Raw genomic sequence first — 57,529 nt, 5'->3', positions numbered from 1 at the left:
TCTACCGGCAGCTCATGTACGTCGTCCTGCTCCAGTCCTGGATCACCGCCCTCACCGGCGGCCGGCTGCGCTGGCAGAAGCTGCGGCGCACGGGCGCGGTGGGGCTGCCCGGTGGCGGGACCACCACGCCCCAGCAGCAGATGGACGGGAGGCCGGTCGGATGACCACGGCTCCCGCCGCGCAGGCCGTACCGGACCTGCCGAAGGAACAGACCCCTGCGCCGAAGCCCGGACGTGACCGCTACTTCGACCTGCTGCGCGCCGTCGCGCTGTTCCGGGTCGTGCTGTACCACCTGACCGGCTGGGCCTGGCTGCCGCTGGTCTTCCCCTCCATGGGCGTGATGTTCGCGCTCGCCGGCAACCTCATGGCCCGCTCGCTCAAGCGCCCCCCGGTCCAGGTGATCCGCGGCCGCATGCGGCGGCTGCTGCCCCCGCTGTGGCTGCTGGGCGTCGTCGGCGTCACCGGCATGGTCCTGCAGGGCTGGGGCCCGGACGCGGACGGCCACCCCGGCTGGTGGTGGCTCCACCTCACCTTCTGGATCGTCCCGCTCAGCGACCCGCCGTACGGCGAAGGGCTGCCCGGCGTGCCCGGTCTCATCGGCGAGAACTGGGCGGCGGACCTCGCGGGGCCCCTCTGGTACATCCGCGCCTACCTCTGGTACGTCCTGCTGTCCCCGCTGCTGCTGAAGGCCCTGCGCGCGCTGCCGGTGGTCACGCTGTCCCTGCCCATCGTCCTGGCCGTCGCCTTCGAACAGGGCTGGCTCACGCTGCCCGGCGAGCGGATCCCGTCGGCGCTCACGGACTTCTCCACCTTCGGCGCCTGCTGGATCCTCGGCATGGCCCACCAGGAGGGCATCCTGCGGCGGCTGCCGCGCTACATCGTCCCGTCCGTGGCGCCCGTCATCGCCCTGGCCGGCCTCTGGTACGCCGTGCGCCACGACTTCGGCGACGGCAACGACCTCGACAGCATGCCCCTGGCCCAGGCCCTGTGGTCCTTCGGCACGGTCCTGCTGCTGCTCCACGTCAGCCCGTCCTGGTCCGACTGGCCCCGCCGGCTGCGCCCCTTCGCCGGCACCATCACCCTGCTCAACTCCCGGGCCGTCACGATCTACCTCTGGCACAACACGTGCATCCTGATCGCCGCGACTCTCTGGGACCACCTGTGGGGCTTCCCCCTGCTGGAACAGAACGTCCCCGGGCTGCTGGAAAGCCCGTGGCCGGTCCTGGTCCTGGTCTGGCTCCTCATCGGCGCGTGCGTCGTGGCCTTCGGCTGGGCGGAGGACCTGGCGGCGCGGCAGAGGCCGCGGTTGTGGCCGACGAGGGAGCGGCGGGTGAGGGATCGCGAGAGCCGCAGGCACGCCGTGTCCGGCGGCTAAGCTGAGCCGGCATCGACGGGGGCGGGCGATGAACGGCCCTTGGCGAGGGTCCCTTTTCGGTCGCCGGTGAGAGAACGACAGTGAGACGAGCTTCGACAACCCAGCCGGCCGGGTCGCGTGCGCCGGTCTTCGGGCTGATCACGCCCGAGGACTGGTACCGCATCCCGCTGCTGCCCGCGGACCGCCGCGAGGCGTCTGTGAACGCCTTGATCAAGCGCCAGTTCGCGGGGGTCGACGACCAGCCCGTGCTGCGCCGGAAGGCCGAGGAACAACTCCTCGGCACGGCCGGGGCGGCGGTAGAGCAGGGCGGCGTGGTCCTGTACCTGTCGTTCCTCGAGGCGGGCGGCATCCCGCTGTCGGCGTCCTTGCTGATCTCCCGCCTGTACGAGAGGTTCGACGGCCTCGACGCCGTGGCCGCCCTGGCCGGGTCCGGCGAGGTCACCCTGGAGACCCTGCCCGCCGTCGGACGGGTGGCCCGGCTGCTGCGACGGGAGCGGACGAAGCAGTCGCGCAAGCTGGGCTCGGAGTTCGAGGACACCGTCGTCGAGTACTTCGTGCCGGTCCCGGACCGCGACGAGGTGCTGATGCTGACGTTCAGCACACCGCTGGAGCCGATCGCGGACGCCATGGTGGAACTGTTCGACGCGGTCGCGGGAACGCTGCGCTGGCGGCAGCGCGACGAGGAGCGGACGGGCGAGGAGCAGCGGTGAGCAAGAGGCTCAGGGTCTCGACACAGGATCTCCGGACGGCCGGGACCGGACTGCGGACGGTGGCGACCGAGCTGGAGGGGCTCGACAAGCTCATGGACGCCTACGACCGCCGCACCGTCGGCCACCAGGCGCTGCACGACCGGCTCCAGGAGTTCTCCGACGGCTGGGACGACAACCGCAAGAAGATGATCGAGGAGATCAAGGGACTCGGCACGCTCGCCAAAGAGGCCGGGAATGCCTACACCGAGCTGGACACCGCGCTGTACGACGCGCTCACCGGCAAGGGGAAGAAGAAGTGACCCGCCCGGCCGGCCACCGGTGGGAGGTGCTGGGGGAGAGCGGCGATCCCGTGCCCGGCGACGTGCACGACATGAAGGCCCTCGCCCGCCGGTTCACGGCCACGGCCGAGACCATCACCAAGACCGCCGACGCACTGCGCCGCATCGGCAACCTGGAGAGCTGGGACTCCGAGGCCGGCCGTGCCTTCGCCGAGAAGGCGAACGAGACGGCCAGGACGGTGGGCAAGGCGCACGACCGCTACGCGGACGCAGGCTCCGCCCTCAAGGACTACTCCACCGACCTGGAGACGATCCAGGGCGAGGCCGACAAGCTCCTCACCCGGGCCGAGACCCAACACGAAAGCCTGACCACGGCCAGGAACAAGGCCCGGAACCCGCCGGACGGCACCGACGACGACGCCCGGGACAAGCTCGACAAAGCCGTCACCGACCTCCAGGAGGGTCTGGACGGGCTGCGCGGGCAGCTCGCCGGGCTGAAAAGGCGTCACAAGGACGCCGGCGACAAGGCCGCACGGCGCATCCACGACACCACCGAGGGCGACGGCCTCAACGACGGCTTGCTCGACGACCTGCGCGACACCCTGAAGATGGTCAGTGACATCACGGGAGCCATCGCCGCCGTCTGCGGGGTGCTGTCGCTGCTCGTCGGCTGGATCCCTGTGATCGGACAGGCCCTGGCAGGCGTGCTCGGCACCATTGCCCTGGTGATGACGGCGATCTCACTGGTCTGTCACGTGCTGCTCGCCGTCAACGGCGACGGCAGCTGGGGAGACGTGGCCGTCGACGTGCTGGGTCTCGCCACGTTCGGCATCGGCCGGGTCTTCTCGGCGGGAGCCAAGGCCGCAGCCACCGTCGGCCGCAGTCGCGTGTGGACGGCGGCCACGCAGTACGTGCGCGGCTGGAACCCTGGCATGAGCTCGGCCGCGCGCCGCGCGCTCGTCGAGTCCATGGTCGGGGCACGGGCCGGAGCGCGCCCCGGTGCCGCCCTGCCCGACGTGGGCCTGAGGGCGGCCTTCCGGGGTCTGCCCGGCTCCTTCGCGGACGACCTGGCCACGATCCGAGGCAATTGGCGGGACCTGTTCAAGATGGGCGACAACCTCTCGGCGGCCCGTGACGCGTACACCACCGCCGGTCCACGCGGCCTGGCCAGCATGTACGCGGGGCCCGGCATGGTCGACGAGCTCGCCCGCATCAAGAACATCGACCCGGCGGACCTGGCCTTCATCGGCACACCGGACGCTTTCAAGCAGGCCATGGCCTACAACCTGGTGGGTCTCGGGGGCACCGGGACGGGCGCCGGCTCCGACACCAAGAGCTTCGTCGGCCTGTTCGGCGGGGAACCGGAGATCGACGTCACCGGCTCCGACGCGTCGCTGGCCGGAGCGTGAACGCGGCCATGGCACACACGGGGGAGTGGCGGGAGTGCCGGGTCGCGCTGCCCGCTCCTCACAACTGGCTGGTTCTGGACCTGCGGAGCGAAGAGCCCGAGGTGTGGGCACGCACTCTCGCCGGACGGCATCTCGGCGATGGCGTACCGGAGCAGTGGTACGAGGCGTTCGCGGCGGATCTGCTCTGGTACTGGGGCGCGGCCGTGCGGCAGGGCGCCCTGTGCGCGGCCGTTCTGGCCCCCTGGAACGGCCCGGTCGTGGCGAGTCACACCGTGCGCGAGCTGACCGTCCCGGCGGAATCCCGCACGGTGGGCGCACTCCGGGCCGAGGCCGGGAACGCGCCGGGCCCGTACTTCGGGGGCGGCCAGGTGCTCACCGAGGTCGAGCTGCCCCTGGGACCGGCCCTGCGTGTGCACCGTCAGGAGCCCACGGACCCGGAGGCGGAGGACGGAACGATCGTGGAGGGCATCGCCCACTACGTCCTGCCGCGCCGGCACCCCACGGTGTTGGAGTGCCGGCTGCTGTGGACGTCCCTGGGACTCGGCGCCGAGCTCGTCAAGGTCGCCGACGAACTGGCCGGCTCACTGCGCCTGGTGTGACGCGGACGGGCCGCGCGGCTTCCCGAACGCCTCGCCCAGACCGAAGCGCTCCCAAGGAACCATCGCGAGCGGCATCCAGCTGAATCCGACGGCGAAGACGGCGACCACCGTCGTGATCTGCTGCGGGAGCAGCCGGCCCAACTGGGCCACGAGGAGCGACACGAGCAGCAGCAGGACGTCGAAGACCAGCACCGCCAGCACCTTGCGGCCGGCGGCGACGGGACCGACACGGGGGGTGTCCTCGTTGCCCCGCACCATGCCGAAGAGGATCACCGGCAGCATCAGCCCGGTCAGCCCGCCGGCCGCGATGCCACCGACGATCAGGGCGTGCTGCCCCTCGCCGGGCACCAGACTCGACAGGGGGCCCGGATCCACGGCCCTGCCCAGCAGGGCCACGGCCGCGAACGCACCGAGCGTCGCCGTCGCCAGCACGAGAAGCACCCCGGCTGCGAAGGCGACGCTTCCCGCGGCGGAACGCTGCGTGCGTGATGCCTTCGGCCGGCCGGCCCCCGACTCAGCGGACATGGAGTCTCCCGTTCCCGTGTGGGGTCCGCTAGAGGATAGCGGCCGGCGGGCAACCGGCCGGCTCAGCGGATCCGGTCGGGGCGGTCGCACCCAGCCCTGATCGCGGAAAACCGGCGGAACCTCTCATCCCGTCCCGGCGCGGGGTGAGAGCAAAGTTCCCTCGCGGTCACTCGCTGGCACAGGCAGGAAACGCGCTCTCCCTACCTTCGGGACCAGTCACTCGAAGTACCACCGAGTCCCGGAGCACAGTGGAGGCGTCATGACAGGCCCCGGCACGGCACCCGCACCCCCGAGCAGGGGCGGCCGCTGGATCCAGCACTGGGATCCCGAGAACGAGACCTTCTGGAAGGAGACCGGCGAGAAGGTCGCCCGCCGGAACCTCTACTTCTCCGTGCTGTCCGAGCACATCGGCTTCTCCGTCTGGACGATGTGGTCCGTGCTGGTGCTGTTCATGGGCCCCGAGTACGGGCTGACCCCCGCCGACAAGTTCCTCCTGACCTCGGTGGTCACGCTGGTCGGCGCCGTCGTCCGCGTCCCCTACACCTTCGCCGTCGCGATCTTCGGCGGGCGGAACTGGACCATCATCTCCGCCGGCATGCTGCTGATCCCGACCGTCGCCGCGTTCACCGTGATGGAACCGGGCACCTCGTTCTCCACCTTCCTGCTGGTCGGCCTGCTCGCCGGCGTCGGCGGCGGCAACTTCGCCTCCTCCATGACCAACATCAACGCCTTCTTCCCGCTGCGGAAGAAGGGCTGGGCCCTCGGCCTGAACGCGGGCGGCGGCAACATCGGCGTGCCCGTGATCCAGCTGGCCGCGCTCGCCATCATCGGCGCCGGCGGCGGTCCGCGCGTGCTGCTCGGCGTCTACATCCCGCTGATCGTCGTGGCCGCCGTCATGGCCGCCGTGTTCATGGACAACCTGGAGAACGTCAAGAACGACACCGGCGCCGCCAAGGACGCCGTGCGGGACGCCCACACGTGGATCATGTCCCTGCTCTACATCGGCACCTTCGGCTCCTTCATCGGCTACAGCTTCGCCTTCGGCCAGGTCCTGCAGAACCAGTTCGGCCGCACGCCGCTGGAGGCCGCGTACGTCACCTTCATCGGCCCGCTGCTCGGCTCGCTGATCCGCCCGCTCGGCGGCTGGCTCGCCGACCGCTACGGCGGCGCGAGGATCAGCCTGTGGAACTACGTGGCGATGGGCGTCGCGACGGCGATCCTGATCGGTGCCTCGATGGAGAAGTCGCTGGCCCTGTTCACCTGCGCGTTCGTGGTGCTGTTCGTGCTCAGCGGGCTCGGCAACGGCTCGACCTTCAAGATGATCCCGGGCATCTTCCAGCACAAGGCCCTCGCCAAGGGGCTTCAGGGCGAGGCGGCGGCGGCCTACGGGCGGCGCCTCTCCGGTGCCTCCATGGGACTCATCGGCGCGGTCGGCGCGCTCGGCGGTGTCGCCATCAACCTCGCCTTCCGCCAGTCCTTCCTCTCCTACGGCTCCGGCACGGGCGCGTTCGTCGCCTTCCTCGCCTTCTACGCGGTGTGCTTCGCGGTCACGTGGGCCGTATACCTTCGGCGCACGGCCCCCCGGGTATCCGCCACGTCGGCGGCCTCGGAGACGAAGCCGCAGCTCAGCTACGCCGAGGTGTGACGTAACACCAGCGACATCGAGCCGATCCGGGCCTGTCACGAGCCGTTGACAGGCTCGATCGGCATGTAGGTACGCCGTACCCACGCAGTACGACGACTCGAGTGCGGGACGAGAGCCATGTACGAGGAAGAACAGCGACCGGACCACGGGCCCCTGGCGGGTTTCACCGTGGGTGTGACGGCCGCGCGCCGGGCCGACGAGCTGGGGGTGCTGCTGCAACGGCGGGGCGCCGCCGTCCTGCACGCCCCCGCCCTGCGGATCGTGCCGCTCGCCGACGACAGCGAACTGCTCGGCGCGACGAAGGACATCATCCGGCAGGCGCCCGACATCGTGGTCGCGACGACCGCGATCGGGTTCCGGGGCTGGGTCGAGGCCGCCGACGGCTGGGGCCTGGGCGAGGACCTGCTCACCCGGCTGGGCGGCGTACGGATCCTCGCGCGCGGGCCGAAGGTGAAGGGCGCGGTCCGCGCCGCCGGGCTGACGGAGGAGTGGTCGCCGTCGTCGGAGTCCATGGCGGAGGTGCTCGACCGGCTGCTCGAGGAGGGCGTCGAGGGGCAGCGCATCGCGATCCAGCTGCACGGTGAGCCGCTGCCGGGGTTCGTGGAGGCGCTGCGGGAGGGCGGGGCCGAGGTGGTCGGGGTGCCGGTGTACCGGTGGATGCCGCCGGAGGATCTCGGCCCGGTGGACCGGCTGCTCGACGCGACGGTCTCCCGGGGGCTGGACGCGGTGACGTTCACCAGCGCGCCGGCGGCGGCGTCGCTGCTGTCGCGGGCGGAGGAGCGCGGGCTCCTGCCCGAGGTGCTGGCCGCCCTCAGCCACGACGTGGTGCCGGCCTGCGTGGGGCCGGTCACGGCGCTGCCGCTGCAGGCCCGCGGCATCGACACGGTCCAGCCCGAGCGCTTCCGGCTCGGGCCGCTGGTGCAGCTGCTCTGCCAGGAACTGCCCGCGCGGGCGCGCGCACTGCCGGTCGCCGGGCACCGGGTGGAGATCCGCGGGCACGCCGTGCTCGTCGACGGCGCCCTCAAGCCCGTGCCGCCGGCCGGCATGGCCCTGCTGCGGGCCCTGGCCCGCCGCCCCGGCTGGGTCGTCGCCCGAGCCGAGCTGCTGCGTGCCCTGCCGGGAGCGGGCCGCGACGAGCACGCCGTCGAAACGGCCATGGCCCGGCTGCGCACGGCCCTGGGCACGCCCAAGCTGATCCAGACGGTCGTCAAACGCGGCTATCGCCTGGCGCTGGACCCGGCGGCGGAAACGAAGTACGCGGACGTGTGAGCCGGGCCGGGGGCGAGCGCGAGCGGTGATCCGGCCCGGTGGCTTGCGGGGCCGTGCCCTGCTGGCTCAGGTGAGCGGCCTTGGTGGCTCGCGTGGGTGGGCATGGTGACTCACCCGGGGGGCGCCTCGGGCCCGATACCCGGGGCGGGCGCCCCCGGCCCGCTACCCGCAGCGCGCCCCCGCCCGATACCCGAAGGGCCCGCCCCGATCCCGTCTCCGCCCCGCGTCAGGTCTTTCCGGCACGTCCGGGGACGGGCACTGTAAGAGGGGAACGGTTCTGGAGCCCTCCTCCGGCGTCTCACCGACCTAGGCGGTGACAGGCACATGGCACTGGGTACAGCCACGGCCCCCCACGAGCTGCGCTTCGACGCCGGGCGGATCTGTCTGGATCTGCTGTCCACCGCCCAACCGCAGGAGCGGCTCGACTCCCTGCCCGTGCTGCGCGCCTGGATCACCGGCTCGGGACTCGTCCCGGCGGGCACCGACCTCGCCCACGCCGACGCGGGCTGGCCGCCGGCCTTCCGTGAACTGCGGGCCCAGATCGACCGGTTGGTGCGCGGCCGGCCGGGCGCCGGTGTCACGGCGTACGACTTCGCGCTCGCCCGCGTGAACGACCTGGCCCGGACCGCGCCCCCGGCCCCCCGCGCCGTCCGCGGCGAGGACGGCCAGCTCGTACGGCGGCTGGAGGGCCCGCCCGGCTGCACCGCCCTGCTCGCCTCCGTGGCCAGGGACGCCGTGGACCTGCTCACCGACCCCGTCGCCCGCGCCGCCCTGCGCCAGTGCGAGGGGGACAACTGCCGCATCGTGTACCTCGACACCTCACGCGGACGCCGCCGGCGCTGGTGCTCCAGCGAGGTCTGCGGGAACCGCGAACGCGTCGCCCGGCACCGCCGCCGCGCCGCACTCGCCCGCGCCTGAAACGGAATTGAGTGGTCCGTGCACTCAATTCCCGTGTCCTGAATGCGACTTCTGTGACCGCGGTGTCGAAGTGATTTCGATTACACGCCGTTTGCCTACGCCCCCGTAGGGAAACCCCGGCGCGATCTTGCCGATGTGGCGGAAATGTAAAGAACGCGGGGTGGGAATGTGACCCCATGTCCCGCTCGTCACGTCACCGCGCAGAAAACTGTCGCCTTCCTTTGAACGCCCAACGGCTCGCTTGCGTACGGCTTGTCGAGCGACCGACTGGGGGAACCCCCGGACATCGGAGGTGGGCGTGCGCAAGGATTCCGTCGTGGCCAATGAACGAGCACCGAGGGCCCGACATCGCATGTCCCAGCCCTCGGAACCCGACGAGGAGCTGATGCGTGCGCTCTATCGCGAACACGCCGGACCCCTGCTGGCATACGTCCTGCGCCTGGTCGCCGGAGACCGGCAGCGCGCCGAGGACGTCGTCCAGGAGACGCTCATCCGTGCCTGGAAGAACGCCGGTCAGCTCAACCGGGCGACCGGATCGGTACGCCCCTGGCTGGTGACGGTCGCCCGGCGCATCGTCATCGACGGCCACCGCAGCCGGCAGGCCCGGCCGCAGGAGGTCGACCCGTCGCCGCTGGAGGTCATCCCCGCGGAGGACGAGATCGACAAGGCGCTGTGGCTGATGACTCTCTCGGACGCACTCGACGACCTGACCCCCGCTCACCGGGAGGTCCTCGTCGAGACGTATTTCAAGGGGCGTACCGTCAATGAGGCGGCCGAGACCCTGGGCATACCCAGCGGAACGGTCCGCTCCAGGGTGTTCTACGCCCTGCGTTCGATGAAGCTCGCACTGGAGGAGCGGGGGGTGACGGCGTGATGAGTGTTTACGGGGGTAACCAGGGGTTCGGTACGGGAGGCATGGGTATGTCTGGTGCCATGCAGGGATCTCCGGTGCCGAACGAGCACGAGACCGTCGGCGCCTACGCCCTCGGCATCCTCGACGACGCCGAGGCGACCGCCTTCGAAGCCCACCTCGCCACCTGCGAGTGGTGCGCCCAGCAGCTCGACGAGCTGGCCGGCATGGAGCCCATGCTCGCCGCCCTCGCCGACCTGCCCGGCTCCGGCAGCACACCCGCGATCGGCGAGTCGCTGTCCGCGAAGCCCCGGCCGCGCCTGGTGGAGAAGCTGGTCGACGAGGTCGCCGACCGCCGCGCCCAGAAGCGCCGCCGCAGCTTCTACATGGTGGCCGCGGCCGGCGCGCTGATCATCGGCGGTCCCTTCGTCGCGGTCGCGACCAACAGCGGCGGTGACGGAGGCGGCGGCGCGGAGACCCGCCCGCTCGCCGCCAACCCCGCCAAGACGGTCTTCGACGGCATCTCCGACAAGATCACGGCCACCGACCCCAACAGCAAGGTCACCGCGACGGTCGCCGTGCAGAAGAAGGACTGGGGCACCGGCACGGTCACGGAGCTGAAGAACCTCAAGGGCCCGCTCAAGTGCGCCCTGATCGCCGTCGGCAAGAACGGTGAGCGGGAGACGCTGTCCTCCTGGTCCGTCCCGGAATGGGGCTACGGCCTCCCGGACGCCACGACCGAGAAGGCCAAGCAGCCCCTGTACGTCCAGGGCGGCGCCGCCTTCGAGCCGAACGAGATCGACCACTTCGAGGTCGTGACCTTCGACGGCAAGCGGCTGGTCGAGGTCGACGCGTAGCCTTACCGGGTCCCCTTCGCGTACGGTGGACGGCTGCCCAGCACGTCAGAAGGGGGCCCGGTGGCCGCTCAGGCTCAACAGGAAGCCGCGCTCGACCACTCCTTGAGAGACCGCGAGATCGGTGTCGAACAGGAACACCTGGACCGGGTGTACCGGCGCCTCGAGGAGAAGATCCACGAGGCGGAGTTCCTGATGAACGACGCGGCCCAGCGCGGCCAGGTCGGCACGCCCGGCGCACTCGCCGAGCGGGACGCCCAGGTCTTCCGCGCGGGCATCCACCTCAACCGGCTCAACAACGAGTTCGAGGACTTCCTCTTCGGCCGTATCGACCTGCTGCTCGGCAAGGACGGCAAGAAGGGGCCGGACGGCGCGTACACCGCGGTCGAGCCGGCGGAGGGCGCGGTGCGCCCCGACAACACCGCCGACATCGCCGAGACCCTGCACATCGGCCGCATCGGCGTGCTCGACCAGGACTACGCCCCGCTGGTCATCGACTGGCGGGCCCCGGCCGCCGCGCCCTTCTACCGGTCGACGCCCGTGGACCCCGGCCGCGTCGTGCGCCGCCGGGTCATCCGCTCCAAGGGCCGCAAGGTCCTCGGCGTCGAGGACGACCTGATGCGCCCCGAGCTGACGGCCTACCTCGACGGCCGCGAGCTGCCCGCCCTCGGTGACGGCGCCCTGATGGCCGCGCTCGGCCAGGCCCGCAGCCACTCCATGCGCGACATCGTCGCCTCCATCCAGGCCGAGCAGGACCTGGTCATCCGCGCCCCCGCCGCCTCCGTGACCTACGTCGAGGGCGGCCCGGGCACCGGCAAGACCGCCGTCGCGCTGCACCGCGCGGCCTACCTCCTCTACCAGGACCGGCGGCGCTACGCCGGCGGCATCCTGATCGTCTCGCCGACCCCGCTGCTCGTCGCCTACACCGAGGGCGTGCTGCCCTCCCTCGGCGAGGAGGGCCAGGTCGCCATCCGCGCCATCGGCTCCCTGGTCGAGGGCGCCGAGGCCACCCTCTACGACTCCCCGTCCGTGGCCCGCGCCAAGGGCTCCTCGCGCATGCTGAAGGTGCTGCGCAAGGCCGCGCGCGGCGCCCTGGAGCTGAACGATTCACCGCAGCGGCTGCGCGTGGTCGCCTTCGGCCGCCGCCTGGAGCTGGAGGCCGAGGAACTGGCCGGCATCCGCCGCGCGGCCCTCAGCGGCACCGCCCCCGTCAACCTGCTGCGTCCCCGCGCCCGCAAGCTCCTGCTGGACGCCCTGTGGGAGCGCTCCGGCGCGGCCGGCCGGCACACCGACCCGGAGCTCGCCGCCGAGCTGCGCTCCTCCTTCGACGAGGACATCACCTCCGAGGACGACTTCCTCGCCTTCCTCGACGCCTGGTGGCCGGAGCTGACGCCGGCCGCCGTCCTGGACGCCATGGCCGACGAACGGCGCCTGGGCCGCTGGGCCCGGCGGATCCTCAACCCCGGCGAGGTGCGCAAGGTCGCGCGCTCCCTCCGGCGTGCGGGGCACTCCGTGCACGACATCGCGCTGCTCGACGAGCTCCAGGCGATCCTCGGCGCCCCGGCCCGCCCCCGCAGGAAGCGCGAACTCGACCCGCTGGACCAGCTCACCGGCCTGGAGGAGCTGATGCCGGTGCGCGAGGAGTCCCAGCGCGAGCGGGCCGAGCGGCTCGCCCAGGAACGCGTCGAGTACGCGCACGTCATCGTCGACGAGGCCCAGGACCTCACCCCGATGCAGTGGCGCATGGTCGGCCGCCGCGGCCGGCACGCCACCTGGACGGTCGTCGGCGACCCGGCGCAGTCCTCCTGGTCCGACCCGGACGAGGCCGCCGAGGCCCGCGACGAGGCCCTGGGCAGCCGCCCGCGCCGCCGCTTCGAGCTGACCGTCAACTACCGCAACCCCGCCGAGATCGCCGAGCTCGCCGCGAAGGTCCTCGCCCTCGCGATGCCCGGCTCGGTCTCACCGAGGGCGGTCCGCTCCACCGGCGTCGAGCCGCGCTACACCCTCGCCGGGGAGAGCCTGGGCGCCACCGTCCGGGAGGAGGCCGCCCGGCTGCTGGAGCGCGTCGACGGTACGGTCGGCGTGGTCGTCGCGATGCAGCGCCGCGAAGAGGCCCGCCGCTGGCTCGCCGGACTCGGCGACCGGGTCGTGGCGCTCGGCAGCCTGGAGGCCAAGGGCCTGGAGTACGACGCGACGGTCGTGGTCTCCCCGGCGGAGATCGCCGACGAGTCCCCGGCCGGGCTGCGTGTGCTCTACGTCGCCCTGACCCGCGCCACCCAGCAGCTCACGGTCGTCTCCGCCGACCGGGACGAGCCCGACGCGGCGGGGGTGCCCGACCTGCTCCGGGACTGAGGGGAGGACGGCGGCCCGTTACCCACTTGCCGGCGAAATGAACTACCGATACGGGAATGGCCTTACGGGATCCGTTTGTTAGCCTGGACGTGGCACCGGCTCGATCCAAGCCCCCGGGCCCAACCTTCGTCGCTACGAGCGACCACTTGCCGCGAGGCGAGCATGGCGGGTCGGTGCCACCTGACTCACCGGAAGAGACCCACGTCAGCGTGACGTGGGTCTCTTTTCGTCGGCCGTTCCGCGAACAAAACGTTCGCAATCGAGGGCGGCTACCCGCTACCGAGCGGTAGGTGCGACGATCGGACGGCACAACTCAGCGTCAGGTGAAAGCAGAGGAAGTCGGCCATGGCAACGGCGCCCAGCGTCTCCTACTCGATGACGGTCCGGCTGGAGGTGCCCGCGAGCGGAACCGCCGTCTCGCAGCTCACCACCGCCGTGGAGTCCTCCGGAGGCTCGGTGACCGGCCTCGACGTCACCGCCTCCGGTCACGAGAAGCTCCGCATCGACGTCACGATCGCGGCCTCGTCCACCGCGCACGCGGACGAGATCGTCGAGGAGCTGCGCGGCATCGAGGGCGTCACCCTGGGCAAGGTCTCGGACCGTACCTTCCTGATGCACCTCGGCGGCAAGATCGAGATGGCGTCCAAGCACCCCATCCGCAACCGTGACGACCTGTCCATGGTCTACACGCCCGGTGTCGCCCGCGTTTGCATGGCGATCGCCGAGAACCCCGAGGACGCCCGCCGGCTGACCATCAAGCGCAACTCCGTTGCGGTCGTGACGGACGGCTCGGCCGTGCTGGGCCTGGGCAACATCGGCCCCAAGGCCGCCCTGCCGGTCATGGAGGGCAAGGCCGCGCTGTTCAAGCGGTTCGCCGGCATCGACGCCTGGCCGATCTGCCTCGACACGCAGGACACCGACGCGATCGTCGAGATCGTCAAGGCGATCGCCCCGGGCTTCGCGGGCATCAACCTGGAGGACATCTCCGCCCCGCGCTGCTTCGAGATCGAGGCCCGGCTGCGCGAGGCCCTGGACATCCCCGTCTTCCACGACGACCAGCACGGCACCGCGATCGTCGTCCTGGCCGCGCTCACCAACGCGCTGCGCGTCGCGGGCAAGGCGATCGAGAACATCCGCGTCGTGATGTCCGGCGCGGGCGCGGCCGGCACGGCCATCCTCAAGCTGCTGCTCGCCGCGGGCGTCAAGAACGCGGTCGTCGCCGACATCCACGGCGTGGTGCACGCCGGCCGCGAGGACCTGGTCGACGCCGCCCCCGGCTCGGCGCTGCGCTGGATCGCCGACAACACCAACCCCGAGGGCCTCACCGGCACGCTCAAGGAGGCCGTGCGCGGCGCCGACGTCTTCATCGGCGTCTCCGCCCCGAACGTCCTCGACGGCGACGACGTGGCCGCCATGGCCGAGGACGCCATCGTGTTCGCGCTCGCGAACCCGGACCCCGAGGTCGACCCGGCAATCGCCCGTCAGACGGCGGCCGTTGTGGCCACGGGCCGCTCGGACTTCCCGAACCAGATCAACAACGTGCTGGTCTTCCCGGGTGTCTTCCGCGGCCTGCTGGACGCGCAGTCCCGAACCGTCAACACGGAGATGATGCTGGCCGCCGCGACCGCCCTGGCGAACGTGGTGACCGAGGACGAGCTGAACCCGAACTACATCATTCCGAGCGTCTTCAACGACAAGGTCGCGGGCGCGGTGGCCGGTGCGGTGCGGGAGGCGGCCAAGGCCGCGGGCGCGACGGCGCACAGCCCGTCCGCCGTCTGATCACGGGGCCGCGGCCAGGGCCTGAGCACGGTCCGGGGGCGCCCCGCCCCCGGACTGTGAGCATCCCCACGGCAGCCGGAAACCGGCGCGTCGCGAAACCCCTCTCAGCAGGGGAGCTCTATCGTGGCGGCCAGGCTCAGGCCCTCTTTTCGTGTGACACCCCGAGGGTTCGCACGACCCCTGCGGGTGCCGGATTGGCTTTCCCGCCGCAGGTAGAGGCAGGATGCCTCCCTGGGCGCGAGGGTCTGACGACGGACCCGGGTCCGGGGACTCATTGAGGACCCTGGCAGCATCGGCTTCGATCTGACGCCTCAACGGCAAGATGAACACGGGAGTAACAACATGAACCGCAGTGAGCTGGTGGCCGCGCTGGCCGACCGCGCCGAGGTGACCCGCAAGGACGCCGACGCCGTGCTGGCCGCGTTCGCCGACGTCGTCGGCGACATCGTCTCCAAGGGGGACGAGAAGGTCACCATCCCCGGCTTCCTGACCTTCGAGCGCACCCACCGTGCCGCTCGCACCGCCCGCAACCCGCAGACCGGCGAGCCGATCCAGATCCCGGCCGGCTACAGCGTGAAGGTCTCCGCGGGCTCGAAGCTCAAGGAAGCCGCCAAGGGCAAGTAACCCTGTCGTCCGTACGCCGCCGCGTACGGGCCACAGTGAGTGACATCGAAGGGGCGGCCACCCGGAACCGGGTGGCCGCCCCTTTGGCGTCACTGCGGGCGCTCAGCCGAGCGCCTTGCCCGGCAGTTCGACCTTCGCGCCCAGCTCCACGAGCTTCTCCATGAAGTTCTCGTAGCCGCGGTTGATCAGGCCGATGCCGTGCACCCGGGACGTGCCCTGGGCCGCCAGGGCCGCGATGAGGTACGAGAAGCCGCCGCGCAGGTCGGGGATGACCAGGTCGGCGCCCTGGAGCCTGGTGGGCCCGGACACGACCGCCGAGTGCAGGAAGTTGCGCTGCCCGAAGCGGCAGTCGGAGCCGCCCAGGCACTCGCGGTAGAGCTGGATGTGCGCGCCCATCTGGTTCAGCGCGGACGTGAAGCCGAGGCGGGACTCGTAGACCGTCTCGTGGATGATCGACAGACCCGTGGCCTGCGTCAGGGCGACCACCAGCGGCTGCTGCCAGTCGGTCTGGAAGCCGGGGTGGACGTCCGTCTCCAGCGCGATGGACTTCAGCTGCCCGCCGGGGTGCCAGAAACGGATGCCCTCGTCGTCGATCTCGAAGGCACCGCCCACCTTCCGGTAGGTGTTCAGGAACGTCATCATCGAGCGCTGCTGGGCGCCGCGGACGTAGATGTTGCCCTCGGTCGCCAGCGCCGCCGACGCCCAGGACGCGGCCTCCAGCCGGTCGGGCAGGGCACGGTGGTTGTAGCCGCCGAGCTGGTCCACACCCGTGATGCGGATCGTCCGGTCGGTGTCCATCGCGATGATCGCGCCCATCTTCTGCAGCACGCAGATGAGGTCCTCGATCTCCGGCTCGACGGCCGCGTTGGACAACTCCGTGACGCCCTCGGCCAGCACGGCCGTCAGCAGCACCTGCTCGGTCGCGCCGACGGACGGGTAGGGCAGCCGGATCTTCGTGCCGCGCAGCCGGCGTGGAGCCTCCAGGTACTGGCCGTCCGCCCGCTTCTCGATCTTCGCGCCGAACTGCCGCAGCACCTCGAAGTGGAAGTCGATGGGCCGGCCGCCGATGTCGCAGCCGCCGAGGCCGGGGATGAACGCGTGGCCGAGGCGGTGCAGCAGCGGGCCGCAGAACAGGATCGGGATGCGGCTGGAACCGGCGTGGGCATCGATGTCAGCGACGTTCGCGCTCTCCACGCGCGTCGGGTCCATCACCAGTTCGCCGGGCTCTTCACCCGGACGGACCGTCACACCGTGCAGCTGCAGCAGACCCCGTACGACCCGTACGTCGCGGATGTCCGGAACATTGCGCAGCCGGCTCGGAGCGCTGCCGAGCAGCGCCGCCACCATGGCCTTCGGTACGAGGTTCTTCGCACCGCGGACACGGATCTCGCCCTCCAGCGGGGTTCCGCCGTGGACAAGCAGGACATCGTCGTTGACGGTCATGAATCTCGCGTTCCGTGGAGTCGGGCAGGGGCCAGGAGGGAAAGGGTAATCGCCCTCCACCCCCCTTCTGTAAGCCCGAGTCGGACCCAGCCACGTCATAGCTCTGTCACAACACGAACCGTTCCGTGCCGGGCACATGGGGTCACGATCACCTCCGTGCGCTCAGGGCGCACCGGTGCGCCCTGAGCTGCACGCACTCCGGACGCCCGCATCGCTCCCCACGGAAGGGGAAGATGCGGGATCATGTCTGGCATGACCGAGGTGTCCTCGCTCACAGGGCGGTTGCTCGTGGCCACGCCCGCCCTGGCGGACCCCAACTTCGACCGCGCGGTGGTGCTGCTCCTCGACCACGACGAGGAGGGTTCCCTCGGTGTCGTCCTCAACCGCCCCACCCCGGTGGACGTGGGCGACATCCTGGAGGGCTGGGGGGATCTCGCCGTCGAGCCCGGCGTGGTCTTCCAGGGCGGCCCGGTGTCGCTGGACTCGGCCCTCGGGGTCGCCGTCGTCCCGGGCGGCGCGGCCGGGGAGGCCGTCCCGCTCGGCTGGCGCCGGGTGCACGGCGCGATCGGCCTGGTCGACCTGGAGGCCCCGCCGGAGCTGCTGGCCTCCGCCCTCGGCTCCCTGCGGATCTTCGCCGGCTACGCCGGCTGGGGCCCGGGCCAGCTGGAGGACGAGCTGGTCGACGGTGCCTGGTACGTCGTCGAGTCCGAGCCCGGCGACGTGTCCTGCCCGGCCCCTGAGCGCCTGTGGCGCGAGGTGCTGCGCCGCCAGCGCAACGAACTCGCGATGGTGGCCACGTACCCGGACGACCCTTCGCTCAACTGATGCGTGTGAGCTTCAGTACCCTTGGGCCTATGAGCACTCTCGAGCCCGAGCGCGGGACTGGTACGGGGACCCTCGTAGAGCCGACGCCGCAGACCTCTCACGGCGACGGTGACCACGAGCGCTTCGCCCATTACGTCCAGAAGGACAAGATCATGGCGAGCGCCCTCGACGGCACCCCCGTCGTGGCGCTGTGCGGCAAGGTCTGGGTTCCGGGCCGCGACCCGAAGAAGTACCCCGTCTGCCCCATGTGCAAGGAGATCTACGAGTCCATGGGCTCCGGCGGCGACGACAAGGGCGACGGCAAGGGCGACAAGTAGGCCGGTAGGCCCGGTCCGCGCGGCGTAAAGCCTCCAGGGTGCGTTTTGCGTGCCCTGGGGGCTTTTGTGTTGTCCGGGCGTTGCACGGGGTGCGTCCGCCGGTCACAGAGTGGTTGAGACCTCTTGTCGGCGTGTTCATGCAGTCCCTAGCCTCCGAGGTGTTGTGCACAGCGAAACCTTCATTGCGCATGTTGCAACACTCCCTCGGAGGAGCACTCCATGAAGCTGTCCCCCCGTCTCGCCGGCCTCGGCGCGCTCGCCGCCCTCCTGGCCGCCGCCTGCGCCCCCCAGACCTCCGGAAACACCTCCTCCGACAAGGACGAGAAGACCGGCACGCTACGCGTGTGGCTGTTCCAGGAGGTCGGCAACGCCCCCAAGGAGAAGGTCGTCGACGCGGTCGTCGCCGACTTCGAGAAGGCCCACAAGGGCACCGAGGTCAGCGTCGAGTACATCCCCATCGACACCCGCGCCCAGCGCGTGAAGGCCGCCTTCAACGACCCCGCTTCCGCTCCCGACGTCATGGAGTACGGCAACACCGACACGGCCGGCTACGTGAAGGACGGCGGACTCCTCGACGTCACGAAGGAGTTCGGCGACTGGAGCGAGGCGAAGGACACCGACCCGACGGCGAGGCAGTCGGTCACCGTGGACGGCAAGGTCTACGGCGCGCCCCTCTACGTGGGCGTCCGCGCCCTGTACTACCGCACCGACGTGTTCGAGGAGCTCGGCCTGTCCGTCCCCCGGACGATGGCCGAACTCGCCTCCACCGCCCGTGAGATACGCGCCGCCAAGCCGGAGCTGTACGGCCTGGTCGTCGGCGGCGCCTACACCTACGGCGCGATGCCGTTCGTGTGGGCCAACGGCGGTGAGATCGCCCGCGAGGAGGGCGGCACGTACGCGTCCGGCATCGACAGCCCCGAGGCCCGCAAGGGCATCAAGGCGTACACGTCCCTCTTCGGCGACGACAACTGCCCGGCCGCCAAGTGCGCGGGCATGGGCGGCAACGACACGATCTCCGCGTTCGCCGCGGGCAAGGCCGGCATGGCGATCGGCGGCGACTTCAGCCACACCGCCGTCGAGGCCGGGAAGGTCAAGGGCAAGTACGCCGTCGTCCCGCTGCCGGGGGTCGAGCCCGGCTCGATCGCGCCCGCCTTCGCCGGCGGCAACAACATCGGTGTCCTGAAGAGCACCTCGCACCGCACGCTCGCCGTGCGGCTGATGGAGCAGCTCGCCTCCAAGAAGACGCAGTCCGAACTCTTCGACGCGATGGGCTTCCTGCCGACCTTCACGGACGTCCGCCGGGAGGTCGCCCGCGAGGAGCCCTTCGTGAAGCCGTTCGTGCAGACCCTGTCGGCCGGCACGAAGTTCGTCCCCGCCTCCCCGGCCTGGGCCCAGATCGACTCCCAGCTCGTCCTGCCGACCATGTTCCAGGAGGTCGTCAGCGGCAAGAAGGACGTCGCCCGGGCCTCCGGGGACGCCGCGAAGAAGATGAACGCCGCGTTCGGCTCCGCCGGGTGAACGGGATGAACGACCGTACGGAAGCGGCGGCGCCCGGCCGCCCGGCCGGGGCCGGCCGGCCGGTGAGGGACGAGACGGCGACGGGGGCGGACGGAACCGCCGCCTCGGCGGGGGCCGACCGGGCAGGTGCGGTCCGGGCGGAAACCGGGCGGCTGGGACGTGCGGCGGCCGCACCGGCCGGACCTTCTCCGGGCCCTTCTCCGGATCCCGCCGCGGGCGGGGCCGGCGAGCCTCGCGCGGCGGCAGCGGGGCCGCCGGGCGGAAAGGCACGCGGCGGGCGGCGCCGGGGAGCGGCCGGCACCTCCCCGCTCGTGTCCGGCGGCTGGACGCCCTGGCTGTACCTCGCGCCCGCCCTCGTCGTGCTCGGCGGGCTGCTCGTCTACCCGATCTACCAACTCGGCCTGATCTCCTTCTTCGAGTACACCCAGGCACAGGTGAGCGGCGGGCAGCCGACCACCTTCGAGGGATTCGGCAACTACGCCGCGCTGTTCGGGGACCCGCAGTTCTGGCAGGTGCTGCTCGCCACCGTGCTGTTCGCGGCGGCCTGTGTCGTCTCCACCCTCGCCGTCGGCTGCGCCCTGGCCGTGCTGCTCACCCGCGTGCGGGCCGTGCCGCGGCTCGCGCTGATGCTCGCCGCGCTCGGCGCGTGGGCGACCCCGGCCGTGACCGGCTCCACGGTGTGGCTGTTCCTCTTCGACCCGGACTTCGGCCCGGTCAACCGGCTGCTGGGGCTCGGCGACCACGCGTGGACGTACGGCCGGACGAGCGCCTTCTTCCTCGTCCTGCTCGAAGTGGTGTGGTGCTCCTTCCCGTTCGTGATGGTCACCGTCTACGCCGGCATCCGCGCCGTGCCCTCCGAGGTCCTGGAGGCCGCCTCCCTCGACGGCGCCTCCCAGTGGCGGATCTGGCGCTCCGTCCTCGCCCCGATGCTCCGGCCGATCCTGGTCGTCGTCACGATCCAGTCGGTGATCTGGGACTTCAAGGTCTTCACGCAGATCTACGTCATGACGGGCGGCGGCGGCATCGCCGGGCAGAACCTGGTCCTCAACGTCTACGCCTACCAGCAGGCCTTCGCGTCCTCGCAGTACGGCCTCGGTTCCGCCATCGGCGTCGTCATGCTGCTGATCCTGCTCGCCGTCACCCTGGTGTACCTGCGGCTGCTGCGCCGGCAGGGGGAGGAACTGTGAATCTTCTTCGCGCCCGTGTGCGCCGCCCGGGCCGGCTGGCCGCCGAGGCCTCCGCCCTGCTGATCGCGCTCGTCGTCGCCTTCCCCCTCTACTGGATGGTGCTCAGCGCCTTCAAGCCGGCCGGGGAGATCGAGTCGAGCGAGCCCCGGCCGTGGACACTCGCGCCCTCCCTGGAATCCTTCCGGCGGGTCTTCGGGCAGCAGGAATTCGGCCGGTACTTCCTCAACAGCCTGGTCGTCGCGGGGAGTGTGGTGATCGCCTCCGCGCTGATCGCGTTTCTCGCCGCGACCGCCGTGACGCGATTCCGCTTCCGGCTGCGGACCACCCTGCTGATCATGTTTCTGGTGGCCCAGATGGTGCCCGTGGAAGCCCTCACGATCCCGCTCTTCTTCCTGATGCGGGACGCCGGCCAGCTGAACACGCTGGGCTCGCTGATCCTCCCCCACATCGCCTTCTCGCTGCCCTTCGCGATCTGGATGCTGCGGGGGTTCGTGAAAGCCGTTCCGGAGGCGCTGGAGGAGGCCGCGTACATCGACGGGGCGAGCCGGGCCCGATTCCTCTGGCAGATCCTTTTCCCCCTCGTCCTGCCCGGTCTCGTGGCCACCAGCGTCTTTTCGTTCATCTCGGCCTGGAACGACTTCCTGTTCGCCAAGTCGTTCATCATCAGCGACACCTCGCAGTCGACACTGCCGATGGCCCTGCTGGTCTTCTACAAGCCCGACGACCCGGACTGGGGCGGCGTCATGGCCGCCTCCACGGTGATGACCCTTCCGGTCCTGGTCTTCTTCGTACTCGTACAGCGGCGCCTGGTCTCCGGACTGGGCGGAGCGGTGAAGGACTGACGTGACTCCTCCCGACGTGACTTCTCCCGCAGCGGGCCTGATTCCGGCGCCCCTGCACCTGGAGGCCGGGGACGGACCGGCGTTCGTGCTCGACGCGGACACCGGCGTCCTGGCGGGCCCCGGAGCCGAACAGGCGGCGCGCTGGCTGCGGGCGACCGTGGGCGCGGCGACCGGCCTGCCCCTCGACCCCGGCCCCCGCGACGCCGACGAGGGCCTCCACCTGCGCGTCCGGCCGGACCTTGGCGGACCCGAGGCGTACCGGCTCACCGTCGGCGCCGGCCGGGCCCTCGTCGAAGGGGCGAGCGCCACCGGGCTGTTCTGGGGCGCCCAGACCTTCCGTCAGCTCCTGGGGCCCGAGGCCTTCCGGCGGGCGCCGGTGTCCGGGAGACGGGCGTGGCACATCCCCGCCGTCACGGTCGAGGACGCGCCCCGATTCCGCTGGCGCGGCCTGATGCTCGACGTCGCGCGGCACTTCATGCCCAAGGAAGGCGTCCTGCGTTACCTCGATCTGATGGCGGCGCACAAACTCAACGTCTTCCACTTCCACCTGACGGACGACCAGGGCTGGCGGATCGAGATCGAGCGGTACCCGCGCCTGACCGAGATCGGCTCCTGGCGCGCCCGCACCAAAACCGGCCACCGCGCCTCGCCCTTGTGGGAGGAGAAGCCGCACGGCGGCTACTACACCCAGGACGACATCCGGGAGATCGTCGCCTACGCCGCCGAGCGGCATATCACCGTCGTCCCCGAAATCGACGTGCCCGGGCACTCGCAGGCCGCCATCGCCGCCTACCCGGAACTCGGCAACACGGACGTCGTCGACACCACCGCCCTCTCCGTCTGGGACACCTGGGGAATCAACCCGAACGTCCTCGCCCCCACCGACACCACCCTGCGCTTCTACGAGGGCGTCTTCGAGGAGGTGCTGGCGCTGTTCCCCTCGGAGTTCGTCCACATCGGCGGCGACGAATGCCCCAAGGAACAGTGGCGGCTTTCCCCCGCCGCGCAGGCGCGCATCCGGGAACTCGGGCTCGCGGGCGAGGACGAGCTCCAGTCCTGGTTCATCGGGCACTTCGACGGCTGGCTCGCCGCGCGCGGGCGGCGGCTGATCGGCTGGGACGAGATCCTGGAGGGCGGCCTGGCCGAGGGCGCGGCCGTGTCCTCCTGGCGCGGCTACGCCGGGGGCATCGCCGCCGCACGGGCCGGCCACGACGTCGTCATGTGCCCCGAACAGCAGGTGTACCTGGACCACCGTCAGGCCCCGGGCGACGACGAGCCGGTACCGATCGGGTGGGTGCGCACCCTGGAGGACGTCTACCGGTTCGAGCCCGTTCCCCCGGAGTTGACGCCCGGGGAGGCCCGGCACGTGCTGGGCACCCAGGCCAACCTGTGGACGGAGGTGATGGAGGACCAAGCGCGCGTGGACTACCAGGCGTTCCCCCGGCTGGCCGCCTTCGCCGAGGTCGCCTGGAGCGCCCTGCCCGCCCCCGTGGAACGGGACTTCGCCGGATTCGAGGGGCGGATGCGCGCCCACTACCGGCGCCTTGACGCGCTGGGCGTCGCCTACCGGCCTCCTGCCGGGCCCCTGCCGTGGCAGCGCCGCCCCGGTGTCCTGGGCCGCCCGATCGACGGCCCGCCGCCCCGCCGCTAGCGCCCCGGTCCGCCCGGGAGACCACCCGCCGCCGCGCCCGAACAGCTCGAACAGGACACGGAAAAAGCGCACAAGGGTCATCGAAAGTGCCAATCGGCGCGCACAGGTGAACCCGTGCGAAAACGGACCATCTCCCCGGTGAGGTGGGCGAATGCCTCCTAGCGGACCCGTGTCTTCGGCTCTCGCCAAGATGTGCCAGAGTTGCCACGTCCGCCCTGTCAGCACGTACCGTACGGCAGCACAGGTGGGACCAGGTGGGGCAGCGGGAAGGGGCAGCCGGTTTGACCACGCACGCACCGCAGGCGGCGCAGGCCGTCACGCTGCCCACGACGCTGGACGAGGCCGTCGCGGCACTCACCGCCGTGCCCGCCGCCGTGCCCGTCGCGGGTGGCACCGATCTCATGGCCGCCGTCAACTCCGGACAGCTCAGGCCCGCCGCGCTGGTGGGACTCGGCCGGATCAGCGAGATCCGCGGCTGGCAGTACCAGGACGGCCACGCGCTGCTCGGCGCGGGCCTCACGCACGCGCGCATGGGCCGCCCCGACTTCGCGGCCCTGATCCCGGCGCTCGCCGCCGCCGCGCGCGCCGCGGGCCCGCCCCACATCCGCAACGCGGGCACCCTGGGCGGCAACATCGCCTCGGCCGCCCCCACCGGGGACGCGCTGCCGGTGCTGGCCGCCCTGGAGGCCACCCTGATCATCGCGGGCCCGGGCGGAGCCCGCCGGGAGATCCCGGTGTCGCACCTGCTCGCCGGGATGGACATGCTGCGCGCCGGTGAACTCATCGGTTACGTGCGCGTGCCGCTGCTGCACGCCCCGCAGGTCTTCCTGAAGGCGACCGGCCGCACCGGCCCGGGCCGCGCGGTCGCCTCCGTGGCGCTCGTCCTGGACCCCGCGCGCCGGGGCGTGCGCTGCGCGGTGGGCGCCATAGCGCCGATGCCGCTGCGGCCCCTGGAGGCCGAGCAGTGGGTCGGCGGACTCATCGACTGGGACAACAGCCGCACGCTCGTCCCGGAGGCCCTGAACGCCTTCGGGGAGTACGTCGCCGCGGCCTGCATCCCCGACGCGGCCCCGGGTGAGGACGGCTCCGTACCGCAGCTCCCGCCCGCCGTACTGCACCTGCGGCGCACCGTCGCCGCGCTGGCCCGACGAGCACTGGGGAGGGCGCTGTCGTGACCGACGACCAGCACGGAGAGGGCACGCCCCGCAGCGGGAGCCGCTGGGACCCGCTGCCCCAGGGCGAGTACGACGACGGTGCCACCGCCTTCGTGGAGCTGCCCGAGGGAGGCGTCGACGCCCTGCTGGCCGCCGACAGCCCGCTCGCCGCGCCGGGCCACGGCTACGTACCCCCGCAGATAACGGTCAGCCCCGCCACCACCGCCGGCACCGACCCCGCGGCCACGGGCACGTGGCCGGTGCCCGGCGCGCCCGTCGACGGCGCCCAGTGGCACGACCCGCACGCGGCGCACCAGCAGCAGGGACACGACACCGGGGAGCACGGGGAGCAGCCGTACGGCGCCCCCGACCCGTCCTACGGCACGCCGTACGGCTCCGGCGCGCCGTACGGCTCCGGTGCGCAGCACGGGACCGGTGCGCAGCACGGCGGTGACGACCGGTTCACCTACGACCCGGGCGTCACCGGCCAGTGGCACTTCGAGGAGACCGCGGCGCCGGAGGCCGCGCCCGGCCACGACGTGACCGGGCAGTGGTCCATCCCCGTCGCCGGGGGAGACCTGCCGGACGAGTCGGGCGAGTTCACGACGTCGTCGCTGGTCGAGCAGTGGGGCGGCACCCCGCCGGCCACGCTCCCGGGCGGCGCGCCCGCCCCGTGGGCGACCCAGGCGGCCGGCCGTCCGTGGGGGCAGCAGGAGGGCGAGCCGGGGCAGGGATACGAGCAGGGTCCCGGGCACGACCCGGGGCACACGGGCGAGGCGCCCCACGGGCCCGGGCAGGGCCATGGCCAGGTGCACGGGCAAGGGGCCGAGCAAGGGCACGGCGCCGACCAGGGTCACCCGCAAGGGCCCGAGCAGGGACACGGGTTCCCGCCCGGGCAGGTCCACGGGCACGACCGGCCGGAGGACGCCGAACCCGCCGCCGGATACGCCGCAGGCCCCGGCACGCGGGGCGCGCACGCCCCGCAGCAGGCGTCCGCCGGGCCCCTGCCGCACGAGACGGACCCGGGGCACGCGACCCACCGGCCGCACGGGGCGGGCTCCGGTGAGCACACGGCACCCGGTCACGCCGCCGAACCGCCGACGCCCGGCCACGCGCCGGAGCGGTCCGGCTTCCCTGCTCCCGGAGCGGAAGCCCCGGGCTTCACGGACGCCGCCGGGCGCGGGCCGGAAGGCCCTGGCTACTCCGACCACGCACCGGAGTCCCCGGGCTTCGCCGGGCAGGAGCAGGGGGCCGGTGGCTACGCCGACCACACCCAGGACCCCACCGGTCACGCCGACCACACCCAGGACCCCACGGACTACGCCGAGCGCACCCAGGACCCCACGGACTACGCCGGCCACGAGGCCTCGTCGCCGGGCTTCCCGGGCCACGGGCCGGAGCAGCAAGGCGTGCCCGGTCACGGGCCGGAGCAGCCCGGCCTCCCCGGTCACGGGCCGGAGCAGCAGGGCGTGCCCGGGGAGGCCCCCGAGGGGCCCGGGTCCGCGCCCGGCGCTCACACGCCCGACGGCACCACCGCCGCCGGACCGGAGCAGTCCCGTACGGCGCCGGAGCCCGACCAGCCCTACGCCGAGCACCCCGGGCAGGCCCCAGAAAGCCCCGTGCACGCACCCGAAGGGGAAGCGGAGGCCGCCGGGGCCCGGCAGGCCGCTCAGGAGGCCTCACAGCCCGCCACGGGCCACGGTGAGCCCTCCGGGGACGCCGAGGGCGCCGACGACGCGCAGGCGGCCGCAGAAGGCGCGGACGGCGCGGACGGCGCGGACGGCGCCGGCCGGCCCGCCGAGGCCGCCGCCGGGCCGCTGCCGGTCCCGGCGGACGCGGAGGCCGCCCCCGCGGAGGCCGCCCCGGACATGGCCGGCGCGCCGGCCGCCGACGGCGAGGCAGAGGGCGACGACACCACGCCGGGGGACGCCGGCACCGGCCCGGACGCCGACTCCACCGCGCCGCAGGAGGAACACCCCCTCGCCTCCTACGTCCTGCGCGTCAACGGCAGCGAGCGCCCCGTCACCGACGCGTGGATCGGGGAGTCCCTGCTGTACGTGCTGCGCGAGCGGCTCGGGCTCGCGGGCGCCAAGGACGGCTGCTCGCAGGGCGAGTGCGGGGCCTGCAACGTCCAGGTCGACGGACGGCTCGTCGCCTCCTGCCTGGTCCCGGCCGTGACCGCCGCCGGCAGCGAGGTCCGCACCGTCGAGGGCCTGGCCGAGGACGGCCACCCCTCGGACGTCCAGCGGGCGCTCGCGCGCTGCGGGGCCGTGCAGTGCGGCTTCTGCATCCCCGGCATGGCGATGACCGTCCACGACCTGCTGGAGGGCAACCCGGCCCCCACGGAGCTGGAGACCCGCCAGGCGCTGTGCGGCAACCTGTGCCGCTGCTCCGGCTACCGGGGCGTGGTCGACGCCGTCAAGGAGGTCGTCGCCGAGCGCGAGGCGCACGCCGCCCCGGGTGACGGCGACGGCGACGAGCCCCGGATCCCGCACCAGGCGGGCCCGGGCGCGGGAGGCGTGCACGCGTCGGCCTTCGGAGTGGCCCCGGAACCGCACGCGCACGGACCGCACCCCACGGAAGCGCACCCCGCGGGACCGCAGCCCCCGGAACCGCACTCCCCGACCCCGCATGACCAGCCCTACGGCCAGGACGGAGGCCAGGCGTGAGCAACGAAGCAGCCACCGCGCAGGCCGCGGAGGCCGCCCCCGCACCCGACCCCCTGCCGCACGGCCTCGGCGCCTCCCTCCCGGCCGCCGACGCCCGCGCCAAGACGGAGGGCACCTTCCCGTACGCCGCCGACCTGTGGGCCGAGGGCCTGCTGTGGGCGGCCGTGCTGCGCTCCCCGCACCCGCACGCGCGCATCGTGTCCATCGACACCACCCACGCGCGCGAGATGCCCGGCGTCCGCGCCGTCGTCACCCATGAGGACGTTCCCGGCACCGCGCTGCACGGCCGCGGCAAGGCCGACCGCCCGGTCTTCGCCTCCGAGGTGGTGCGCCACCACGGCGAGCCCATCGCCGCCGTCGCCGCCGACCACCCGGACACCGCGCGCATGGCGGCCGCCGCCGTCATCGTCGAGTACGAGGTGCTCGACCCGGTGACCGACCCGGAGCAGGCCTTCGAGGCCGAGCCGCTGCACCCCGACGGCAACCTGATCCGCCACATCCCGCTGCGCCACGGCGACCCCGACGCGGCCGGCGAGATCGTCGTCGAGGGTCTGTACCGCATCGGCCGCCAGGACCCCGCGCCCATCGGCGCCGAGGCCGGTCTGGCCGTCCCGCGCCCGGACGGCGGCGTGGAGCTCTACCTGGCCTCCACCGACCCGCACGCCGACCGCGACGCGGCCGCCGCCGCGTTCGGCCTGGAACCCGAGCGCGTCAAGATCGTCGTCACCGGTGTCCCCGGCGCCACCGCCGACCGTGAGGACCAGGGCTTCCAGCTGCCGCTCGGCCTGCTCGCGCTGCGCACCGGCTGCCCGGTGAAGCTCACCGCCACGCGCGAGGAGTCCTTCCTCGGCCACGCCCACCGGCACCCCACCCTCCTGCGCTACCGGCACCACGCCGACGGCGAGGGCAGACTCGTCAAGGTCGAGGCGCAGATCCTGCTCGACGCGGGCGCCTACGCCGACACCTCCGGCGACGCCCTGGCCGCCGCCGTCGCCTTCGCCTGCGGCCCGTACGTCGTCCCGAACGCCTTCATCGAGGGCTGGGCCGTGCGCACCAACAACCCCCCGTCCGGCCATGTGCGCGGCGAGGGCGCCATGCAGGTCTGCGCCGCCTACGAGGCGCAGATGGACAAGATCGCCAAGAAGCTGGGCCTCGACCCGGCGGAGGTGCGCCTGCGCAACGCCATGGCGACCGGCGACGTCCTGCCGACCGGCCAGACGGTCACCTGCCCCGCCCCCGTGGCCGAACTCCTCCAGGCCGTACGCGACTTCCCCCTGCCGCCGCTGCCGAAGGACACGCCCGAGGACGAGTGGCTGCTGCCGGGCGGGCCCGAGGGGGCGGGCGAACCGGGCGCGGTGCGCCGGGGCGTGGGCTACGGCGTGGGCATGGTGCACATGCTCGGCGCCGAGGGGGCCGACGAGGTCTCCACGGCGACCGTGAAGGTCCACGACGGCGTCGCGACGGTGCTGTGCGCGGCCGTCGAGACCGGCCAGGGCTTCACCACCCTGGCCCGGCAGATCGTCCAGGAGACCCTCGGCGTCGACGAGGTGCACGTGGCGCCCGTCGACACCGACCAGCCCCCCGCGGGCGCGGCCTGCCGCGGCCGGCACACCTGGGTGTCGGGCGGCGCGGTCGAGCGCGCCGCCAAGATGGTCCGCACCCAGCTCCTCCAGCCGCTCGCGCACAAGTTCGGCATGTCGACGGAGCTGCTCCAGATCACCGACGGCAAGATCACCTCGTACGACGGCGTCCTCTCCACCACCGTCTCCGAGGCACTGGACGGCAAGGAACTGTGGGCCACCGCCCAGTGCCGCCCGCACCCCACCGAGCCGCTGAACGAGGCCGGTCAGGGCGACGCGTTCGTCGGCATGGCCTTCTGCGCGATCCGCGCGGTCGTCGACGTCGACATCGAGATCGGCTCCGTGCGGGTGGTGGAACTGGCCGTCGCCCAGGACGTGGGCCGGATCCTCAACCCCGCCCAGCTGGCCGCCCGGATCGAGGCGGGCGTCACGCAGGGCGTGGGCATCGCGCTCACGGAGAACCTGCGCACGCCCCGCGGCCTGATCCGCCACCCCGACCTGACCGGGTACGCCCTGCCGACCGCGCTCGACGCGCCCGACATCCGCATCGTGCGGCTGGTCGAGGAGCGGGACGTGGTCGCGCCCTTCGGGGCCAAGGCGGTCAGCGCCGTGCCGGTGGTGGCCTCCCCGGCGGCCGTCGCCTCCGCCGTACGGGCCGCGACGGGCCGCCCCGTGAACCGGCTGCCGATCCGGCCGCAGGCGGCGGTGGTCACGGAGCGGGCCTGACGTCCTTCGCGGCCGGGGCCGTCCTGGCCACCGGCGTGACGGCGGCCGGCAGGTCCACGGTCGCGCGGGCCAGGTCGAGACGCTGCCGAGGGCCGCGCACGTCCGCGGCGACGTGCTCCGGCGCATGACCGTGCCGGGCCGCCCGTACGGCGGCGGACGGACCTCCGGGGCGCCGGACGAGGTGCTGCGCACCCGGACCCCGCGGATCGACTGTGGCTGGACATCACGGAGCTGACGGCGGGGCAGACGGTCGAGGCGATTCCGGCGGGAAGGGAACGCGCGAGGGTCCTCAGGGACGGACGCGTCGTGCTCGCCGGGCACGTGTCGCTGTTCCGGGGCGTTGTCAGTGGTGGGGCGTAGTGTTCCGGTCCGTGGGGGACGGCTGCCGGGCCAGGCCGGGCGATGCGCCGTGCTCCGCCAGGGGACGGGAGAGAGCGCATGCGGGGGAGCCCATGAGTACGACCGACGCCGGTGCCGCGGTGATCACCCTGACCGAGTCCGAGCTGGACCCGTGGGTGACGCACGCGTCGACGCGGCACTGGCTGACCGGACCGGGCCTGCCGTCCGACAGCGGTGTGCTGAGCTTCGACGACCTGCGCCGTGACGGCCTGCGCACGGTCGCGGACTCCACGGGCGACCCGGACGGACGGCTCGCGGCGGAGCTGCGCGAACAGCTGGTGATAGGCGGGCTGCTGGGCCCCGCGGGACTGGAGACCGAATCGGTCCTGCTGGACGGCGCGACGGGCGAGATCTCGACGACGTACGTCCTGCACGACCGCCCCGACCTGATGGACCGCCGCCCGCTGGCGCCCTCCCTGCGGACGCTGGTCCGCTTCGCGGAGGCGACGGACGAACTGGCCGGCCTGCGCGGCCAGTTCGCGTCCTACGCGGGCCGCTACGGCCCCAAGGCGGTGGCGGAGGCCTCCCGGCACCTGCTGTCCGTCTTCCGGGACGGCGCGGACGGCGAACCGGCCCCCTTCTGGAAGATGGCGGCCCTGATCCGCCCCCTGTCGCTGGTCGCGGGCCGCTCCGGTGCGTCGGGCCTCTCCCTGGACCTTCCGCACCGCCTGCTGGACCAGGAGTTCGGCCCCGGCAAGGTGGCCCGCTTCGAGGAGGTCGACTTCCCGGCGACGCTCACGCACGAGCCGACCCGCCGCTTCCTGCGCGAGGTGGGCCTCCCGGAGGACGCCCACGTCTTCTGCCTGGACACCGACGTCCCGCTGGCCACCCTGGCCGAGTTCCACGCCGACGCGGACACCCCGCCCCGCCTCCCCGCCGGCGCCGACCGCCTGATACGCCTCGGTCACCTGGCCGAGGACCACAGCCTGGTCGTCGACGGCACCACGGGCGCGGTCCTCGACTGGAGCGAGACCGAGGCGACGCTCCACCCCCTCAACACGGACGTCTCCACCCTGGCCTTCACGCTCTGGCTCCTGCACCGCGAGCGGGCGATCGACGCACAGTCGGCGCATGAGCTGACGACCGACACGTACGACCAGCTGGCCATGACGATGCTCCAGGTCCTGTCGACGGTCGACCCGACGGGTGTCACGACGGGCGGTTCGGGCCGCCACTACTGGACGGACGCGTTCCAGGACGAGGCGGGCGGGGTGCTCTGACGAGCCGCCGTCAGACGGACCCGGCCGCACCGCGGCGGCGCACGGCGAACACCAGACCGCCGCCGATGACCGCTGCCGCCGCGGCGGCACCGGCGATCAGGGCGGTGCCGTCGGAACCGGTGGCGGCGAGACCGCCCCCGGTGGCACCGCCGGACATGGTGCCGCCGGATCCGCCGGTGGTGCCGGCCGGGGCCGTGGCCGAGGGGGATTCCGAGGTGCCGCTGCCGCCGGCGGCCTGCCCCTCCGGCTCGTTGCCGTCACCGCCGCCGCTGCCCCCGTCGGCGCTGTCCGACGGGCTCGGCCCGGGCTCGTAGTCGCTGGGCAGGTCGATGCGGATCAGGGCGCTGTTGTTGGCGCGGTCGCCGTCGTACGCGGGGGTGACGCCGTAGACGGAGGACACCGTGACCTTGCCCTCGGTGTCCTGCGCGGACTCCTCGATCTGCAGCAGGAAGGTGTAGTTCAGGGACTGGCCGACGTCGAGGGTGCCGTCCGCGGGCCAGCAGACGTACCTGGGCTTGCCCGGGGTCCCCTGCGGTGCGCTCGGGCCGTCGATCCCGAACGGCGCGCAGTCCCCGGGCACCTCGACGGCGGTGGTGCCCGGCGGTATCTGCACCAGCAGGCCCGGCAGGTCGTCGCTCTCCTGGTTCTGCACCCAGCCGGGGCCGTCGTTGCGCAGGGCCGCCGTGAAGGACTGCCGCTCGCCGGCCAGGGCCTCCGTGTCCTCACCGACCGCGACCAGGTCGGCGGTGCTGTCCGCGGTCAGGGTCATCCGCCGGTGGCTGTCGTCGAAGCCGTCACCGGGCGCCTCCCCACCGGCGCTCGTGCCGTACTCGACGGCCTCCATGAGGGCCTTGCCGAGCGCCTTGAAGCGGACCGGCGTCGTGACGGAGGCGCCGGGGCCGACGACCGTGTCGAGCTCGCACAGCGCCTGCCTGACCTGGTCCCGCACGGTCGAGTAGGTGCAGCCCTTCACCTCCTCGGGGAAGTCGAGGCCGCGGGTCAGCCGCACCCGGAAGGTGACGCCGTCCACGGCCGCCGTGCCCTTGTTGGTGAGCGTGACGGACTCGTCGTACACCTCGCCCGGTTCGAGGGAGGCCGCCGGGAGCGTCGACACGACCAGGTCCGGGCCGCCCTCCTCGGCGTGCGCCGGGGGCGCGGCGACAGCGGGTCCGGCGACGGCGATCACGGCAGCGGCCAGGACGGCTGCCGGGGGGCGCAGGTGCACGGTGGTTCTCCTTGTCGGAATCCTGGTCGCACCGAACGGCACGACGACCGGAGCGCCGGCTGCCGGTCATGTGCTGGACACCTGAAAGGGGCAGGGGGTTGTGCGCCCGGCAACCGGTTTGTTGGACTCCGTTTCGTTCGACTCCGGTTCGTCGGACTCCGGTTCATCGGGCTCCCGGGCGACGGCGGGCCGGTCGCGCGCCACCCGAGCCGTGCGGCGGGCGTCGACGCCCCGGCGGCTTGCCCCTGTTGCGCCCTGAACGCGCCCTTCCCCCCTTCTGTGCCCGGGCGCACGCTGCAACACATGGGGGACACAGGCGAATCCGGCATCATCCCGTTGCCCGGCCCCGACGGGCACCGGCAGCGGCCACCGGACGCTCCGCGGCCGTGGGAGAAGGCCGACCGTGCCCAGGCGGCACTGGAGGGCGCCACCGGCCCGGAGCCACCGGCTCCACCGCGCTGCCCCAACTGCGGGTTCATCGGTGACCGGTGCGTCACGTACTACGGCCGGCACGTCCTGCTCGAACCGGACCTGCGGGTACCGGCGCACCGGGTGCCCCCGTGGCACCGCTGGCACGTGGACTCCGACGGCACGGCCTGGAACAGCCGCGACGACGAGCCCGCGCCCGGAGCGGTGTGCCGCGTACCGCACCGGATCGTCTGCCCGGGCCTGCGACTGGAGGAACCTGGTCCGTGGCGATGGCTGGACGCGCTGCGCCAGGAGCGCGAACACCGGGCCCGGCGACAGGCCGACGGCGCCACGCACCCGGGCGCCCAGCCCCTCCCGCACGCGGGCTGAGACCCTCGCAGGAGCTCCCGTAGCGGATGCCCGACAGGAAGAATAGGCCGGTCAGACGGCGAACCAATGGAGGCCGTGGCGGGATTCGAACCCACGTAACTCGCTTTGCAGGCGAGCCCCTGAACCACTCGGGCACACGGCCTTGAACTCGGTGGATCGACCGTACGGCGCCGCCGACGCGGCGCTCAAGGGCATCCGGGCCCCTGCAATGTGACTGCCACACGCCGTTCATACGGGACGTACGACCAAGGTCTCAGCCCGGGACCGTCCCGCGACAGGGGTCACAGGGGCGCGTGGACCTTACGCTGGCCGGCATGCCCGAGTCCAAGCCGCGTGACGCCGATGTCGTGAGTGCTGCCCTGCCGTCCCCTCTCGCCGGGGGAGACGACGGCGTACTGGGGCCGGGATACCGGGCGTTGAGCATCGGGATCGTCTCCGTCGTGCTGCTCATCGCCTTCGAGGCGACCGCCGTCGGTACGGCGATGCCCGTCGCGGCACGGGAACTGGACGGCATCCCGCTGTACGCGTTCGCGTTCTCCGGGTACTTCACGACCAGCCTGTTCGGGATGGTGCTCGCCGGGCAGTGGTCGGACCGGCACGGACCCCTCGGGCCGCTGACCTCGGGCATCGCCTCCTTCGGTGCCGGGCTGCTGCTGTCCGGGACCGCGGGGGCGATGTGGGTGTTCATCCTGGGGCGGGCCGTGCAGGGGCTCGGCGGCGGGATGGTGATCGTCGCGCTGTACGTGGTGGTCGGGCGGGCCTATCCGGAACGGCTGCGGCCGACGATCATGGCGGCCTTCGCGGCGGCCTGGATCGTGCCGTCGATCGTGGGCCCCCTCGCCGCCGGCACGGTCACCGAGCGGCTCGGGTGGCGCTGGGTGTTCGTGGGGATCCCCGTCCTCGTCCTGCTCCCGCTCGCCTTCGCCCTGCCGCAGATCCGCCGGCGCGCGTCCGGATCCGTCGGAGAACCGAGCGAGCCGGCCGCGCCGGGGCAGCAAGGCAACCCGGGGGAGCCGGGGCAGCCAGGGGAGCGGACCCGGGGAGGACAGCCCGGCGGGGACGGTCCCGAGGCCTCCTTCGACCGGCGCCGGATCCGGCTCGCCCTGGGCATCTCCCTCGGCGCCGGCCTCCTCCAGTACGCCGCGCAGGACCTGCGCCCCCTCTCGCTGCTGCCGGCGGCGCTCGGCGTGGCCCTGCTCGTGCCCGCCGTGCTCGGGCTGCTGCCGCGCGGCACCTACCGGGCCGCCCGCGGTCTGCCCTCGGTCGTGCTGCTGCGCGGCGTCGCCGCCGGGTCGTTCATCGCCGCGGAGTCCTTCGTGCCGCTGATGCTGGTCACTCAGCGCGGGCTCAGCCCGACCCTGGCCGGCTTCTCGCTCGCCGCGGGCGGCGGGACCTGGGCGCTGGGGTCCTGGGTGCAGTCGCGGTCGCGGCTCGAACCGTACCGGGAGCGGCTGACGACCGTCGGCATGCTCCTGGTCGCGGCGGCCATCGCCACGGCGCCGAGCGTGCTCGTCGACTCCGTGCCCGTCTGGACCGTGGCCGCCGCCTGGGGCGTCGGCTGCTTCGGCATGGGCCTCGTCATCTCCTCCACGAGCGTGCTCCTGCTGAAGCTGTCCGCCCCGGAGGAGGCCGGCAGCAACTCCGCCGCCCTGCAGATCTCCGACGGCCTCTCCAACGTGGTCCTGCTGTCCGCCGGCGGCGCCGCCTTCGCCGCCCTGGGCGGCGGCACGGTCTCCCACACCGCCACCCACGCCGCCGGCGGCACTTCCGGCTCCCACCCGGCCGCCTTCGCCGCCGTCTTCCTGCCGATGGCGGTGGTGGCCCTGGCGGGAGCCTGGGTGTCGACCCGGCTGCGGGAGCGGCGGCCGTAACGGTTCGGGGCGGCTCGGCACCGGCCGGGCTGTGACGTCGGTCCCACCCGCCGGTGACGCGGCCCGGTCCGCGCGGTGGCCGGCCGGGCGCGCCGGTAGGGTGGCCCGGTTGTCATACGTAGCCGAGCCGTCAGGCTCCTCGCACGAGCCGCCCGACCCCCAACGGAGACCGTGACTACCACCGCCGGCACCAGCACTGCCTCGCACCACCTCTCCCCGGCGTTCCCCGGGCGCGCCCCCTGGGGCACCGCCAGCAAGCTCCGCGCCTGGCAGCAGGGCGCGATGGAGAAGTACATCCAGGAGCAGCCGCGGGACTTCCTGGCGGTCGCCACCCCCGGCGCCGGCAAGACGACCTTCGCCCTGACGCTGGCGTCCTGGCTGCTGCACCACCATGTCGTGCAGCAGGTCACCGTGGTGGCCCCGACCGAGCACCTGAAGAAGCAGTGGGCCGAGGCCGCCGCCCGCATAGGGATCAAGCTCGACCCGGAGTACAGCGCCGGGCCGCTCGGCCGGGAGTACCACGGCGTCGCCGTCACGTACGCGGGTGTCGGCGTGCGGCCCATGCTGCACCGCAACCGCGTGGAGCAGCGCAAGACCCTCGTCATCCTCGACGAGATCCACCACGCCGGTGACAGCAAGTCCTGGGGAGAGGCCTGTCTGGAGGCCTTCGAGCCGGCGACCCGCCGGCTGGCCCTGACCGGTACGCCGTTCCGGTCCGACACCAACCCCATCCCCTTCGTCACGTACGAGGAGGGCAACGACGGCATCCGCCGGTCGGCCGCCGACTACACCTACGGCTACGGCAACGCCCTCGCCGACAACGTCGTCCGGCCCGTCATCTTCCTCTCCTACAGCGGCAACATGCGCTGGCGCACCAAGGCCGGCGACGAGGTCGCGGCCCGGCTCGGCGAGCCCATGACCAAGGACGCCGTCAGCCAGGCCTGGCGGACCGCGCTCGACCCGCGCGGCGAGTGGATGCCGGCCGTGCTGCGCGCCGCCGACCAGCGCCTGACCGAGGTCCGGAAGGCCATCCCGGACGCGGGTGCGCTCGTCATCGCCTCCGACCAGGAATCGGCCCGCGCCTACGCCAAGCTGATCCGTGACATCACCGGCAGCAAGGCGACCCTCGTGCTGTCCGACGACTCCGGCGCCTCCGCGCGGATCGACGAGTTCAGCAACAACACCGACCGGTGGATGGTCGCGGTGCGGATGGTGTCCGAGGGCGTCGACGTGCCCCGGCTCGCGGTGGGCGTCTACGCCACGACCATCTCCACGCCGCTGTTCTTCGCGCAGGCCGTGGGCCGTTTCGTGCGCTCCCGGCGGCGCGGCGAGACGGCCTCGGTGTTCCTGCCGACCGTGCCCGACCTGCTCTCCTTCGCCAACGAGATGGAGCGCGAGCGCGACCACGTCCTCGACAAGCCCAAGAAGGAGGGTGAGGAGGACCCCTACGCCGAGTCCGAGAAGGAGATGGACGAGGCGAACAAGGAGCAGGACGAGGACACCGGCGAGCAGGACATGCTGCCCTTCGAGGCGCTGGAGTCCGACGCCGTCTTCGACCGGGTCATGTACAACGGCGCCGAGTTCGGCATGCAGGCCCACCCGGGCAGCGAGGAGGAGCAGGACTACCTCGGCATTCCGGGACTGCTGGAGCCCGACCAGGTCCAGCTGCTGCTGCAGAAGCGGCAGGCCCGGCAGATCGCGCACAGCCGCAAGAAGCCGGACGACGAGGCCGACCTGCTCGAACTGCCCGCCGAGCGGCGGCCCGTCGTCTCCCACAAGGAGATGATGGAGCTGCGACGGCAGCTCAACACCATGGTCGGCGCGTACGTCCACCAGAGCGGCAAGCCGCACGGCGTGATCCACACCGAGCTGCGGCGCGTGTGCGGCGGGCCCCCGGCGGCCGAGGCGACGGCGGGGCAGCTGCGGCAGCGGATCGCCAAGGTCCAGGAGTGGGCCACCCGCATGAAGTGACGGCCCGGGGAGGGCTCCACAACCTGGGGGGCGCGCATACCCCCGCAAACAGAGCACTCCACCCGGGGCCGTGCCCGGATTCTGGACGGAGCCTTCCGCTCAGCGAACCCCCTTCGCTACTGTCCCGCTACGCACACGCCCCGTGGCAGAGCCGCCGCGGAGCGCAGCCGTGAAGCGACGCGGCCCGGACAGGCCGGGCCGCCGGCCGATCGGCGGCCTCTGACGCGCGTCGCCGACGGGACTCGGTGACGCATCCGCCGGCCAGGGGGCCGCCGACCTCACCACTAAGGAGTGGGCGTCGTGACCGCGGAGACCTCCCAGACGCTCGACCGGGGACTGCGGGTCCTCAAGCTGCTCGCCGACACGGACCACGGACTGACCGTGACCGAGCTCTCGCTCCGCCTGGGCGTGAACCGGACCGTGGTGTACCGGTTGCTGGCCACGTTGGAGCAGCACGCGCTGATACGCCGTGACCTGGGCGGACGTGCCCGGGTCGGCCTCGGTGTGCTGCGTCTGGGGCGGCAGGTCCATCCGCTGGTCCGGGAGGCCGCGATGCCGGCGCTGCGGTCGCTGGCCGAGGACATCGGCGCGACGGCCCACCTGACCCTGGTCGACGGCGCCGACGCGCTCGCCGTGGCCGTGGTGGAGCCGACCTGGACGGACTACCACGTGGCGTACCGGGCCGGGTTCCGGCACCCGCTGGACCGGGGCGCCGCCGGCAAGGCCATCCTCGCGGCCCGGCAGCACCGCGGGTCGGACCCGGGATACACGCTCACCCACGGGGAGCTGGAGGCCGGAGCGTGCGGGGCGGCGGCCCCGCTGCTCGGCGTGACGGGGGTCGAGGGCAGCGTGGGCGTGGTGATGCTGGCCGACGTCGTGCCGGAGCGGGTCGGCCCGCGCGTGGTCGAAGCGGCCCGCGAGGTGGCGGAAGCCCTGCGCTGACGTCCGCCCCGGTCGCCCGGGCCCGACGGGCCGGGCCGGGGCCGTGCGCGGGCGGCACGACCTGCCCCGGGGCGTCCGCCCCGCCCGCGTTAGATTGATCCCGTGTTCTCTCGCCTCACGCGCCCCCGGGCCCTCGCCGTCTGCGCCCTGCCCGTCGTGGCCTTGCTCGCCACGGCCGTGTTCGCGCCGCTGCCGTTCTCGGTGGCGCAGCCGGGTGACACGGCGAACGTGCTCGGCGAGCACAAGGGCGCGCCGGTGATCACCATCTCGGGAGCACCGGCCAAGGACACCCGGGGCCAGCTGCTGATGACGACCATCGCCGCGACGTCACCGGACACCCGTGTCTTCCTCCCCGACGTCGTCGACAGCTGGTTCCGCACCGACGAGGCCGTCATGCCGCGCGACGCGCTCTACCCCAGCGGGGACACCGTCAAGGAGATCGAGCGGCACAACGAGAAGCAGATGAAGGAGTCCCAGGACGCGGCGACCCAGGCGGCGCTGGGCTACCTCGATCTCGACCCCGAGGACGTCAAGGTCAGCCTGAAGCTCGCCGACGTGGGCGGCCCCAGCGCGGGGCTGCTGTTCTCCCTCGGGATCATCGACAAGCTCGACGGCGACGGTGCGGGCGGTGACCTCACCGGCGGCCGGGTGATCGCCGGTACGGGCACGATCGACGCGGACGGCACGGTCGGCGCGGTGGGGGGCGTCGCCCTGAAGACGCAGGCGGCCAGGCGGGACGGCGCGACGGTGTTCCTGGTGCCGAAGGCGGAGTGCGCGGACGCGCGCGCCGAGCTGCCCAAGGGGCTGCGGCTGATCCCGGTCACGACCCTGAAGGGCACGGTGGACTCCCTGCTCGCTCTGGAGACGGGCAAGGGGTCCGTGCCGAGCTGTTAGTGCGCGGCGGCAGGCCGGGGATGGGTGGCGAGCTTCAGCCCGACCTCGACGAGGGTCCAGCCCAGACGTGTGCGCAGGCCGGGGCGGGGTGCCGGGCGGGGGCCCGCCTCGGCACGGAGTTCGGCAGCGCGGGCGTGGTGCAGGGCGAGGTGGATGTCGGGGTGCATGGGTGGTGGCCTCTCACAGCTTCGTCCGGGTGGGGAAGACGTGCGTGTGGACGCGCACTGTTTCGGCGTCCGGGGTGCCCTCGGCGAGAGGGCGGTAGCTCTGCACTAGCTCGTGCATCCTGCCGATCAGCTCACGGGCGAGTTCAGGAGTGAGCCGTAGGTTGAAGTCGCTCAGATCGGTGGCGCCGTCCCATCCCTCGGCCCAGTCGTTCGTGGTGCCGAGCCAGGTCGCCACCTCTCGGGTGTGCACGTTCGCCAGTTCGTAGCGGAACAGGGCGACGGCTCCGCGCACGGCCGGATCCGGATCCTTGATCAAGGTCTCGTCGAGCTGGACGCCTTGGTCCACCGCCTTCCACCATCGCTCGCGCCCCTTGCCGCGCTCGGGATCGTCAGCGACGAACCCGTGCGCGGCGAGCTGCCGCAAGTGGTAGCTGGTTGCGCCGCTCGACTCGCCCAGTTTCTGTGCCAGTTGCGAGGCGGTGGCTGGTCCGCCGCGTCGCAACGCGATCAGCAACTGCATCCGCAGCGGATGAGCCAGTCCCCGCAGGGAGCGGGCGTCGAGCTGCCGTACCTCGGGGTTCTGGGAGTCGGTCACGATGCAAAGGTAGCGTTGCAAAGGGACCCTTGCAAGGGTTCCTTTGCAACCGTCTCCGGGACCCTCGCCGCGACGGCCTAGCCCTCCTTGACGAACCCCTCCGCCACCAGCCAGTCCAGGGCCACCTCGTGCGGATCCTCCCCGTCCACGTCCACCTTCGCGTTGAGGTCCCGCGCCACGGCGTTGTTCAGCCGCGCCGTCACCGGGTTGAGGACGTCCGCGATCGCCGGCCACTCCTTCAGCGTCCTGGCGTTGATCATCGGGGCCGCGTTGTAGTTGGGGAAGAACTTGCGGTCGTCGTCCATCACGACCAGGTCCATCGACTTGATCCGCCCGTCCGTCGTGAACACCTCGCCGTACGGGCAAGTCCCCTTCGCCGTCTGCGTGTAGATGATCCCCGTGTCCATCTGCGTGACGTTCCGCGCCGGCAGGTCCATCCCGTACCGCTTCTGCATGCCCGGCAGTCCGTCCGCCCGGTTGGCGAACTCGACCTCCACGCACAGCCGCACGGCACCGGGGTCGGACTTCGCCAGCCTCGCCACGTCCGACATGGTCTTCGTGCCGTACTTCTCGGCGTTGCGCCGGTTCATCGCCAGCGCGTAGGTGTTGTCGAGGGTCGACGGCGGCAGCCAGGCCAGGCCGTTCGCCGCGTCCTCCTTCTTCACGGCCTCCCACTGCCGCTTCGGGTCGGCGATCGGCTCGCTGTGCCCGAGGTAGGTGATCCAGGCCGTGCCCGTGTACTCGTACCCGGCGTCCGCGTCGCCCTTGCGCACCGCCTCGCGGCTGCCGATGGAGCCCTGGATGCCCGTCCGGTCGAGCACCTCCGCCCCGGCCGCCTCCAGGGAGATCCCCATGATCGCGCCCAGGATCAGGCCCTCGGTGAACGACTTCGACGTCACCGTCAGGCTCGCGCCCCGCAGCGGCTCGCCCTGTCCGACCGACCCGGGCCGGACGTCGTCGGCCATGGGGGAGCCGCTGGTCAGGCCGCACCCGGAGGCCGCCGCCAGCAGCAGCACCGCCGACACCACCCGGCCCCTCATGCCCGCAGCCCCCGCGGCCGCAGCAGCAGTTCGGCGAGCGAGGCCAGCCAGTCCACCAGCAGCGCCAGGACGACCGTGAGGACCGACCCCAGCACCAGCACCGGCATGCGCTGGTTGGTGATCCCGGTCGTGATCAGCACGCCGAGGCCGCCGCCCCCGCCGAAGACCGCCAGGGTCGCCGTACCGACGTTGAGGACGAGGGCCGTGCGTACGCCCGCCAGGATCAGCGGGACGGCGAGGGGGAGTTCGACCCGGGTCAGCACGCCCATCGGGGACATGCCGATGCCGCGGCCGGCCTCCAGCAGGGTCGGGTCGTTCGCCTTCAGGCCCGCCATGGTGTTGGACAGCACCGGCAGGACGGCGTAGAGGATCATGCCGATCAGGGCGGCCCGGCGGCCGATGCCCACCCAGATCACCAGCAGGGCGAGCAGACCGATCGCCGGGGTCGCCTGGCCCGTGTTGGCGAAAGCCATCACCACCGGCGTGGCCCCGCGGAACCTCCCGCGGGTCAGCAGGATGCCCAGCGGGATCGCGATGACCAGCACGAAGAACGTGGAGATCGCGGTCAGCTGGATGTGCTGCCACAGCGCCTTGGACACCTGGCCGCCCGACAGGGCGTTCCGGGTGAGCGCGTCCAGATCGGCCTGCTCGAACCAGAGCCAGGTGGCGAGGCACACGGCGATCAGGCCGACGGGCAGGAAGGTCAGCTTCCGCCGGCCGACCCGGGCGGGCCGGCGCTCCGGCCGGAGCGGTCCGGGAACCGGCGCGGAGGTTTCGCCGACGGGCCCGGAGTCCGCCCCGGACCGCCCGGAGGTCTCCTCGGCCGCCGCGGCCCTCACCGCTCCCCTCCGCGGCCCACGCCCGTCACACCCCCGGCCCCCTCCTGCTCCGCCTGGGTCTGCGCGGCCCGCAGCGACTCCAGCTCGTGCTGGTGCTCCATCGCGTCGAGCCGGTCCGCCTCCAGCATCTCGTGCACCGAGTTCATGAGCGTCTCCATGTCGACCACGCCCGTGTACTCGCCGCGCCGCCCGGTCACCGCCACCCGCCCCGCGTTGTCGGTGAGCACCGCCTCCAGCGCGTCGCGCAGGGTCGCGTCCCGGGTGACCGTGTCGTGCACCAGCGTCCCGGCGCGGGCCAGGGAACCCCTGGCCCGCAGCAGGTCGCCGCGCCGCAGCCACTTGTAGGGGCGGCCCCGCCGGTCGAGCAGCAGGATCTCGTTGGTGCCGCCGGCCCGCAGCCGGTTGAGGATCTGCTGCAGCGGGTCGTCGACCGTGGCGGTCGGGTAGTCGGTGATCTCCACGTCCCGGACGCGGGTCAGGTTCAGCCGCTTCAGCGCCGCCCCGGCCCCCACGAACCCGGAGACGAAGTCGTCCGCCGGGTTGGTCAGGATCGCCTCGGGGGTGTCGAACTGGGCGATGTGCGAGCGCTCGCGCAGCACGGCGATGCGGTCGCCGAGCTTGATCGCCTCGTCGAAGTCATGGGTGACGAACACGATCGTCTTGCGCAGCTCGTGCTGGAGCCGGATCAGCTCGTCCTGGAGATGGTCCCGGGTGATCGGGTCCACCGCCCCGAACGGCTCGTCCATCAGCAGCACCGGGGGATCGGCCGCCAGCGCCCGGGCCACGCCCACGCGCTGCTGCTGACCGCCGGAGAGCTGGCGCGGATAACGGCCGTGGAACTCGCCGGGATCCAGGCCGACGAGGTCGAGCAGCTCCTCGGTGCGCTCCCTGATCCGGGCCTTCGGCCAGCCGATCATCTTCGGGACCAGGCCGATGTTCTGCGCGACCGTCATGTGCGGGAAGAGCCCGGCGGACTGGATCGCGTAGCCGACCTTGCGGCGCAGCCCGACCGGGTCGATGTCGGTGACGTCCTCGCCGCCCATGCGGATCCGGCCGCCGGACGGCTCGATCAGCCGGTTGATCATCCTGAGCGTGGTCGACTTCCCGCAGCCCGACGGGCCGACCAGGACGACGACCTCGCCCGCCTTGATCTCCATGCTCACGTTGTCCACGGCCGGCTGCGCGCTGCCGGGGAACCGCTTGGTCAGGTTCTCCAGCTCGATGGAGGCACCGTGGTGCCCGGTCTCAGGCACGGATCCCCCTGGGAATGGTCAGCCGCCCGATCAGCACGTACGCGGCGTCGAACAGCAGGGCGAGGACGATGATGCCGAGCGTGCCCGCGAGGACCTGGTTGAGCGCGTTGGCGCTGCCCAGCGAGGCGAGCCCGCGGAAGATGACGTTGCCCAGGCCCGGCCCGGAGGCGTACGCGGCGATGGCGGCGATGCCCATCAGCATCTGCGTCGCCACCCGGATCCCGGTCAGGATCGGCGGCCAGGCCAGCGGCAGCTCGACCCGCAGCAGCCGGGCCGGGCGGGACATGCCGATGCCGGTGGCCGCGTCCACCAGCGCCGGGTCGACGCCGCGCAGGCCGACGATCGCGTTGCGGACGACCGGCAGCAGGCCGTACAGGGTCAGCGCGATCACCGTCGGTGCCACGCCCAGGCCCACGACCGGGATCAGCAGGCCGATCAGGGCGAGCGCGGGCACGGTCAGGACGGTGGCGGTGGCCGTGGTCGCGAGGTTCCCGGCCCATTCGCTGCGATAGGTGGCGACGCCGATCAGCACCCCCAGCAGGGTCGCGACGACCATGCACTGGAAGACGGCGCTGGCGTGCTGGTAGGCGTCGGTGAGCAGTTGCTGGTGCCGGCCCGCCAGGTACTCCCAGAAGTTCACACGCGCTCACCCCATGACGTCAGGTCTCCTCCGCGGCCTGCTCCACGAGCGGGATGATCCGCAGCGGAACGGGGTTCTCCATGACGATCGCCGTGGAGGCCCGGACGATGCCATCAAAACCGACGACCCGGTCGATCACACGTTGGAGATCGGCGTTGGAGCGGGCCACCAGCCGGCACAGCATGTCCCCGCTGCCGGTGGTGGTGTGCAGCTCCAGCACCTCCGGCACGGTCGCCAAGTGGGCCCGTACGTCGGCGCCTTGCCCCTGCCGGATCTGGAGCGTGGCGAACGCCGTGACCGGATAGCCGAGCGCCGCCGGATCCACCTCGGGGCCGAATCCGCGGATGACTCCGTTCGACTGAAGCCGGTCCAGCCGTGCCTGCACGGTGCCCCGGGCCACGCCCAGCCGCCGGGACATCTCCAGCACCCCGATCCGCGGCTCCCGGGCGAGCAGCAGGATGATCCGGCCGTCCAGCTGATCGATCGCCACAGCAGCCTCCCGAGATGGTCATCCTGTACAGAAAGACCGATGCTTCCGCCGTATTGCTGAACAGATTGCCCAATCGAAACGCAAACTATTGCGCACCTTGCCGAGCAGGGAGACCCTGCGGCTATGACGCAGACCACACACCACACTCCCGACACCGCCCGGCAGGCCGACCCCTTCCCGGTCAAGGGAATGGACGCGGTCGTCTTCGCCGTGGGCAACGCCAAGCAGGCGGCGCACTACTACTCCACCGCCTTCGGCATGAAGCTGGTCGCCTACTCCGGACCGGAGAACGGCAGCCGCGAGACCGCGAGCTACGTCCTGGAGAACGGCTCCGCCCGCTTCGTCCTCACCTCGGTCATCAAGCCCACCACCGACTGGGGCCACTTCCTCGCCCGGCACGTGGCCGAGCACGGCGACGGCGTCGTCGACCTCGCCATCGAGGTGCCGGACGCGCGCGCCGCGTACGCCTACGCTCTGGAGCACGGCGCCCGCTCGGTCGCCGAGCCGTACGAGACGAAGGACGAGCACGGCACGGTCGTCCTCGCCGCGATCGCCACCTACGGCGAGACCCGCCACACCCTCGTCGAGCGCTCGGGCTACGACGGCCCGTACCTGCCGGGCTACGTCGCGGCCAAGCCGATCGTCGAGCCGCCCGCCCAGCGCACCTTCCAGGCGATCGACCACTGCGTCGGCAACGTCGAGCTCGGCCGCATGAACGAGTGGGTCGGCTTCTACAACAAGGTCATGGGCTTCACGAACATGAAGGAGTTCGTGGGCGACGACATCGCCACCGAGTACAGCGCCCTGATGTCCAAGGTCGTCGCGGACGGCACGCTCAAGGTGAAGTTCCCGATCAACGAGCCGGCCATCGCCAAGAAGAAGTCCCAGATCGACGAGTACCTGGAGTTCTACGGCGGCGCGGGGGTGCAGCACATCGCCCTCAACACCAACGACATCGTGCAGACGGTCCGCACGATGCGCGCGGCCGGCGTGGAGTTCCTCAACACGCCCGACTCCTACTACGACACGCTGGGGGAGTGGGTCGGCGAGACGCGCGTGCCGATCGACACCCTGCGCGAGCTGAAGATCCTCGCCGACCGCGACGAGGACGGCTACCTGCTGCAGATCTTCACCAAGCCGGTCCAGGACCGTCCGACGGTCTTCTTCGAGATCATCGAACGGCACGGCTCCATGGGCTTCGGCAAGGGCAACTTCAAGGCCCTGTTCGAGGCGATCGAGCGCGAGCAGGCCCGCCGCGGCAACCTGTAGCCCGACGGCGCGTCCCGGGTGTGCGGGTGTCACGGGGCACCCGCACGCCCCGGACAGGCGAAGGCCGCCCCCGGCGGGGTTCACACCGCTCGCCCCGGGTGCGAACCTGTGATCATGAGCCGTATCGAAGCGCCTCCCGACGACAGGACCGGCAACCTCGTCGACCTGCTGCTCGGCGGCCTGCCCGCCGACGCGGTGCTCACCGACCCCGACATCACGGCCTCCTACGCCCACGACATGGCGAGCTTCTGCCCGGCCGGCACCCCCGCCGTCGTCGTGCTGCCCCGGACGGCCGAACAGGTCCAGCACGTGATGCGCACGGCCACCGCCCTGCGGGTCCCGGTCGTCCCGCAGGGCGCCCGCACCGGCCTGTCCGGCGCCGCCAACGCCTCCGACGGCTGCATCGTGCTCTCCCTGACGAAGATGGACCGGATCCTGGAGATCAACCCGGTCGACCGCATCGCCGTCGTCGAACCCGGCGTCGTCAACGCCGCCCTGTCCCGGGCCGTCGGCGAACACGGCCTGTACTACCCGCCGGACCCCTCCAGCTGGGAGATGTGCACCATCGGCGGCAACATCGGCACCGCCTCCGGCGGCCTGTGCTGCGTGAAGTACGGGGTCACCGCCGAGTACGTCCTCGGGCTCGACGTGGTCCTCGCCGACGGACGGCTCATGTCCACCGGCCGCCGCACCGCCAAGGGCGTCGCCGGCTACGACCTGACCCGGCTGTTCGTCGGCTCCGAGGGCTCGCTCGGCATCGTGGTGCGGGCCGTGCTCGGGCTGCGGCCCAAGCCGCCCCAGCAGCTCGTCCTGGCCGCCGAGTTCGCCTCCGCGGCCGCCGCCTGCGACGCCGTGTGCCGCGTCATGGAGGGCGGCCACGTCCCGTCACTCCTCGAACTCATGGACCGGACCACGGTCAAGGCCGTCAACGACCTGGCGCAGATGAGCCTGCCCGAGACCACCGAGGCCCTGCTCCTGGCCGCCTTCGACACCACCGCGCCCGCATCCGACCTCGCCGCCGTCGGCGCGCTGTGCGAGGCCGCCGGCGCCACCCAGGTCGTCCCCGCCGACGACGCCGCCGAGTCCGAACTGCTCCTCCAGGCACGCCGGCTGTCCCTCACCGCGCTGGAGGCGGTCAAGGGCGTCACGATGATCGACGACGTGTGCGTGCCGCGCTCCCGGCTCGCCGAGATGCTCGACGGCGTCGACCGCATCGCCGAGAAGTACCGGCTCACCATCGGCGTCGTCGCCCACGCGGGCGACGGCAACACCCATCCGACGGTCTGCTTCGACCCGGCCGACGCCGACGAGTCGCGCCGCGCCCGCGAGTCCTTCGACGAGATCATGGCCCTCGGTCTGGAACTCGGCGGCACCATCACCGGCGAACACGGCGTCGGCGTCCTGAAGAAGGAGTGGCTGGCGCGCGAGATCGGCCCCGTCGGGATGGAGATGCAGCGGGCCGTGAAGCAGGCCTTCGACCCGCTGGGCATCCTCAACCCCGGCAAGCTGTTCTGACGCCGTCGCCTCACTGGGCGAGCAACTGGTCCAGCTCGTCGTCGAGCCCCAGCTGTTCGCCCTCCGTCCCCGGCGGCACCACCCGCAGCGTCCGCTCCAGCCACGCCGACACCTGCGCCGCCGGGGCCTCCAGCAGAGCGTCCCCGTCGGGCGAGCTCAGCGCCATCAGCACCACGCTGCGCCCCTCCGTCTTCGTCGGCCACACCCGCACGTCCCCCTGCCCGCAGGGCCGGAAGACGCCCTCCACGAGCAGGTCCCGGGCGAACGTCCAGTACACCGGGTGCGCGCAGTCGGTGTGGAAGGTGACGTGGACGGCGTACGGGTCGTCGGTGAGGTACCCCAGCCGCGCCGGCACCGGGATCCTGCGCTCCGGCGACAGGACGAGATGCAGCTCCAGTTCGCGCTCCACCACGGTCCGCATGGCGGTGTTCCCTTCTTCTGACGGCTGCCCCTGAGGGCCGGTCAGCAGGAGAGAGCAGGCCGGGGCCGCGGCATTACGCGCGTTGCCGGAAGTTTTTTCGCAGAGGGACACCCCGGGGCGGCGCCGTGCGTAGCACATCGGTGCTCGAAAGGGGCGGGTCCGGTGGGAGCGGCGGTGGGGCTTGCCCTCGTCTGATAGATGTGGAGGCCCCCATTTGGCCCCCGAGCAGATACGGGACGACGGACATGAGCGCCCCAACCCCGGCCCCCGGTGACGACAGGCCCCGCGAAGGGTATTACCCGGACCCGTCCATTCCTGGATACGTCCGGTACTGGAACGGCGCCTCCTGGGTGCCGGGCACCAGCCGTCCGGCGCCCAAGGACGGCGAGTCGCTCGCGCCGCCGCCCGGTGCGGGCGCGGCGCCCGCCGCCTCGGTCGAGGAGACCGGGCCGCACTTCTTCGACGAGGACCCGGTCGACGAGCCCGCCCCCGCCGACGCCCAGCACGGCAGCCGTCCCGAACCGGCCTCCGCCTGGGGCGCGGACCGCTCCCGCCAGTCCGGCTTCGGCGGCGACCAGGACCGCCGCGTGTCGTGGGGAGCGCCGCAGGGAGCACAGGGAGCGCAGGGAGCGCAGGGAACACCCCGGCAGGCGGCTGCGCAGCCCGGGGCCCAGCAGTCCGGTGCCCAGCAGTCCGGGACCCGGCAGGGCGCCGACCCGAGGGTGCCGCGCGGCGACGGCCGGCCGGCGGGCGAGTCCCCGCGCGCCGACGGCACGGCGTCGATCCCGCCGGCCGGCCGTGAGGCCGGCGCGGCGGCCTCCGGCAGCACGTTCGTCTTCCGCCGCCCGTCGGGCAAGCCCGGGGAAGGGGCCGCCGCCGAGGTCCCCGACGAGGGCACGATGACGTTCCGGGCGGTCCCGCCGCGCTCGGGCGGCCCCCGGGGCGGCGCGGCGGGCACGAGCGGCAACACCGGGGCGCGGGGCGCCGGTTCACCCGGTGCCGCCGGTTCCCCGGCTTCTCCGCCGGCTCAGGGCTCCGCCGATGCGTCCGGCCCGGCCGGTTCTCCGGGCTCGGCACCGGGCAGGGGCCAGACCGGGCCGGGCTTCGGTGCTCCGGCCGGTTCCCCGGGCGCGTCCGGCGGTTCGGCCCCGGCCGCCTTCGGCGGCGCTCCCGCGCCGGGCGGTGCTTCGGCGGGGCCCGCCTTCGGCGGCCCGGCCGCTCCCGCTCCCTCGGGCGGTAACTCCGGTTTCGGCGGTCCCGCCGGCGCGGCCGGTCCAGCACCCGCTCCGGCGGGGCCCGCCTTCCGCGGGCAGGGCGGTGCGGCCGGTGTCGCCGACGGGGAGAACCGGCCCGGCTTCGCAGCCGGCAAGGCCGCCGCCGCCCGGGCCGCCGCAGCGCAGGCAGCGGCCGGGCCCCTGGGCGCGCAGGCCCCCGCCGCCGGTGCCACGGCACTGCCGGGACCCCAGGCGGCTTCCACGGTCCCCCCGCAGCCCGGCGGTTCCCCGTCCGGCCCGGGCGCCTCCGCGGCCACCCCCCTCAGCCCCGGCCCCGGTGGCGGTCAGTCCTCCTGGGCGCAGCAGGTGCACCGGCTCGCCGGAGCCGGCGGGGGCGACGAGCAGCCCGTCGCGCCCTGGAAGCCGCCGGTCGAGGACGTGTTCCAGGCGGCCGCCCGGCGCCAGGCCTCGGCCCGCCCCGCCGGGCTCGGCAAGCGGCTGGCCGCCCGTCTCGTGGACACGGTCGTGCTCCTGGGCCTGACCGCCGGGGCCGCCGTCCCGCTCGGCATGAGGGCCGTCGACCACGTCAACGAGAAGATCGACGCGGCCAGGCTCTCCGGGGAGACCGTCACGGTGTGGCTGCTCGACGGCACGACCTCGGTCCACCTCGGCATCATCCTGGTCGTGCTGCTGCTCGCCGGTGTGCTGAGCGAGGTGCTGCCCACCGCCAAGTGGGGACGCACGCTCGGCAAGAAGCTGATGGGCCTGGACGTGCGGGACATCGAGGGCCACGACACCCCGGAGTTCGGCGCGGCCCTGCGCCGCTGGCTGGTCTACAGCGTGCCCGGCCTCCTCGTCGTCGGGGTCGTCGGCATCGCCTGGTGCCTCTTCGACAAGCCGTGGCGCCAGTGCTGGCACGACAAGGCCGCGCACACGTTCGTGGCGGGCTGAGCTCCCCCGGACGGCCGTCTGCCGGATGCGGAGCCCGGGGGTTCGCGGTCGACTCGGGCCATGAGCAGTGAACCGCCCCCCGGCTCCGGTCAGCAGCCCCCGGAAGACGACCCGTTCAGGAAGCGGCCTCCGGGTGAGCCGCCACGCGAGGGCACGGGCTCCCCGTACGGCAACGAACCCCCGCCGTACCCGGGAAGCGGCGCCGGAAGCGGCCCGGGCGGCGGCGCGGACGGCTTCGGCGGCGGCCCACCAGGGGGCGGTCCACCCGGTGGCGGTCCCTACGGCGGCGGTCCCTACGGCGGGGGCCCACCCGGTGGCGGTCCCTACGGAGGTGACCCCTACGGCGGCGGTTCCTCCCCCTCCGACCCCCTCGCCGGCATGCCCCCGCTCGCCGACAGCGGCAAGCGCACGCTCGCCCGCATCATCGACATGATCCTGGTCGGTGTCGTCGTCTGGCTGCTCACCTGGAGCTTCGGCGTCAGCGAGTACGACGTCGACAGCGACCGCATCGAGATGGGCAACTCGTTCTGGCAGTCGGCGGTCGCCGCCGTGCTCTACATCGCCTACGACACCGCCCTGACCGCCAGGACCGGCCAGACCCTCGGCAAGAAACTGCTGCACCTGCGCGTGGCCAACCTCGACAACGGCGCCACGCCCTCCGTGCAGACCGCGCTGGCGCGCGCGGCCGTGCTGTGGATCCCGTTCGCCTTCTGCTGTGCCTGCGTCTGGACGGCGATCTCCGGCGGCTGGAGCTTCTTCGACCGTCCCTACAAGCAGGGCCTGCACGACAAGGCGGCCAAAACGGTCGTGGTCAGCACCACTTGAGGCACGTAGGCGTCACGTCCTGAAGAAAACCGAGCACCGGGCTCAGGAAGCCGCCCGCTCCCGCACCGGTTCCGGTGCCGACGCGGCGACCGGGGCCCGTACCGGCTCCGCGGGCGCGGGCTGCTCGACCGCCGCTGAACGCCTGCCGGGCAGCGGCACCGTCATGGCGACCAGGAGCCCGAGGGCGAGCGCCGCGACGGCGATGAGCGCGATCCCGGCACCCGAACTCGCCTGCGACAGCAGCAGCATGGCGAGGGTCGAGAAGATCACGGTGCTCGCACCGTAGGCGAGCTGTGCGGCGGTCGGACGGGGCATGGCCATCATGTCCTCGAAAGTGGGGGTCCACGGGGGCGTCGGCCTGGCATTCCGCCGGCTTCCGGGCGTTCCGCCAAGAGACTCTATTCGGCAGGCTGCCCGAGCGGAACGAGCGGTAAGCGTGACCTGACCAACAAGGGCGGTGCACGGGGGGCGCACGGAGTCATGGCGTCCACGAAGTGGACATATGCACGCGCCTGCCGCCGGGCGGGGCAACCGTTTGGTTGTCCGTAAAACGAACGTCGACTCCGCATAGTGCACTTGACTTGTCCAAGTCAAGGTCTGTCTTTTCTGCCAAACCTCTAGTCAAATGTCGTCACTTGACTACACGCGTTGATCACGCGCGCGCGGACCCGCACCTGACCAGGGACCCCTTCCTTCCGCGCGCACGCACGCGGGGGAGGAACTCAAGTGACCAGTAGACCCTGGACGTTCAGAGCGGCCGCCATCGGTGTGGCGCTCGCGGCGGCCACCGCCACCGCCTCGACGTACGCGGTGGCGGACGACACCTCCGCCCCCCGGTCCACCACCGTGGACCGGCACGACCCGGCGGACCGTCACCACGACGAGCACGACCTCGCAGGCCCCCTCAGCAAGACGCAGGAGGCGCAGCGCCAGGAGGCCCTGGAGCAGGTCATCTCCGGCGAGACCAAGGTCAAGGACCGCGAGGGCTCGAAGGTCGTCCAGCTCAAGAGCAAGAAGGGCGACAGCAAGTACGTCGAGCTCGGCCGCGAGAAGACCGACAAGATCTTCACGATCCTGGTCGAGTTCGGCGACAAGACCGACCCGCGCTACGGCGGCACCGCCGGCCCGCTGCACAACCAGATACCCAAGCCGGACCGCAAGAAGGACAACTCCACCGCCTGGCGGGCCGACTACGACCGGGACTACTTCCAGGACCTGTACTTCGGCTCCGGCGAGGGCGTCGACTCGGTCAAGACCTACTACGAGAAGCAGTCCTCGGGTCGCTACTCGGTCGAGGGCGAGGTCTCGGACTGGGTCAAGGTCCCCTACAACGAGGCCCGTTACGGCAACAACGCCTGCGGCCAGACCAACTGCTCCAGCGTGTGGAACGTCGTCAGCGACGGCCTGGACGCCTGGGTCTCCCAGCAGAAGGCAGCGGGGAGGACCGACGCCCAGATCAAGGCGGACGTCGCACGGTTCGACGAGTGGGACCGCTACGACTTCGACGGCGACGGCGACTTCAACGAGCCCGACGGCTACATCGACCACTTCCAGATCGTGCACGCCGGCGAGGACGAGTCCGCGGGCGGCGGCGCGCAGGGCACGGACGCGATCTGGGCCCACCGCTGGTACGCATTCGGCACCGACGCCGGCGCCACCGGCCCCGAGAACAACAAGCTCGGCGGCGCGAAGATCGGCGACACCGGCATCTGGGTCGGCGACTACACCGTCCAGCCGGAGAACGGCGGACTGGGCGTCTACGCCCACGAGTACGGCCACGACCTCGGCCTGCCCGACCACTACGACACCGCGGGCGGCGAGAACTCCACCGGTTTCTGGACGCTGATGTCGTCCGGTTCCTGGCTGGGCACCGGCAAGAACGAGATCGGTGACCTGCCCGGCGACATGACCGCCTGGGACAAGCTCCAGCTGGGCTGGCTGAACTACGACCGCGCCAAGGCGGGCGTCGACTCCTGGCACAAGCTGGGCGTCGCCGAGTACAACACCAAGCACAAGCAGGCGCTGGTCGTCGACCTGCCCAAGAAGGCGGTCACCACCGAACTCGTCACCCCCGCCGAGGGCAAGACCCAGTGGTGGAGCGGCAGCGGTGACAACCTCAAGAACACGCTGACGCGTTCGGTCGACCTCACCGGCAAGGCGAAGGCCCAGCTGACCCTGGACGGCTGGTACGACATCGAGGCCGAGTACGACTACCTCTACACCGAGGTCTCGACCGACGGCGGCGCCAACTGGACCGCCCTCGACGGCACGGTGGACGGCCAGCCGATCCCCCGCGACGGCGGTGACAAGCCGGCCCTGACCGGCACGGTCGACGGCTACAAGAAGCTCGCCTTCTCGCTGGACGCCTACGCCGGCAAGAAGATCGACCTGCGCTTCCGCTACCAGACCGACGGCGGCGTGGCCCAGAAGGGCTTCACGGCCGACGCGATCACGGTGACCGCCGACGGCGCGCCCGTCTTCACGGACAACGCCGAGAGCGCGGACGAGGCGTGGAAGGCCACCGGCTTCTCCCGCATCGGCGCGTCCTTCACCAAGGACTACGCGCAGTACTACATCGCCGAGAACCGGCAGTACGTGTCGTACGACAAGACCCTCAAGGTCGGCCCGTACAACTTCGGCTTCACCGAGCGCCCGGACTGGGTCGAGCACTACGCGTACCAGAACGGCCTGCTGATCTGGAAGTGGGACACCTCCCAGGCGGACAACAACACCAGCCAGCACCGGGGCACCGGTCTGGTCCTGCCGGTCGACTCCCACCCGACCGCGCTGAAGTGGGCCGACGGCACGCTGATGCGCAACCGCATCCAGTCCTACGACTCGCCTTTCAGCCTCTACCGCACCGACGGCATGACGCTGCACAAGGCGGACGTGGCGAAGTACATCCCGGGCTCGAAGGGTGTGTCGGTCTTCAACGACCGGACGAACGACTACTACGACGAGTCGAACCCGACGGCGGGTGTCAAGATCACTGACACCAACACGAAGATCAAGATCCTCAAGGAGGCCAAGGACGGCTCGACGATCGAGCTGGAGGTCGGCCCCGCGGGTAGGTAATCCGCATCCTTGCAGGTCAGAACATGATCGGCGGTGACCCACTGGCGGGTCACCGCCGATCCGTGTTTAGGTGCGTCCTGTGGCTCGCTTATTGACACCGACCGACACGGGGGTATGACCACATGGCCGCAGGAGGCTTCTGCAAGTTGCCGAACGGCACGGTGGTGGTGGCGCTGAATCTGCCCAGCCCCGCCGCCGACGGCCCCGGCGCCGTCCGGGTGCTCGTCCACTCCGTGAACCGGGCGCGGGCCCTGACCAGGCTCCGCAACCTCGGTCTGCGCTCGGTGTACCTGCGCGGCAACGCCGCCCCGCCGACCCCCGACGAGATCACGGCGGTCCTGCACCATCCCGACGGACTGATATGGCGCACGGCCCCTGACAACGGTGTCGTGGGCGGCCCGGACCTGGTCCAGGAGTTGTGGCGCCCGATCAGGTCCCTGCTGCGGCGCCCCTCGGCCCAGACCTGACCGCCAGGCCCGCCGGGGCTACTGGACGACCGGCTTGCCGGTGAGCTCCACGCCCGCTTCCCGCAGCTCCTCCAGGGCCCGCTCGGTGGTCTCCGCGGCCACGCCCGCGGTGAGGTCGAGCAGGACCTGGGTGCGGAAACCCTCCTTCGCGGCGTCCAGGGCCGTGGCGCGCACGCAGTGGTCCGTGGCGATGCCGACCACGTCGACCTCGGTGACCTCGCGGGAGCGCAGCCAGTCGGCCAGGGTGGTGCCGTTCTCGTCGGTCCCCTCGAAGCCGCTGTAGGCCGCCGCGTACGCCCCCTTGTCGAAGACGGCGTCGATGGCCCCGGAGGCGACCGCGGGGGCGAAGTTCGGGTGGAAGCCGACGCCCTCCGTGCCGGCGACGCAGTGCGCCGGCCAGGAGCGGACGTAGTCGGGGCTGGCGGAGAAGTGGCCGCCGGGCGCGATGTGGTGGTCGCGGGTGGCCACCACGTGCTGGTAGCCGGACCCGCTGGCCTGGCCGATCAGCTCGGTGACGGCGGCGGCCACGTCGGCGCCGCCGGACACGGCGAGGCTGCCCCCCTCGCAGAAGTCGTTCTGCACGTCTACGACGATCAAGGCGCGGCGCATGGTCGGTGTCCTTCGGCTATGGGGTCGGCGAGCCCGGCCGGTGCACTGCCGAGCCTACGAACAAGTGAGCGGGGTCGGGAGGGGGCGCGGGTCGGCGCATCGCGGCACACCGCCATTAGCTACCCGAGCCCTCGTGCAGGTACTCCGTCGGAATGACCGGCTCCCCCCGGGAGAGCTGGGTGGCCGACATCGGGAGCCCCGCGCGCGCCGCCGTGTGCCGGTCCCGCGCCGCGTCCAGCGGCTCGCGCGCCACCACCTCGCCGCCCTTGACCAGCTCCACCAGCAGCTGCCGGTCCGCGAGCGCGGCCGGCACCCGCCCGGTGCCGATCACCTCGGCCTCGGCGATCCCGTGGGAGTCGAGCCGCCGGGCGGCCCACTTGCGCCCGCCCACCGACGTCTTGCCGCCGCTGGACTTCTTCGCCACCGGCACCAGCGGTGCCTTCGGGTCCGCCGACTCCGCCCGCGCGACCAGCTTGTAGACCATCGACGAGGTGGGGTGCCCGGAGCCGGTCACCAGCTGGGTGCCGACGCCGTAGGCGTCCACGGGCGCCGCCGCCAGCGAGGCGATGGCGTACTCGTCCAGGTCGGAGGTGACGACGATCTTGGTGTCGGTCGCGCCCAGCTCGTCCAGCTGCCGGCGCACCCGGTGCGCGACCAGCAGCAGGTCGCCGGAGTCGATCCGCACGGCCCCGAGCCCGGTCCCGGCGACCTCCACGGCCGTCCGGACCGCCTCGTCGACGTCGTAGGTGTCCACCAGCAGCGTGGTGCCCCGGCCCAGCGTCTCCACCTGGGCCCGGAAGGCGTCCCGCTCACTGTCGTGCAGCAGCGTGAAGGCGTGTGCGGAGGTGCCGACGGTGGGGATGCCGTAGCGGAAGCCGGCGGCCAGGTCGGAGGTGGTCGAGAAGCCGCCGACGTACGCGGCCCGGGAGGCCGCCACCGCCGCCAGCTCGTGGGTGCGCCGGGCGCCCATCTCGATCAGCGGCCGGTCGCCGGCCGCCGCCGACATGCGCGAGGCGGCCGCGGCGATCGCCGAGTCGTGGTTGAGGATCGACAGGATCACCGTCTCCAGCAGCACGCACTCGGCGAAGGTGCCCTCCACCCGCATGATCGGCGAGCCGGGGAAGTACACCTCGCCCTCGGGGTAGCCCCAGATGTCGCCGCTGAAGCGGTAGCCGGCGAGCCACTCCAGGGTCTGCTCGTCGACGATGCCGCGCTCGCGCAGGAAGCCCAGGACGCCCGGGTCGAAGCGGAAGTTCTCCACCGCGTCCAGCACCCGCCCGGTGCCCGCCACGACGCCGTAGCGGCGCCCGTCCGGCAGTCGCCGGGTGAAGACCTCGAACACGCTCCGCCGCTCGGCCGTGCCCGAGGCGAGAGCGGCCCGCAGCATCGTCAGCTCGTACTGGTCCGTGAAGAGCGCCGTCGAGGGAACATCCACCGGCAGCCCAAGGTCCGCTGTGTTCATGGTGAGGAGCGTACCCCCATTTCGTCAATCTGACGATTGCGGTCCCGGAGGACGCGATCGCCTCCCGGCCAGGCCCGTTTGTGCGACTACCCCCCTCGGGTGGCAGCATGGGCAGTGTGACGTCACCCGCGCCCCTGGAGATCGAACGCACCGAGTCGGCGGAGGAGGTCTTCGCCGTACCCGAGCCCGACGTCCCCTGGGTCACCATCGTGCACAACGACCCGGTCAACCTCATGAGCTACGTGACGTACGTCTTCCAGACGTACTTCGGCTACTCCAAGGACAAGGCCACCAAGCTCATGCTCGACGTCCACCACAAGGGCCGGGCGGTCGTCTCCAGCGGCACCCGCGAGGAGATGGAACGCGACGTGCAGGCCATGCACGGCTACGGCCTGTGGGCCACCCTCCAGCAGGACCGCAAGTAGCCCGCACCCGCCCAGCAGCGAAAAGGCGTTCATGCCCGGAACCTTCGAACCGCTCCCCGGCGGCGGCGCGGCCGTCGCCCTCGACGACGTCGAGATCTCCATCATCCGGTCGCTGGCCGTCCAGCTCCTGGAGCTCATCGGCCCCGGCCCCGCCGAGGACGCCTCCGGCGACCCGCTCGCCGAGCTGTTCGCCGAGGGCCCGAGCGAGCCGCCCGCCGACCCGGTGCTCCGGCGCCTGTTCCCGGACGCCTACAGCGACCCCGAGCGGCCCGCCTCGGCGCAGGACGCCGAGGAGCAGCGCGCCTACTCGGCCGAGTTCCGCCGCTACACCGAGAACGACCTGCGGGCCGGCAAGCGGGACAACGCCCTCGCGGTGGTCCGCTCCCTGGACGCGCTCGCCTCGACCTCGGCCGGCGAGGGCGGAGCGGTGCTGAAGCTGTCGGTGGAGGAGTCCCGGCGGTGGCTGGGCGCGCTGAACGACCTGCGGCTCGCGATCGGCTCCCGGCTGGAGATCGCCGAGGAGGAGGACACCGACCTCCTCTACCGCCTCCCGGACGACGACCCGCGCAAGCCGATGGTGATGGCCTACTTGTGGCTCGGCGGACTCCAGGAGACGCTGGTCGGAACGCTGATGCCCTGATCCGTGCGGGTTTCGTGATCCTCCGGCGACCATGCGGTGTTCGCTCAGAGGACACTCAAATCCGGATAACGATCCCGTCACCGCGCCCGCCGCCTATGGCGGTCCAGGTGACGCTTTGTCCTCTTTTGCTTGTGCGGTGCGCCACACCGCCGTGCGGCGATCAGTTCGACGGCCGTGATAAATCTTCACGATCGCCCGGCGGGACACCACCCGAATGTCCGGCCGGGTGCGCCACCGAGCCGGCAACCGCCGGCCAGGCACGACTCCAGCAATCCGGGGGGATCGAAACCCGATCCGAGGCCGACGAGAGGCCCGGGTCGGCATGGAGAAAGGCGCACCACACATGACCTCTGCGCAGGTCGACACGGAAAACGTGCCCGAGGAGGGCTACGAGCGGGGCCTGGGCAGTCGCCAGGTCCAGATGATCGCGATCGGCGGCGCCATCGGCGTCGGCCTGTTCATGGGTGCCGGAGCGAACATCGCCAAGGCGGGACCCAGCATCATCCTCATGTACGCCCTCGCGGGCGTCGTGATCTTCTTCATCATGCGGGCCCTGGGCGAACTGCTCCTCTACCGGCCCGTCTCCGGCTCCTTCGCCGAGTACGCGCGCGAGTTCCTCGGCCCGTTCTTCGGGTTCGTCACGGGCTGGACGTACTGGCTCATGTGGGTGGTCACCGGCATGGCCGAGCTCACGGCCGCCGCCATCTACATCCACTTCTGGTTCCCGGAGATCCCGCAGTGGGTCAGCGCCCTGGTGTTCCTGGTGGTGCTCTTCGGCGTCAACCTGATCTCGGTCAAGATCTTCGGCGAGGTCGAGTTCTGGTTCTCGATGATCAAGGTCACGGCCATCATCGGCATGATCGTCATCGGCCTCGGCGTGCTCACCCTCGGCTTCTCCGACGCCGGTGACACCGCCACCGTCTCCAACCTCTGGGCGCACGACGGCTTCTTCCCGAACGGCATCGGCTCCAGCCTGATGACGCTCCAGGGCGTCATGTTCGCCTACCTCGCCGTCGAGCTCGTCGGCGTCACCGCGGGCGAGTCCGAGAACCCCGAGAAGACCCTGCCCAAGGCCATCAACACCCTGCCCTGGCGCATCATCGTCTTCTACGTCGGCGCCCTGCTGGTGATCCTCTCCGTCGTCAAGTGGACCGAGTTCTCCGCCGGCGAGAGCCCCTTCGTGCACGCCTTCGGCAAGATCGGAATCCCGCTC

At 72.2% G+C, this 57,529-nt stretch carries 52 protein-coding genes and 1 tRNA gene (2 of these 53 cut by a window edge); 38 read left to right on the top strand and 15 right to left on the bottom strand.

What is annotated here, in order from left to right; translation table 11 throughout:
* The 6 genes from ACF07N_RS14345 to ACF07N_RS14320 all read left to right on the top strand — a co-directional run.
* Positions 1–164: the end of a bifunctional polysaccharide deacetylase/glycosyltransferase family 2 protein gene (locus ACF07N_RS14345; protein ID WP_392112266.1), read on the top strand. 2,029 nt of this gene lie to the left of the window's left edge; 164 of the gene's 2,193 nt are visible here — the last part of the coding sequence; the start codon falls outside the window, past its left edge; it ends in the stop codon at positions 162–164.
* Complete coding sequence (locus tag ACF07N_RS14340; protein WP_392112263.1) at positions 161–1,375, top strand: acyltransferase family protein; 1,215 nt, start codon at positions 161–163, stop codon at positions 1,373–1,375. The genes ACF07N_RS14345 and ACF07N_RS14340 overlap by 4 nt, the downstream gene beginning before the upstream one ends.
* 80 nt (positions 1,376–1,455) lie before the next feature.
* Entirely contained in the window at positions 1,456–2,085 is a 630-nt protein-coding gene (locus ACF07N_RS14335; RefSeq protein WP_392112260.1) for a hypothetical protein, read from the top strand.
* The gene (locus ACF07N_RS14330) at positions 2,082–2,384 is read left to right on the top strand and encodes a hypothetical protein (RefSeq protein ID WP_392112257.1); all 303 of its coding nucleotides are present in this window, start codon (positions 2,082–2,084) and stop codon (positions 2,382–2,384) included. Before ACF07N_RS14335 ends, ACF07N_RS14330 begins: the two co-directional genes overlap by 4 nt.
* Complete coding sequence (locus ACF07N_RS14325; protein ID WP_392112254.1) at positions 2,381–3,772, top strand: putative T7SS-secreted protein; 1,392 nt, start codon at positions 2,381–2,383, stop codon at positions 3,770–3,772. Before ACF07N_RS14330 ends, ACF07N_RS14325 begins: the two co-directional genes overlap by 4 nt.
* Positions 3,773–3,780: 8 nt before the next feature.
* Positions 3,781–4,371 carry a hypothetical protein gene (locus ACF07N_RS14320; protein WP_392112251.1) on the top strand — a complete coding sequence of 197 codons (591 nt, stop codon included), beginning with the start codon at positions 3,781–3,783 and terminating at the stop codon, positions 4,369–4,371.
* On the opposite strand, the gene ACF07N_RS14315 is transcribed toward ACF07N_RS14320, so the two are convergent.
* Positions 4,354–4,896 carry a hypothetical protein gene (locus tag ACF07N_RS14315; protein ID WP_392112248.1) on the bottom strand — a complete coding sequence of 181 codons (543 nt, stop codon included), beginning with the start codon at positions 4,894–4,896 and terminating at the stop codon, positions 4,354–4,356. The genes ACF07N_RS14320 and ACF07N_RS14315 overlap by 18 nt on opposite strands.
* Before the next feature lie 259 nt (positions 4,897–5,155).
* On the opposite strand from ACF07N_RS14315, the gene ACF07N_RS14310 reads away from it, so the two are divergent.
* The 8 genes from ACF07N_RS14310 to ACF07N_RS14275 all read left to right on the top strand — a co-directional run bounded on the left by ACF07N_RS14310 (position 5,156) and on the right by ACF07N_RS14275 (position 15,187).
* Positions 5,156–6,541 (top strand): nitrate/nitrite transporter, encoded by a 1,386-nt coding sequence (locus ACF07N_RS14310; RefSeq protein ID WP_392112245.1) that lies wholly within the window; start codon positions 5,156–5,158, stop codon positions 6,539–6,541.
* A gap of 117 nt (positions 6,542–6,658) precedes the next feature.
* A complete protein-coding gene (locus ACF07N_RS14305) occupies positions 6,659–7,810 on the top strand; it encodes a uroporphyrinogen-III synthase (RefSeq protein WP_392112242.1) in 1,152 nt (383 codons plus the stop codon).
* Between the two features lie 324 nt (positions 7,811–8,134).
* Entirely contained in the window at positions 8,135–8,728 is a 594-nt protein-coding gene (locus ACF07N_RS14300; RefSeq protein ID WP_392112239.1) for a CGNR zinc finger domain-containing protein, read from the top strand.
* 352 nt (positions 8,729–9,080) lie between these two features.
* A complete protein-coding gene (locus ACF07N_RS14295) occupies positions 9,081–9,602 on the top strand; it encodes a sigma-70 family RNA polymerase sigma factor (RefSeq protein ID WP_010039908.1) in 522 nt (173 codons plus the stop codon).
* Positions 9,602–10,435: an anti-sigma factor family protein gene (locus tag ACF07N_RS14290; RefSeq protein ID WP_383335857.1), complete on the top strand. Its 834-nt coding sequence runs from the start codon at positions 9,602–9,604 to the stop codon at positions 10,433–10,435. The genes ACF07N_RS14295 and ACF07N_RS14290 overlap by 1 nt, the downstream gene beginning before the upstream one ends.
* Before the next feature lie 60 nt (positions 10,436–10,495).
* Positions 10,496–12,784 (top strand): HelD family protein, encoded by a 2,289-nt coding sequence (locus ACF07N_RS14285; RefSeq protein ID WP_392112236.1) that lies wholly within the window; start codon positions 10,496–10,498, stop codon positions 12,782–12,784.
* Between the two features lie 345 nt (positions 12,785–13,129).
* A complete protein-coding gene (locus tag ACF07N_RS14280) occupies positions 13,130–14,563 on the top strand; it encodes an NAD-dependent malic enzyme (RefSeq protein ID WP_383335859.1) in 1,434 nt (477 codons plus the stop codon).
* Positions 14,564–14,905: 342 nt separating this feature from the next.
* Positions 14,906–15,187: an HU family DNA-binding protein gene (locus ACF07N_RS14275; protein ID WP_003990598.1), complete on the top strand. Its 282-nt coding sequence runs from the start codon at positions 14,906–14,908 to the stop codon at positions 15,185–15,187.
* A 102-nt stretch (positions 15,188–15,289) separates the two neighbouring features.
* On the opposite strand, the gene murA is transcribed toward ACF07N_RS14275, so the two are convergent.
* On the bottom strand, positions 15,290–16,630 hold the full coding sequence (gene murA, locus ACF07N_RS14270) for a UDP-N-acetylglucosamine 1-carboxyvinyltransferase (RefSeq protein WP_392112232.1): 1,341 nt from the start codon (positions 16,628–16,630) through the stop codon (positions 15,290–15,292).
* Positions 16,631–16,882: 252 nt separating this feature from the next.
* Here murA and ACF07N_RS14265 point away from each other — a divergent pair, with 252 nt between their 5' ends.
* The 10 genes from ACF07N_RS14265 to ACF07N_RS14220 all read left to right on the top strand — a co-directional run bounded on the left by ACF07N_RS14265 (position 16,883) and on the right by ACF07N_RS14220 (position 30,718).
* Positions 16,883–17,455: a YqgE/AlgH family protein gene (locus ACF07N_RS14265; RefSeq protein ID WP_392112229.1), complete on the top strand. Its 573-nt coding sequence runs from the start codon at positions 16,883–16,885 to the stop codon at positions 17,453–17,455.
* Positions 17,456–17,484: 29 nt separating this feature from the next.
* Complete coding sequence (locus tag ACF07N_RS14260) at positions 17,485–17,772, top strand: DUF3039 domain-containing protein (protein WP_392112226.1); 288 nt, start codon at positions 17,485–17,487, stop codon at positions 17,770–17,772.
* 219 nt (positions 17,773–17,991) lie between these two features.
* The gene (locus ACF07N_RS14255) at positions 17,992–19,290 is read left to right on the top strand and encodes an extracellular solute-binding protein (protein WP_392112223.1); all 1,299 of its coding nucleotides are present in this window, start codon (positions 17,992–17,994) and stop codon (positions 19,288–19,290) included.
* A gap of 311 nt (positions 19,291–19,601) precedes the next feature.
* Positions 19,602–20,477, top strand: coding sequence for a carbohydrate ABC transporter permease (locus tag ACF07N_RS14250; protein ID WP_383585183.1), 876 nt, complete (start codon positions 19,602–19,604; stop codon positions 20,475–20,477).
* Positions 20,474–21,319: a carbohydrate ABC transporter permease gene (locus ACF07N_RS14245; protein WP_383339430.1), complete on the top strand. Its 846-nt coding sequence runs from the start codon at positions 20,474–20,476 to the stop codon at positions 21,317–21,319. Before ACF07N_RS14250 ends, ACF07N_RS14245 begins: the two co-directional genes overlap by 4 nt.
* A gap of 16 nt (positions 21,320–21,335) precedes the next feature.
* The gene (locus ACF07N_RS14240) at positions 21,336–22,970 is read left to right on the top strand and encodes a beta-N-acetylhexosaminidase (protein ID WP_392112218.1); all 1,635 of its coding nucleotides are present in this window, start codon (positions 21,336–21,338) and stop codon (positions 22,968–22,970) included.
* A gap of 281 nt (positions 22,971–23,251) precedes the next feature.
* Positions 23,252–24,145 (top strand): xanthine dehydrogenase family protein subunit M, encoded by an 894-nt coding sequence (locus ACF07N_RS14235; protein WP_094052215.1) that lies wholly within the window; start codon positions 23,252–23,254, stop codon positions 24,143–24,145.
* Complete coding sequence (locus tag ACF07N_RS14230) at positions 24,142–26,793, top strand: 2Fe-2S iron-sulfur cluster-binding protein (protein WP_392112215.1); 2,652 nt, start codon at positions 24,142–24,144, stop codon at positions 26,791–26,793. Before ACF07N_RS14235 ends, ACF07N_RS14230 begins: the two co-directional genes overlap by 4 nt.
* Positions 26,790–29,099 carry a xanthine dehydrogenase family protein molybdopterin-binding subunit gene (locus tag ACF07N_RS14225; protein WP_383585176.1) on the top strand — a complete coding sequence of 770 codons (2,310 nt, stop codon included), beginning with the start codon at positions 26,790–26,792 and terminating at the stop codon, positions 29,097–29,099. The genes ACF07N_RS14230 and ACF07N_RS14225 overlap by 4 nt, the downstream gene beginning before the upstream one ends.
* A gap of 452 nt (positions 29,100–29,551) precedes the next feature.
* The gene (locus tag ACF07N_RS14220) at positions 29,552–30,718 is read left to right on the top strand and encodes an SUKH-4 family immunity protein (protein WP_383328626.1); all 1,167 of its coding nucleotides are present in this window, start codon (positions 29,552–29,554) and stop codon (positions 30,716–30,718) included.
* Positions 30,719–30,728: 10 nt separating this feature from the next.
* Here ACF07N_RS14220 and ACF07N_RS14215 read toward each other — a convergent pair whose 3' ends face one another.
* On the bottom strand, positions 30,729–31,943 hold the full coding sequence (locus ACF07N_RS14215; protein ID WP_392112212.1) for a hypothetical protein: 1,215 nt from the start codon (positions 31,941–31,943) through the stop codon (positions 30,729–30,731).
* Between the two features lie 303 nt (positions 31,944–32,246).
* On the opposite strand from ACF07N_RS14215, the gene ACF07N_RS14210 reads away from it, so the two are divergent.
* Positions 32,247–32,741: a DUF6083 domain-containing protein gene (locus ACF07N_RS14210; RefSeq protein WP_392112209.1), complete on the top strand. Its 495-nt coding sequence runs from the start codon at positions 32,247–32,249 to the stop codon at positions 32,739–32,741.
* Between the two features lie 67 nt (positions 32,742–32,808).
* Here the strand turns inward: ACF07N_RS14210 and ACF07N_RS14205 are convergent.
* Positions 32,809–32,883, bottom strand: a tRNA-Cys gene (locus tag ACF07N_RS14205).
* A 172-nt stretch (positions 32,884–33,055) separates the two neighbouring features.
* Here ACF07N_RS14205 and ACF07N_RS14200 point away from each other — a divergent pair.
* The 4 genes from ACF07N_RS14200 to ACF07N_RS14185 all read left to right on the top strand — a co-directional run bounded on the left by ACF07N_RS14200 (position 33,056) and on the right by ACF07N_RS14185 (position 38,419).
* A complete protein-coding gene (locus ACF07N_RS14200; protein WP_392112206.1) occupies positions 33,056–34,612 on the top strand; it encodes an MFS transporter in 1,557 nt (518 codons plus the stop codon).
* A gap of 171 nt (positions 34,613–34,783) precedes the next feature.
* A complete protein-coding gene (locus ACF07N_RS14195) occupies positions 34,784–36,583 on the top strand; it encodes a DEAD/DEAH box helicase (protein WP_392112203.1) in 1,800 nt (599 codons plus the stop codon).
* A 300-nt stretch (positions 36,584–36,883) separates the two neighbouring features.
* Positions 36,884–37,525 (top strand): IclR family transcriptional regulator, encoded by a 642-nt coding sequence (locus ACF07N_RS14190; RefSeq protein ID WP_383339474.1) that lies wholly within the window; start codon positions 36,884–36,886, stop codon positions 37,523–37,525.
* 102 nt (positions 37,526–37,627) lie between these two features.
* The gene (locus ACF07N_RS14185; protein WP_383339477.1) at positions 37,628–38,419 is read left to right on the top strand and encodes a S16 family serine protease; all 792 of its coding nucleotides are present in this window, start codon (positions 37,628–37,630) and stop codon (positions 38,417–38,419) included.
* Here ACF07N_RS14185 and ACF07N_RS14180 read toward each other — a convergent pair.
* The 7 genes from ACF07N_RS14180 to ACF07N_RS14150 all read right to left on the bottom strand — a co-directional run bounded on the left by ACF07N_RS14180 (position 38,416) and on the right by ACF07N_RS14150 (position 43,443).
* Positions 38,416–38,586, bottom strand: a complete 171-nt coding sequence (locus ACF07N_RS14180; RefSeq protein ID WP_392112200.1) for a hypothetical protein — start codon at positions 38,584–38,586, stop codon at positions 38,416–38,418. The two genes, ACF07N_RS14185 and ACF07N_RS14180, sit on opposite strands and share 4 nt — an antisense overlap.
* Positions 38,587–38,599: 13 nt before the next feature.
* A complete protein-coding gene (locus tag ACF07N_RS14175) occupies positions 38,600–39,181 on the bottom strand; it encodes an ArsR/SmtB family transcription factor (protein WP_392112197.1) in 582 nt (193 codons plus the stop codon).
* Between the two features lie 77 nt (positions 39,182–39,258).
* A complete protein-coding gene (locus ACF07N_RS14170) occupies positions 39,259–40,221 on the bottom strand; it encodes a glycine betaine ABC transporter substrate-binding protein (RefSeq protein ID WP_392112194.1) in 963 nt (320 codons plus the stop codon).
* On the bottom strand, positions 40,218–41,060 hold the full coding sequence (locus ACF07N_RS14165) for an ABC transporter permease (RefSeq protein WP_392112191.1): 843 nt from the start codon (positions 41,058–41,060) through the stop codon (positions 40,218–40,220). Before ACF07N_RS14165 ends, ACF07N_RS14170 begins: the two co-directional genes overlap by 4 nt.
* The gene (locus ACF07N_RS14160) at positions 41,057–42,313 is read right to left on the bottom strand and encodes a betaine/proline/choline family ABC transporter ATP-binding protein (protein ID WP_392112188.1); all 1,257 of its coding nucleotides are present in this window, start codon (positions 42,311–42,313) and stop codon (positions 41,057–41,059) included. Before ACF07N_RS14160 ends, ACF07N_RS14165 begins: the two co-directional genes overlap by 4 nt.
* A complete protein-coding gene (locus ACF07N_RS14155; protein WP_383339491.1) occupies positions 42,306–42,953 on the bottom strand; it encodes an ABC transporter permease in 648 nt (215 codons plus the stop codon). The genes ACF07N_RS14160 and ACF07N_RS14155 overlap by 8 nt, the downstream gene beginning before the upstream one ends.
* A gap of 19 nt (positions 42,954–42,972) precedes the next feature.
* Positions 42,973–43,443, bottom strand: a complete 471-nt coding sequence (locus ACF07N_RS14150; protein WP_392112184.1) for an Lrp/AsnC family transcriptional regulator — start codon at positions 43,441–43,443, stop codon at positions 42,973–42,975.
* Between the two features lie 123 nt (positions 43,444–43,566).
* Between ACF07N_RS14150 and hppD the strand changes: the two genes are divergently transcribed.
* Positions 43,567–44,712 carry a 4-hydroxyphenylpyruvate dioxygenase gene (hppD, locus tag ACF07N_RS14145; protein WP_383339496.1) on the top strand — a complete coding sequence of 382 codons (1,146 nt, stop codon included), beginning with the start codon at positions 43,567–43,569 and terminating at the stop codon, positions 44,710–44,712.
* Between the two features lie 108 nt (positions 44,713–44,820).
* Positions 44,821–46,227, top strand: a complete 1,407-nt coding sequence (locus ACF07N_RS14140; RefSeq protein WP_392112181.1) for an FAD-binding oxidoreductase — start codon at positions 44,821–44,823, stop codon at positions 46,225–46,227.
* Between the two features lie 10 nt (positions 46,228–46,237).
* On the opposite strand, the gene ACF07N_RS14135 is transcribed toward ACF07N_RS14140, so the two are convergent.
* Positions 46,238–46,648 (bottom strand): SsgA family sporulation/cell division regulator, encoded by a 411-nt coding sequence (locus tag ACF07N_RS14135; protein ID WP_383328563.1) that lies wholly within the window; start codon positions 46,646–46,648, stop codon positions 46,238–46,240.
* A 245-nt stretch (positions 46,649–46,893) separates the two neighbouring features.
* Here ACF07N_RS14135 and ACF07N_RS14130 point away from each other — a divergent pair, with 245 nt between their 5' ends.
* Entirely contained in the window at positions 46,894–48,813 is a 1,920-nt protein-coding gene (locus ACF07N_RS14130; protein ID WP_392112178.1) for an RDD family protein, read from the top strand.
* A gap of 60 nt (positions 48,814–48,873) precedes the next feature.
* Positions 48,874–49,638, top strand: coding sequence for an RDD family protein (locus ACF07N_RS14125; protein WP_392112175.1), 765 nt, complete (start codon positions 48,874–48,876; stop codon positions 49,636–49,638).
* Between the two features lie 42 nt (positions 49,639–49,680).
* Here ACF07N_RS14125 and ACF07N_RS14120 read toward each other — a convergent pair whose 3' ends face one another.
* Positions 49,681–49,959, bottom strand: a complete 279-nt coding sequence (locus tag ACF07N_RS14120; protein ID WP_392112422.1) for a hypothetical protein — start codon at positions 49,957–49,959, stop codon at positions 49,681–49,683.
* A 405-nt stretch (positions 49,960–50,364) separates the two neighbouring features.
* On the opposite strand from ACF07N_RS14120, the gene ACF07N_RS14115 reads away from it, so the two are divergent.
* Both ACF07N_RS14115 and ACF07N_RS14110 read left to right on the top strand, forming a co-directional pair.
* Entirely contained in the window at positions 50,365–52,713 is a 2,349-nt protein-coding gene (locus tag ACF07N_RS14115; protein WP_392112172.1) for an immune inhibitor A domain-containing protein, read from the top strand.
* A 122-nt stretch (positions 52,714–52,835) separates the two neighbouring features.
* Positions 52,836–53,180 (top strand): hypothetical protein, encoded by a 345-nt coding sequence (locus ACF07N_RS14110; RefSeq protein ID WP_383328552.1) that lies wholly within the window; start codon positions 52,836–52,838, stop codon positions 53,178–53,180.
* Between the two features lie 18 nt (positions 53,181–53,198).
* On the opposite strand, the gene ACF07N_RS14105 is transcribed toward ACF07N_RS14110, so the two are convergent.
* Positions 53,199–53,789: a nicotinamidase gene (locus tag ACF07N_RS14105; RefSeq protein ID WP_392112169.1), complete on the bottom strand. Its 591-nt coding sequence runs from the start codon at positions 53,787–53,789 to the stop codon at positions 53,199–53,201.
* A gap of 115 nt (positions 53,790–53,904) precedes the next feature.
* Positions 53,905–55,251: a nicotinate phosphoribosyltransferase gene (locus tag ACF07N_RS14100; protein WP_392112166.1), complete on the bottom strand. Its 1,347-nt coding sequence runs from the start codon at positions 55,249–55,251 to the stop codon at positions 53,905–53,907.
* Positions 55,252–55,358: 107 nt separating this feature from the next.
* On the opposite strand from ACF07N_RS14100, the gene clpS reads away from it, so the two are divergent.
* The 3 genes from clpS to ACF07N_RS14085 all read left to right on the top strand — a co-directional run.
* Complete coding sequence (gene clpS, locus ACF07N_RS14095) at positions 55,359–55,676, top strand: ATP-dependent Clp protease adapter ClpS (protein ID WP_137301422.1); 318 nt, start codon at positions 55,359–55,361, stop codon at positions 55,674–55,676.
* A 31-nt stretch (positions 55,677–55,707) separates the two neighbouring features.
* Positions 55,708–56,316 (top strand): DUF2017 domain-containing protein, encoded by a 609-nt coding sequence (locus ACF07N_RS14090; RefSeq protein WP_392112163.1) that lies wholly within the window; start codon positions 55,708–55,710, stop codon positions 56,314–56,316.
* A 343-nt stretch (positions 56,317–56,659) separates the two neighbouring features.
* On the top strand, positions 56,660–57,529 hold the 5' portion of the coding sequence (locus tag ACF07N_RS14085) for an amino acid permease (RefSeq protein ID WP_383328540.1). The gene runs 558 nt beyond the window's last position; only the first 870 of its 1,428 coding nucleotides appear in the window; its start codon is at positions 56,660–56,662; its stop codon lies off the right edge, out of view.

This window comes from Streptomyces sp. NPDC015242 (genome assembly GCF_043079125.1).
Classification (GTDB): Bacteria; Actinomycetota; Actinomycetes; order Streptomycetales; family Streptomycetaceae; genus Streptomyces.
Note: the sequence above shows the minus strand (reverse complement) of the source record. Positions and strands in the feature narration are given on the sequence as shown.

Excerpts from the sequence above, each read along its gene's own strand:
- ACF07N_RS14290 (WP_383335857.1), top strand. The coding sequence starts at position 9,602 with ATGAGTGTTTACGGGGGTAACCAGGGGTTCGGTACGGGAGGCATGGGT.
- ACF07N_RS14315 (WP_392112248.1), bottom strand. The coding sequence starts at position 4,896 with ATGTCCGCTGAGTCGGGGGCCGGCCGGCCGAAGGCATCACGCACGCAG.
- murA (WP_392112232.1), bottom strand. The coding sequence starts at position 16,630 with ATGACCGTCAACGACGATGTCCTGCTTGTCCACGGCGGAACCCCGCTG.
- ACF07N_RS14130 (WP_392112178.1), top strand. The coding sequence starts at position 46,894 with ATGAGCGCCCCAACCCCGGCCCCCGGTGACGACAGGCCCCGCGAAGGG.
- ACF07N_RS14310 (WP_392112245.1), top strand. The coding sequence starts at position 5,156 with ATGACAGGCCCCGGCACGGCACCCGCACCCCCGAGCAGGGGCGGCCGC.
- ACF07N_RS14320 (WP_392112251.1), top strand. The coding sequence starts at position 3,781 with ATGGCACACACGGGGGAGTGGCGGGAGTGCCGGGTCGCGCTGCCCGCT.
- ACF07N_RS14265 (WP_392112229.1), top strand. The coding sequence starts at position 16,883 with ATGACCGAGGTGTCCTCGCTCACAGGGCGGTTGCTCGTGGCCACGCCC.
- ACF07N_RS14300 (WP_392112239.1), top strand. The coding sequence starts at position 8,135 with ATGGCACTGGGTACAGCCACGGCCCCCCACGAGCTGCGCTTCGACGCC.
- ACF07N_RS14255 (WP_392112223.1), top strand. The coding sequence starts at position 17,992 with ATGAAGCTGTCCCCCCGTCTCGCCGGCCTCGGCGCGCTCGCCGCCCTC.
- ACF07N_RS14125 (WP_392112175.1), top strand. The coding sequence starts at position 48,874 with ATGAGCAGTGAACCGCCCCCCGGCTCCGGTCAGCAGCCCCCGGAAGAC.
- ACF07N_RS14280 (WP_383335859.1), top strand. The coding sequence starts at position 13,130 with ATGGCAACGGCGCCCAGCGTCTCCTACTCGATGACGGTCCGGCTGGAG.
- ACF07N_RS14105 (WP_392112169.1), bottom strand. The coding sequence starts at position 53,789 with ATGCGCCGCGCCTTGATCGTCGTAGACGTGCAGAACGACTTCTGCGAG.
- ACF07N_RS14180 (WP_392112200.1), bottom strand. The coding sequence starts at position 38,586 with ATGCACCCCGACATCCACCTCGCCCTGCACCACGCCCGCGCTGCCGAA.
- ACF07N_RS14305 (WP_392112242.1), top strand. The coding sequence starts at position 6,659 with ATGTACGAGGAAGAACAGCGACCGGACCACGGGCCCCTGGCGGGTTTC.
- ACF07N_RS14295 (WP_010039908.1), top strand. The coding sequence starts at position 9,081 with ATGTCCCAGCCCTCGGAACCCGACGAGGAGCTGATGCGTGCGCTCTAT.
- ACF07N_RS14340 (WP_392112263.1), top strand. The coding sequence starts at position 161 with ATGACCACGGCTCCCGCCGCGCAGGCCGTACCGGACCTGCCGAAGGAA.
- ACF07N_RS14260 (WP_392112226.1), top strand. The coding sequence starts at position 17,485 with ATGAGCACTCTCGAGCCCGAGCGCGGGACTGGTACGGGGACCCTCGTA.
- ACF07N_RS14170 (WP_392112194.1), bottom strand. The coding sequence starts at position 40,221 with ATGAGGGGCCGGGTGGTGTCGGCGGTGCTGCTGCTGGCGGCGGCCTCC.
- ACF07N_RS14100 (WP_392112166.1), bottom strand. The coding sequence starts at position 55,251 with ATGAACACAGCGGACCTTGGGCTGCCGGTGGATGTTCCCTCGACGGCG.
- ACF07N_RS14220 (WP_383328626.1), top strand. The coding sequence starts at position 29,552 with ATGAGTACGACCGACGCCGGTGCCGCGGTGATCACCCTGACCGAGTCC.
- ACF07N_RS14090 (WP_392112163.1), top strand. The coding sequence starts at position 55,708 with ATGCCCGGAACCTTCGAACCGCTCCCCGGCGGCGGCGCGGCCGTCGCC.
- ACF07N_RS14210 (WP_392112209.1), top strand. The coding sequence starts at position 32,247 with ATGGGGGACACAGGCGAATCCGGCATCATCCCGTTGCCCGGCCCCGAC.
- ACF07N_RS14135 (WP_383328563.1), bottom strand. The coding sequence starts at position 46,648 with ATGCGGACCGTGGTGGAGCGCGAACTGGAGCTGCATCTCGTCCTGTCG.
- ACF07N_RS14110 (WP_383328552.1), top strand. The coding sequence starts at position 52,836 with ATGGCCGCAGGAGGCTTCTGCAAGTTGCCGAACGGCACGGTGGTGGTG.
- ACF07N_RS14275 (WP_003990598.1), top strand. The coding sequence starts at position 14,906 with ATGAACCGCAGTGAGCTGGTGGCCGCGCTGGCCGACCGCGCCGAGGTG.
- ACF07N_RS14200 (WP_392112206.1), top strand. The coding sequence starts at position 33,056 with ATGCCCGAGTCCAAGCCGCGTGACGCCGATGTCGTGAGTGCTGCCCTG.
- hppD (WP_383339496.1), top strand. The coding sequence starts at position 43,567 with ATGACGCAGACCACACACCACACTCCCGACACCGCCCGGCAGGCCGAC.
- clpS (WP_137301422.1), top strand. The coding sequence starts at position 55,359 with ATGGGCAGTGTGACGTCACCCGCGCCCCTGGAGATCGAACGCACCGAG.
- ACF07N_RS14120 (WP_392112422.1), bottom strand. The coding sequence starts at position 49,959 with ATGGCCATGCCCCGTCCGACCGCCGCACAGCTCGCCTACGGTGCGAGC.